55 protein-coding genes and 1 pseudogene (2 of these 56 cut by a window edge) are annotated in these 56,820 nt (G+C 61.0%); 28 read left to right on the forward strand and 28 right to left on the reverse strand.

What is annotated here, in order from left to right:
- The 3 genes from FEZ60_RS02175 to ppk2 all read right to left on the reverse strand — a co-directional run.
- Positions 1-639: the 5' end (the start) of a SulP family inorganic anion transporter gene (locus tag FEZ60_RS02175; protein WP_045067567.1), read on the reverse strand. The gene continues 1,077 nt to the left of window position 1, outside the view; only the first 639 of its 1,716 coding nucleotides appear in the window; its start codon is at positions 637-639; its stop codon lies beyond the left edge, outside the window.
- A gap of 81 nt (positions 640-720) precedes the next feature.
- Positions 721-3,507, reverse strand: a complete 2,787-nt coding sequence (locus tag FEZ60_RS02180; RefSeq protein WP_033236168.1) for a cation-transporting P-type ATPase — start codon at positions 3,505-3,507, stop codon at positions 721-723.
- 31 nt (positions 3,508-3,538) lie between these two features.
- The gene (ppk2, locus tag FEZ60_RS02185) at positions 3,539-4,405 is read right to left on the reverse strand and encodes a polyphosphate kinase 2 (protein WP_033236169.1); all 867 of its coding nucleotides are present in this window, start codon (positions 4,403-4,405) and stop codon (positions 3,539-3,541) included.
- A gap of 190 nt (positions 4,406-4,595) precedes the next feature.
- Between ppk2 and FEZ60_RS02190 the strand changes: the two genes are divergently transcribed.
- On the forward strand, positions 4,596-4,808 hold the full coding sequence (locus FEZ60_RS02190; RefSeq protein WP_033236170.1) for a hypothetical protein: 213 nt from the start codon (positions 4,596-4,598) through the stop codon (positions 4,806-4,808).
- A 224-nt stretch (positions 4,809-5,032) separates the two neighbouring features.
- Positions 5,033-5,413 carry an SHOCT domain-containing protein gene (locus FEZ60_RS02195; RefSeq protein WP_033236171.1) on the forward strand — a complete coding sequence of 127 codons (381 nt, stop codon included), beginning with the start codon at positions 5,033-5,035 and terminating at the stop codon, positions 5,411-5,413.
- A gap of 325 nt (positions 5,414-5,738) precedes the next feature.
- On the opposite strand, the gene FEZ60_RS02200 is transcribed toward FEZ60_RS02195, so the two are convergent.
- Together FEZ60_RS02200 and FEZ60_RS02205 are read right to left on the reverse strand one after the other, a co-directional pair.
- Positions 5,739-6,575: a CPBP family intramembrane glutamic endopeptidase gene (locus FEZ60_RS02200; RefSeq protein WP_141485846.1), complete on the reverse strand. Its 837-nt coding sequence runs from the start codon at positions 6,573-6,575 to the stop codon at positions 5,739-5,741.
- 112 nt (positions 6,576-6,687) lie between these two features.
- Positions 6,688-7,398 carry a hypothetical protein gene (locus FEZ60_RS02205; RefSeq protein WP_172935443.1) on the reverse strand — a complete coding sequence of 237 codons (711 nt, stop codon included), beginning with the start codon at positions 7,396-7,398 and terminating at the stop codon, positions 6,688-6,690.
- A 241-nt stretch (positions 7,399-7,639) separates the two neighbouring features.
- Between FEZ60_RS02205 and FEZ60_RS02210 the strand changes: the two genes are divergently transcribed.
- A complete protein-coding gene (locus tag FEZ60_RS02210) occupies positions 7,640-8,059 on the forward strand; it encodes a DUF1622 domain-containing protein (RefSeq protein ID WP_033236173.1) in 420 nt (139 codons plus the stop codon).
- 49 nt (positions 8,060-8,108) lie between these two features.
- Positions 8,109-9,545, forward strand: coding sequence for a DUF2252 domain-containing protein (locus tag FEZ60_RS02215; RefSeq protein WP_095886200.1), 1,437 nt, complete (start codon positions 8,109-8,111; stop codon positions 9,543-9,545).
- Positions 9,546-9,571: 26 nt separating this feature from the next.
- Here the strand turns inward: FEZ60_RS02215 and FEZ60_RS02220 are convergent, their stop codons facing one another.
- From FEZ60_RS02220 to FEZ60_RS02235, 4 genes are all read right to left on the reverse strand, one after another.
- Positions 9,572-10,141: a maleylpyruvate isomerase family mycothiol-dependent enzyme gene (locus tag FEZ60_RS02220; protein ID WP_346343318.1), complete on the reverse strand. Its 570-nt coding sequence runs from the start codon at positions 10,139-10,141 to the stop codon at positions 9,572-9,574.
- A 62-nt stretch (positions 10,142-10,203) separates the two neighbouring features.
- Entirely contained in the window at positions 10,204-10,920 is a 717-nt protein-coding gene (locus tag FEZ60_RS02225; RefSeq protein WP_095886202.1) for an ATPase, read from the reverse strand.
- Between the two features lie 2 nt (positions 10,921-10,922).
- A complete protein-coding gene (locus FEZ60_RS02230) occupies positions 10,923-11,531 on the reverse strand; it encodes a helix-turn-helix domain-containing protein (protein ID WP_095886203.1) in 609 nt (202 codons plus the stop codon).
- 75 nt (positions 11,532-11,606) lie between these two features.
- Positions 11,607-12,527 (reverse strand): neutral zinc metallopeptidase, encoded by a 921-nt coding sequence (locus tag FEZ60_RS02235; protein ID WP_095886204.1) that lies wholly within the window; start codon positions 12,525-12,527, stop codon positions 11,607-11,609.
- A 163-nt stretch (positions 12,528-12,690) separates the two neighbouring features.
- Here FEZ60_RS02235 and aspS point away from each other — a divergent pair, with 163 nt between their 5' ends.
- From aspS to FEZ60_RS02250, 3 genes are read left to right on the forward strand one after another with little or no spacing between them, the layout of a single operon-like run.
- A complete protein-coding gene (gene aspS / locus FEZ60_RS02240) occupies positions 12,691-14,493 on the forward strand; it encodes an aspartate--tRNA ligase (protein WP_033236178.1) in 1,803 nt (600 codons plus the stop codon).
- 18 nt (positions 14,494-14,511) lie between these two features.
- Positions 14,512-15,477, forward strand: a complete 966-nt coding sequence (locus FEZ60_RS02245; protein WP_033236179.1) for a DUF389 domain-containing protein — start codon at positions 14,512-14,514, stop codon at positions 15,475-15,477.
- Between the two features lie 54 nt (positions 15,478-15,531).
- The gene (locus tag FEZ60_RS02250) at positions 15,532-16,710 is read left to right on the forward strand and encodes a kinase (RefSeq protein ID WP_033236180.1); all 1,179 of its coding nucleotides are present in this window, start codon (positions 15,532-15,534) and stop codon (positions 16,708-16,710) included.
- 61 nt (positions 16,711-16,771) lie between these two features.
- Here FEZ60_RS02250 and FEZ60_RS02255 read toward each other — a convergent pair whose 3' ends face one another.
- Complete coding sequence (locus tag FEZ60_RS02255; protein ID WP_033236181.1) at positions 16,772-17,152, reverse strand: nuclear transport factor 2 family protein; 381 nt, start codon at positions 17,150-17,152, stop codon at positions 16,772-16,774.
- 160 nt (positions 17,153-17,312) lie between these two features.
- On the opposite strand from FEZ60_RS02255, the gene FEZ60_RS02260 reads away from it, so the two are divergent.
- The 5 genes from FEZ60_RS02260 to FEZ60_RS02280 all read left to right on the forward strand — a co-directional run bounded on the left by FEZ60_RS02260 (position 17,313) and on the right by FEZ60_RS02280 (position 24,083).
- Entirely contained in the window at positions 17,313-18,656 is a 1,344-nt protein-coding gene (locus tag FEZ60_RS02260; protein ID WP_346343326.1) for a replication-associated recombination protein A, read from the forward strand.
- 91 nt (positions 18,657-18,747) lie between these two features.
- The gene (alaS, locus tag FEZ60_RS02265) at positions 18,748-21,420 is read left to right on the forward strand and encodes an alanine--tRNA ligase (RefSeq protein WP_033236183.1); all 2,673 of its coding nucleotides are present in this window, start codon (positions 18,748-18,750) and stop codon (positions 21,418-21,420) included.
- A gap of 2 nt (positions 21,421-21,422) precedes the next feature.
- On the forward strand, positions 21,423-21,959 hold the full coding sequence (gene ruvX / locus FEZ60_RS02270) for a Holliday junction resolvase RuvX (RefSeq protein ID WP_033236184.1): 537 nt from the start codon (positions 21,423-21,425) through the stop codon (positions 21,957-21,959).
- The gene (locus tag FEZ60_RS02275) at positions 21,956-23,266 is read left to right on the forward strand and encodes an endolytic transglycosylase MltG (protein WP_095886207.1); all 1,311 of its coding nucleotides are present in this window, start codon (positions 21,956-21,958) and stop codon (positions 23,264-23,266) included. Before ruvX ends, FEZ60_RS02275 begins: the two co-directional genes overlap by 4 nt.
- A complete protein-coding gene (locus FEZ60_RS02280; RefSeq protein WP_033236186.1) occupies positions 23,256-24,083 on the forward strand; it encodes a shikimate dehydrogenase in 828 nt (275 codons plus the stop codon). The genes FEZ60_RS02275 and FEZ60_RS02280 overlap by 11 nt, the downstream gene beginning before the upstream one ends.
- Positions 24,084-24,464: 381 nt before the next feature.
- On the opposite strand, the gene FEZ60_RS02290 is transcribed toward FEZ60_RS02280, so the two are convergent.
- Both FEZ60_RS02290 and FEZ60_RS02295 read right to left on the reverse strand, forming a co-directional pair.
- On the reverse strand, positions 24,465-25,055 hold the full coding sequence (locus FEZ60_RS02290; RefSeq protein WP_172935445.1) for a hypothetical protein: 591 nt from the start codon (positions 25,053-25,055) through the stop codon (positions 24,465-24,467).
- Entirely contained in the window at positions 25,040-25,510 is a 471-nt protein-coding gene (locus FEZ60_RS02295; protein ID WP_172935446.1) for a hypothetical protein, read from the reverse strand. Before FEZ60_RS02295 ends, FEZ60_RS02290 begins: the two co-directional genes overlap by 16 nt.
- Before the next feature lie 401 nt (positions 25,511-25,911).
- Between FEZ60_RS02295 and FEZ60_RS02300 the strand changes: the two genes are divergently transcribed.
- Entirely contained in the window at positions 25,912-26,514 is a 603-nt protein-coding gene (locus FEZ60_RS02300; protein ID WP_242484366.1) for an A24 family peptidase, read from the forward strand.
- Positions 26,515-26,520: 6 nt separating this feature from the next.
- On the opposite strand, the pseudogene FEZ60_RS02305 reads toward FEZ60_RS02300, so the two are convergent.
- Positions 26,521-26,675 (reverse strand): annotated as a pseudogene (locus tag FEZ60_RS02305) (Txe/YoeB family addiction module toxin); the annotation flags it as partial.
- A 39-nt stretch (positions 26,676-26,714) separates the two neighbouring features.
- Here FEZ60_RS02305 and FEZ60_RS02310 point away from each other — a divergent pair.
- Positions 26,715-27,029, forward strand: coding sequence for a hypothetical protein (locus tag FEZ60_RS02310; RefSeq protein WP_172935447.1), 315 nt, complete (start codon positions 26,715-26,717; stop codon positions 27,027-27,029).
- A gap of 284 nt (positions 27,030-27,313) precedes the next feature.
- Here the strand turns inward: FEZ60_RS02310 and FEZ60_RS02315 are convergent, their stop codons facing one another.
- Complete coding sequence (locus FEZ60_RS02315; protein WP_172935448.1) at positions 27,314-27,808, reverse strand: hypothetical protein; 495 nt, start codon at positions 27,806-27,808, stop codon at positions 27,314-27,316.
- Between the two features lie 257 nt (positions 27,809-28,065).
- The gene (locus FEZ60_RS32335; RefSeq protein WP_072782512.1) at positions 28,066-28,362 is read right to left on the reverse strand and encodes a hypothetical protein; all 297 of its coding nucleotides are present in this window, start codon (positions 28,360-28,362) and stop codon (positions 28,066-28,068) included.
- Between the two features lie 394 nt (positions 28,363-28,756).
- Between FEZ60_RS32335 and FEZ60_RS02325 the strand changes: the two genes are divergently transcribed.
- From FEZ60_RS02325 to FEZ60_RS02335, 3 genes are read left to right on the forward strand one after another with little or no spacing between them, the layout of a single operon-like run.
- The gene (locus FEZ60_RS02325) at positions 28,757-29,224 is read left to right on the forward strand and encodes an SRPBCC domain-containing protein (protein ID WP_045067585.1); all 468 of its coding nucleotides are present in this window, start codon (positions 28,757-28,759) and stop codon (positions 29,222-29,224) included.
- Complete coding sequence (locus FEZ60_RS02330) at positions 29,221-29,556, forward strand: metalloregulator ArsR/SmtB family transcription factor (protein WP_045067587.1); 336 nt, start codon at positions 29,221-29,223, stop codon at positions 29,554-29,556. The genes FEZ60_RS02325 and FEZ60_RS02330 overlap by 4 nt, the downstream gene beginning before the upstream one ends.
- A gap of 19 nt (positions 29,557-29,575) precedes the next feature.
- Positions 29,576-30,019 (forward strand): SRPBCC domain-containing protein, encoded by a 444-nt coding sequence (locus tag FEZ60_RS02335; RefSeq protein ID WP_033236195.1) that lies wholly within the window; start codon positions 29,576-29,578, stop codon positions 30,017-30,019.
- Here FEZ60_RS02335 and FEZ60_RS02340 read toward each other — a convergent pair.
- The 3 genes from FEZ60_RS02340 to FEZ60_RS02350 form a co-directional block, all read right to left on the reverse strand.
- Entirely contained in the window at positions 30,016-30,489 is a 474-nt protein-coding gene (locus FEZ60_RS02340) for a nucleoside deaminase (protein WP_033236196.1), read from the reverse strand. The genes FEZ60_RS02335 and FEZ60_RS02340 overlap by 4 nt on opposite strands.
- Positions 30,490-30,570: 81 nt before the next feature.
- Complete coding sequence (gene cynS / locus FEZ60_RS02345; protein WP_045067588.1) at positions 30,571-31,041, reverse strand: cyanase; 471 nt, start codon at positions 31,039-31,041, stop codon at positions 30,571-30,573.
- A gap of 31 nt (positions 31,042-31,072) precedes the next feature.
- Entirely contained in the window at positions 31,073-31,732 is a 660-nt protein-coding gene (locus FEZ60_RS02350) for a carbonic anhydrase (RefSeq protein WP_045068010.1), read from the reverse strand.
- 104 nt (positions 31,733-31,836) lie between these two features.
- On the opposite strand from FEZ60_RS02350, the gene cynR reads away from it, so the two are divergent.
- Positions 31,837-32,733 carry a transcriptional regulator CynR gene (cynR, locus tag FEZ60_RS02355; protein ID WP_045067589.1) on the forward strand — a complete coding sequence of 299 codons (897 nt, stop codon included), beginning with the start codon at positions 31,837-31,839 and terminating at the stop codon, positions 32,731-32,733.
- A 726-nt stretch (positions 32,734-33,459) separates the two neighbouring features.
- Here the strand turns inward: cynR and FEZ60_RS02365 are convergent.
- Positions 33,460-34,740 carry a DUF3500 domain-containing protein gene (locus FEZ60_RS02365; RefSeq protein WP_116104398.1) on the reverse strand — a complete coding sequence of 427 codons (1,281 nt, stop codon included), beginning with the start codon at positions 34,738-34,740 and terminating at the stop codon, positions 33,460-33,462.
- Positions 34,741-34,883: 143 nt separating this feature from the next.
- Between FEZ60_RS02365 and FEZ60_RS02370 the strand changes: the two genes are divergently transcribed.
- Positions 34,884-35,870 (forward strand): tellurite resistance/C4-dicarboxylate transporter family protein, encoded by a 987-nt coding sequence (locus FEZ60_RS02370; protein WP_045068013.1) that lies wholly within the window; start codon positions 34,884-34,886, stop codon positions 35,868-35,870.
- Here the strand turns inward: FEZ60_RS02370 and narI are convergent.
- The 6 genes from narI to FEZ60_RS02400 form a co-directional block, all read right to left on the reverse strand.
- Positions 35,844-36,575 (reverse strand): respiratory nitrate reductase subunit gamma, encoded by a 732-nt coding sequence (narI, locus tag FEZ60_RS02375; RefSeq protein ID WP_045067592.1) that lies wholly within the window; start codon positions 36,573-36,575, stop codon positions 35,844-35,846. The two genes, FEZ60_RS02370 and narI, sit on opposite strands and share 27 nt — an antisense overlap.
- 1 nt (position 36,576) lies before the next feature.
- Positions 36,577-37,230: a nitrate reductase molybdenum cofactor assembly chaperone gene (gene narJ / locus FEZ60_RS02380; RefSeq protein ID WP_045067593.1), complete on the reverse strand. Its 654-nt coding sequence runs from the start codon at positions 37,228-37,230 to the stop codon at positions 36,577-36,579.
- On the reverse strand, positions 37,227-38,885 hold the full coding sequence (gene narH / locus FEZ60_RS02385) for a nitrate reductase subunit beta (protein ID WP_045067596.1): 1,659 nt from the start codon (positions 38,883-38,885) through the stop codon (positions 37,227-37,229). The genes narJ and narH overlap by 4 nt, the downstream gene beginning before the upstream one ends.
- The gene (locus FEZ60_RS02390) at positions 38,885-42,562 is read right to left on the reverse strand and encodes a nitrate reductase subunit alpha (RefSeq protein ID WP_172935450.1); all 3,678 of its coding nucleotides are present in this window, start codon (positions 42,560-42,562) and stop codon (positions 38,885-38,887) included. The genes narH and FEZ60_RS02390 overlap by 1 nt, the downstream gene beginning before the upstream one ends.
- A gap of 126 nt (positions 42,563-42,688) precedes the next feature.
- Positions 42,689-43,087 carry a low affinity iron permease family protein gene (locus tag FEZ60_RS02395; RefSeq protein WP_033236203.1) on the reverse strand — a complete coding sequence of 133 codons (399 nt, stop codon included), beginning with the start codon at positions 43,085-43,087 and terminating at the stop codon, positions 42,689-42,691.
- A 40-nt stretch (positions 43,088-43,127) separates the two neighbouring features.
- Positions 43,128-43,841: a GntR family transcriptional regulator gene (locus FEZ60_RS02400; protein ID WP_172935451.1), complete on the reverse strand. Its 714-nt coding sequence runs from the start codon at positions 43,839-43,841 to the stop codon at positions 43,128-43,130.
- 109 nt (positions 43,842-43,950) lie between these two features.
- On the opposite strand from FEZ60_RS02400, the gene FEZ60_RS02405 reads away from it, so the two are divergent.
- The 5 genes from FEZ60_RS02405 to FEZ60_RS02425 all read left to right on the forward strand — a co-directional run bounded on the left by FEZ60_RS02405 (position 43,951) and on the right by FEZ60_RS02425 (position 49,140).
- Positions 43,951-44,670 (forward strand): phosphonatase-like hydrolase, encoded by a 720-nt coding sequence (locus tag FEZ60_RS02405; protein ID WP_045067598.1) that lies wholly within the window; start codon positions 43,951-43,953, stop codon positions 44,668-44,670.
- 84 nt (positions 44,671-44,754) lie between these two features.
- Positions 44,755-45,723, forward strand: coding sequence for a phosphate/phosphite/phosphonate ABC transporter substrate-binding protein (locus FEZ60_RS02410; RefSeq protein ID WP_045067599.1), 969 nt, complete (start codon positions 44,755-44,757; stop codon positions 45,721-45,723).
- A 2-nt stretch (positions 45,724-45,725) separates the two neighbouring features.
- On the forward strand, positions 45,726-46,523 hold the full coding sequence (gene phnC / locus FEZ60_RS02415; RefSeq protein ID WP_045067600.1) for a phosphonate ABC transporter ATP-binding protein: 798 nt from the start codon (positions 45,726-45,728) through the stop codon (positions 46,521-46,523).
- An 80-nt stretch (positions 46,524-46,603) separates the two neighbouring features.
- Positions 46,604-48,115 (forward strand): phosphonate ABC transporter, permease protein PhnE, encoded by a 1,512-nt coding sequence (phnE, locus tag FEZ60_RS02420; protein WP_202025679.1) that lies wholly within the window; start codon positions 46,604-46,606, stop codon positions 48,113-48,115.
- Positions 48,091-49,140 (forward strand): zinc-binding dehydrogenase, encoded by a 1,050-nt coding sequence (locus FEZ60_RS02425; protein WP_172935452.1) that lies wholly within the window; start codon positions 48,091-48,093, stop codon positions 49,138-49,140. The genes phnE and FEZ60_RS02425 overlap by 25 nt, the downstream gene beginning before the upstream one ends.
- 131 nt (positions 49,141-49,271) lie before the next feature.
- Here the strand turns inward: FEZ60_RS02425 and FEZ60_RS02430 are convergent, their stop codons facing one another.
- Entirely contained in the window at positions 49,272-50,453 is a 1,182-nt protein-coding gene (locus FEZ60_RS02430; protein WP_045068019.1) for a serine hydrolase domain-containing protein, read from the reverse strand.
- A gap of 424 nt (positions 50,454-50,877) precedes the next feature.
- Between FEZ60_RS02430 and FEZ60_RS32340 the strand changes: the two genes are divergently transcribed.
- The 3 genes from FEZ60_RS32340 (at position 50,878) to FEZ60_RS02440 (ending at position 53,537) form a co-directional block, all read left to right on the forward strand.
- Positions 50,878-51,138: a hypothetical protein gene (locus FEZ60_RS32340; RefSeq protein ID WP_242484367.1), complete on the forward strand. Its 261-nt coding sequence runs from the start codon at positions 50,878-50,880 to the stop codon at positions 51,136-51,138.
- A 349-nt stretch (positions 51,139-51,487) separates the two neighbouring features.
- The gene (locus FEZ60_RS02435; protein WP_045067604.1) at positions 51,488-52,591 is read left to right on the forward strand and encodes a 3-oxoacyl-[acyl-carrier-protein] synthase III C-terminal domain-containing protein; all 1,104 of its coding nucleotides are present in this window, start codon (positions 51,488-51,490) and stop codon (positions 52,589-52,591) included.
- The gene (locus FEZ60_RS02440; protein ID WP_116104399.1) at positions 52,575-53,537 is read left to right on the forward strand and encodes a 3-oxoacyl-[acyl-carrier-protein] synthase III C-terminal domain-containing protein; all 963 of its coding nucleotides are present in this window, start codon (positions 52,575-52,577) and stop codon (positions 53,535-53,537) included. Before FEZ60_RS02435 ends, FEZ60_RS02440 begins: the two co-directional genes overlap by 17 nt.
- A 479-nt stretch (positions 53,538-54,016) precedes the next feature.
- On the opposite strand, the gene FEZ60_RS02445 is transcribed toward FEZ60_RS02440, so the two are convergent.
- Both FEZ60_RS02445 and FEZ60_RS32345 read right to left on the reverse strand, forming a co-directional pair.
- Complete coding sequence (locus tag FEZ60_RS02445; protein WP_045067605.1) at positions 54,017-54,583, reverse strand: universal stress protein; 567 nt, start codon at positions 54,581-54,583, stop codon at positions 54,017-54,019.
- A gap of 1 nt (position 54,584) precedes the next feature.
- On the reverse strand, positions 54,585-54,860 hold the full coding sequence (locus tag FEZ60_RS32345; RefSeq protein WP_084702782.1) for a universal stress protein: 276 nt from the start codon (positions 54,858-54,860) through the stop codon (positions 54,585-54,587).
- A gap of 1,217 nt (positions 54,861-56,077) precedes the next feature.
- Between FEZ60_RS32345 and acsA the strand changes: the two genes are divergently transcribed.
- Positions 56,078-56,820, forward strand: the 5' end (the start) of a protein-coding gene (gene acsA, locus FEZ60_RS02455) for an acetate--CoA ligase (protein WP_172935454.1). It continues 1,054 nt past the right edge of the window; the window shows 743 of its 1,797 coding nt (coding positions 1-743); it begins with the start codon at positions 56,078-56,080; its stop codon lies beyond the right edge, outside the window.

Genomic DNA, 56,820 nt, shown 5'->3' on the forward strand with positions numbered 1-56,820 from the left:
CAGGACTCCGGGGACAACGGGGACCCAGAGTCGGAACGCGACGATGACAGCAAGCGACCCGATTCCGACCGCGGCAGCAACGGGGTCGATATCCCCGCCTGCCACGGACTTTCCGATCTCACCTATTTCGCCGAGCAGACCGGACGCGTCAACGGAGAACCCCAGCAGTTTGGGAATCTGACCGATAACAACGACTAGCGCAATGGCATTGAGGTAGCCGAGTCGGATGGGTTTCGAGAGCAGTTCGGTGACAAAACCGAGGCGCAGGAACCCCCCGATCAGGAGGATGAGCCCGACGAGGATGGCCAGGACGCCGGCCAGGGCAAGTGCGTTGTCTTCATCGCCGACGATCGCCAGTGGCAGGATCGCGGCGGCGATAAGTGGCGCGAGCGACGAGTCTGGCCCCAGGACAAGGATTTTCGACGGCCCGACGAGTGCGTACGCGAGGAGCGGCACGATGGTGGCGTACAGGCCGGCGTATGCCGGGAGGCCTGCAGCTTCGGCATACCCCATGCCCGCGGGTATCAGCAGGGCTGTGAGGACAAGTCCGGCGGTGATGTCCGTACGCAGCCATTCGCGGTGATACCCCCGGGCCGTTGCGATCCCAGGCAGCCGACCCAGCCCCTTTGTCCACGACATATCGCGAATCCTTCCCGTCGCAGCCACAAAGCTCAGAAATCCGTTGAATCGGTCGCCCGGAGTGGGTACGACGAGTGTGCATCATTGCGCGTGAGCGCGCTGTGGGGCTACCGCAGCGGTGGGGGAGACAATGGTGTGCGACTTCAGGAGGCGTCGGCGTCGGAATGCCTTGTCCAACTCCACGACGATCGGAATGATCAGCGACCACCCGAGGCAGGCGAGCCACTGGCTACCCGTCAATGAGGTGGTCATGAGGAGATCCTGGAGTACTCCGGCCTCGACGGCGAAGACCGTGACGACGGTCGGGATAGCCAAGATCTTGAGCGCGCCGAGCACCGGTGGAATGAGGCCGGATTCCGGATCGCGGCGCATGGTCAGGCCGGCGAAGATGGAGCCCAACGACAGCACCACAAACGCCATGGTCATGGGAATATTTGCCTCGGTGGTACTCATCTCGCCTGGGGCTAGCAGCATTGCGGCAAGTGTGACGGCAAACTGCAGGATGCCGTAAGCCAGCCACTGTATGACCGCCCGTCGGTTGGCTATCGGCGTCTTGGGGTCACGGGGTGGTTTCTTCATCAGGTCCGGCGGCGGCGGGTCGAGCATGATGACCGCAACGGGGAACAGGGTGATGAAGAAGTGCTGGAACAGCACCATCAGCGGGGTGAGCGCAACACCTTCGTTGATATTGAAGATGCTCGCGGCCAGGAAGAGCAGAACCAGCGAGAACAATTTCGACATCTGGTAGCGAATGTAGGACACGATCTTGCCGTAGATATTGCGTCCCAAGCTGATTGCGGTGATGAGGGTCCCGAAGTTGTCGTCGGTGAGCACCATCTTGCCCGCCTGTTTTGTCACTTCGCTGCCTGACCCCATGGCGACGCCGATGTCGGATTTCTTCAGTGCGGCGGCGTCGTTGACGGCATCACCCGTCATCGCGACAACCGCACCGTTTTTCTGCATGATGTCGACCAGACGCAGTTTGTCCTGCGGGGTGACGCGGCCGAAGACATGCAGGTTCGGCATTGCGTCCGACAGCTCCTCGTCGGTCATGGCCTGAAGTTCGCCGCCGCCGATCGCCCCTGGTCCCAGTCCGAGTTCGGCTCCGATCGCCGACGCGGTGATCGCGTGATCGCCGGTGATCATGCGGACATGGATGCCCGCCGTGTGGGCAGTGCGCACCGACTCGATCGCTTCCGCGCGAAGGGGATCGATGATGCCGGCCATGCCGACAAACGTGAGGTCCTCGACAAACGACATGGGGTCAGCCCCAACGGCTGATTCCTGCCCGTCGAGTCGTCGAACGGCAAACGCCAGCACCCGGAGACCCTTCTCGGACATAGCCCGGTTGGCGGCAGTCAGTTCTTCGCGGACCTCGTCGATCGGTACAGGTCGGCGGCCGGGCAGGAACGCTGCCCCGCACCGAGCCAGGACCACGTCCGGACCGCCCTTGACCAGTTCCACGAATTGGTTGCCGCCGTCCACCTGGAGATGATGGAACGTCGCCATGAACTTGTATGCCGAGTCGAAGGGAACCGTCGCGACCCGCGGGTACGTCTTTCTGGTGAGTGGGGCGTCGACGCCGATCTTTGCCGCGAGAACAACAAGCGCTGCCTCGGTGGGGTCGCCCACAACTTCGCCGGCATCGGAGACTGTGGCGTCGCTGTCCAGGCACAGACCGTAGGCGAGCAGCGTGAAGTCCGGCGGCGCCTCACCCGCGACCTGCGTGATTCTGCCGCTCTTGGCGTAACCCTCGCCCTCGACGATGTACCACCGGCCGTGGACGTACAACGACCGTACGGTCATCTGATTCATCGTCAGTGTGCCGGTCTTATCCGAGTTGATGGCGCTCGTCGCCCCGAGTGTCTCGACGTCGGTGAGGTTTTTCACGACGGCCTTCGCGTCGGCCAGTTGACGAGCTCCATACGCCAACATGGCCTGGACGAAAGTGGGAAGGCCGGTCGGGATTGCGGAAACTCCCATGGCAATACCCAGCAGGAGAAGCGTTGTCAGATCTTGGCCACGGATCACGCCGATAACCACGATGATTGTCACTGCGCCCCACGCGATGATCCCGAGCAGTTTGGTGAGCGAGTCGAGTTCGCGTTGCAACGGCGATTTGCCGGGTGCAACTGCCGACAACATCGACGCGATCTGCCCTATCTGGGTGTGCATCCCGGTTTCGGTGACCACCATGGTGGCGGTACCGCGGGTGACCGAGGTGTTCTGGAACACCAGGTTGCTTCGGTCACCCAGGGGAATGTCTGTGCTGCCCAGCGTCTTCGGATCCTTCGGGATGGGTGCGCTTTCACCGGTCAACGCTGCTTCTTGAGTTTCCAAGGTGGTGGAGGTGAGGAGGCGTCCGTCGGCGGCGACGATATCGCCCGCTTCGAGTTCGACGATATCGCCAGGCACCAACTCAGTAGCGTCGAGCTGGATCAGAGTCCCATCGCGGATTACCCGTGCTTGGGGCGTCTGCATCTTCGCCAGTGCGTCCACGCTGGCGCGGGCCTTCACCTCCTGCCGGGTGCCGAGCACGATGTTGAGTACGACGAGTACCGCAACGACGATGGCCGTGGGGATTTCGCCGATGACGATGCTGACCACAGCTACCGCGACAAGCATCAGATTCATCGGGTCCCTCAACTGCGCCAGCGCTATCGACCACATCGAGGGTGGTGGCGTCGACGCAATTTCGTTGGGCCCGTGCTGACGTCGACGGTCCACCACGTCCTCGGCACTCAGTCCCGACTCCTGATCAGAAGTCAGTGCTGCGAGGACGGATTCGGCACTCTGGGCATGCCAGGGCGTGTTCTCGGCCGGGTCTGTGTGCGCTCGATTCTGCGGCGCGGCTTCCGTGGGGCTCATGTGCCGCACGTCCTTTCCCTGGGCAGGATTTTCAGTAGGGGGTAGGAATCCAGTGCAGCGGTTGCTGGGGTGTCTTGTATCCGTCGGGGCGTTGTCGGTGTGGCAGTTTGATATCGGGATGTTCCAAAGGTTCGTACGGAATCTGACTCAGGATGTGGCTGATGATGTTGAGCCGGCCGCGCTTCTTGTCGTCGTTGACCGCGACATACCAAGGCGCCCATCCGGTGTCGGTATAGCGGAACATCTCGTCGCGGGCCCGTGAATAGTCGTACCAATGGCTGTACGACTTCAGATCGAGGCCTGACAACTTCCAGATTTTCCGCGGGTCGTCGATCCGGCTCTGCAGGCGCAGCATTTGCTGTTCCTCACTCACCTCTAGCCAGTACTTCAACAGAATTACCCCGGATTCCACAATTGCGCGTTCGACTGTCGGGATGAGCTGGAGGAATTCGTGTGCTTGCTCGTTGGTGCAGTAGCCCATGACCCGTTCGACTCCGGCACGGTTGTACCAACTGCGATCGAAGATGACGATCTCGCCGGCTGCGGGTAGATGCGGCACATACCGTTGGATGTACATCTGGGATTTTTCCCGTTCAGTCGGGGCCGGGAGGGCAACAACGCGGAAGACACGAGGGCTCACTCGCTCGGTGATCGCTTTGATCACCCCACCTTTTCCTGCAGTGTCACGGCCCTCGAACACGATGCAGACCTTGGCGCCGGACGATTTGACCCACTCCTGCAATGCAACGAGTTCTGCGTGAACAGGCTTGAGATCACGGCGGTATTCCTTGTACTTCATCGGCTTTTCTGTCACGGCTGAGGAGGGTTCCACGCCGGCAACTCGGGGAGCTTCGAGCTCAGAGTTCTTGTGTTTCTTGTGCTTCGACTTCTTTCCCACGCTCGCTCCTCGACACCCATATTCCGGACAGTGCTTCCACGCAGGACGTTCTTGATCAAACACACCCTTTGCTTGTGTATGCCCCGTGATTGGCAAAGTTATTCCTGGCTTGATCGAATCCCGAATCGTGATGCTTTCGAATCTATTTCGAGTCTTGACGGCAGCGGGCTACCGGACAGACGATTAGCCGATGACCGGCGACGAAGAGTTGCTCCAGGTCGAACAGGTGATTGCACGGCTGATCACCCGCTATCCGACCGTCTCACCCGCAGATATCGAACGAAGCGTGCGGATGATTCACGCACGATTCAAAAGAGGACGGATACGAGCATTCGTCCCGCTCCTCGTTGAAAAGGCGGCGCGAAGTGACATTGCCCGCGCTGCGTCCGAGATCGCTATGTAGTACCCGCTATGTAGTACCTCTGTCATTCATCTGTGGTACGTATTATCGGTACGAATTCTCGGTACGTATTACCAACGGAGATAATGCATTTCGGGAGATGCCGAGTGCCGGTCGGCTAACGGGCGGTTACCGGCGCAGTGGCAACAGTTGATTCACAAGTAGGACGTCATAGGTCGTGACCTGACTTCCTATCCGGAAACACCGACAGTACGGAGTTGGCGAAAATGGAAGGCTTCTGGGAGTTTTTCTGGTTCATGTTTGTCTGTCTCGCATTTGTTGCCTACTTGAGCGTGTTGTTCTCGATCATCACGGATCTGTTCCGAGATCATGAGATGTCAGGCTGGTTCAAGGCGATCTGGATCGTTTTCCTCTTTGTCGTGCCCTTCCTGTCGGCGATGATCTATGTGATCGTCCGGAATGACGGTATGACGCAGCGGTCGATTGCCGCAGCGCAAAAGCAGATGCAGGCACAGGGCGCGTACGTGCGCGAGGTCGCTGGACAATCTTCGGCTGATCAGATCACAGCCGCCAAGGGCCTTCTCGATGCCGGCGCGATCAACGAGGACGAGTTCCGGGCGCTGAAGGCAAAAACCATCATGCAGTGAAGACGTGCTGCAACAGAATCAGAATACGACGACGACGTGTGTTGTGGATGACGTGTGTTGTATTCGCAACAGAATTCGGCCTGGTTCGCTGTCCTCATTCGTCCAGGCGTCAGGTGACAACCTCTGGGGTTCTGGTTACTCTCCGCGCGCGTTCAGTTACGCCTCGATGACATCGAGCGAATCTTCGGCTGAGGGAGGTAGTTTCACCGCTACGAGTACGGGTGGCGCCGAATGGTCGCCTTCCTTCCCGAATATGACGAAGCCGCCGGCACCTTACGGTGTCCGGCGGCTTCACCACATTCAGGATCGGCGAAACGAGGAGCTGTCAGCTTGTCGCGTTCGCGGGCTGTTCTTGGCTGACTCGCCCTCGGACGAAGAAGATAGCGACGACGGCGAAGAGGACCAGCAGGATTGTGATGAACGTGGCGACGACGGTGGCGCCGCTGGCTCCAGTCACGGAGGTGTCGAGTCCGCCCGTCGAGAGGATCGTTGTGGGGTCGGTGAGGCCATGCAACACGATCGCGGCCCAGATTGTGCCCGTCACGCGCATAGTCAGATACATGCACATCCCGAAACCGAACGTGTAGACAACGGTCGCCAGAACGGTTGACGCTTCCATCCCGGAGATGAAGTTGACCGTGTGCATCAGCGCGAACAGCAGCGACGACACGACCGCGACGAAGCGTTCGCCATGGCCGGCGTCACGCAACATTTTCACCGCAATACCGCGGGTGAGGAGTTCCTCGGCAATGCCAACGCACACCCCGAGGGCAAGTAGCGAGATGATCTCGCCGGCTGACCACGCGCTCCAGTCGGTTCCGGTCAGGTGCGCTGCAATGGCGGCGGCTACGAGAATCGGGCCGATCCACATCCAGCCGCGGCCACGTATAGGTTGCGGGCCGAAAATACTGCGTAGCCAGCCCAGCTTCGCTATGAATATCAGCAGCGCGACAGCACCGATCGCGATAGGCAATGCGAGGCCGAAAATGATGCTCGAGGCGCTTGCGACTACGTTGTCGCTATCGATCTGATCGGAGAAAACGCGGGAGATCACCTGCCCAACGGCGAGGTAGAAAGCTAGATAGACGACGACTATCAACAGCAGCTTCCACAGGGTGGGGCGGCTCCAGAAACCCGACTTTTCGGGAGTTGTATTGGTCACTGACAGATCGTACGGGATCTCCAGGAATTCGCGCGTCAATCGAAATTCGCGCTGAAGCCTCTGTCGACCAGGCCGAGAAAATTGATGTAAGTACCAGATTTATTGTGCCGGATCACGATTCGTGATGGCATACCAGCATGTGGTTGGCGCCTTTCTGGAATTCGTAGTCGACCTCGACGTTACGGCCGCCGATGCCGCGAGCTCGCAGGTCGGACAGCAGCTCGACAAGTTGTGAGTACGGCTCCGCCGATCCAATCGCCACCAACGGAAAGATGCGCAGCTCACCTGAGGTGACGCGCATCAATTCGGTAATTGCGTCGAGGTGGAAGGCGTGGTCGAGGCTGTCGGCGTAGCTGAACAACAGATGGGAGCTGAGCACCAGATCGAAGCTGTCGTCAGGGGATGGCAGTGCGGGCAACCGACCTGGGATGTAGTGACTGGGGTGTTGCCGAATATGAGCTGCGAACTGTTGGGCGGCGTGCTGCCTGACATGTTGGTGTTCATCGGGATCAGCGAAGAAAGTCCACTCGTACTTTTCTGCGTGTGCGCGGACATATCGATTGCCTCGCTCCGACTCCGATGTGGCAATAGTAGCGAGATTGTCGGGGCTGTTTCCGAAATAGGCTGCATCGCATGCAGTTACGTTGCCGCCGAGGTTGCTCACCGCACTGGTGAAATCCGCGGAACCGCTGGGGCAGTCGAGGATTCGCACGGACAGATCATCGTCGGTGAGGGCGAACATCGCCCGGTATTCGGCAAGCGAACGAGAACTGATCAGCATCTTGCCGATCCCGTCGACGCGGTTGTCATTTTCAAAGGTCATGCGTGGTCCTCACAGTAGGGGGCACCTCACTGCGTCAACCGGGATAGATGTAGGCAACGATCGTCGGCCGCGCGCGAGGCGGCCGGAAATTGCACAGTTCAAGGCCGCAGTGAATGCGGCCACCAGAGCTGTACGAAAGTCGTCACCGGCCAATTACAGCACACGATCTGGTGGTGGGTTGGTTGGAGAGAACCGGCGCGCTTGCTCGACTTCTGAGCGATATACCTCGAGAATCAACACCATGGACACCGTGAAGTTCTTCGAGTGGGTCACCGAATTGTTCGAAGTACTCGGTGTTGTCGCGATGGTTTTCGGGTTTGTATTCGCCTTTGGCATTGCCGGCCGGTCGTGGTTTCGTACTCGCAACGGTAGTGCCGCGTTCAAGACTCTCCGCGAAACCCTCGGTGCCGTCATTCTTCTCGGGCTGGAGATTCTGGTTGCTGCGGATCTCGTCAAAACCGTGACATCGTCGCCGTCCCTGACGGATGCGGCAGTGCTGGGAATGATCGTCTTGATTCGAACTGTTTTGAGCCTGTCGATTCAGATTGAGATCGACGGGGTACTTCCATGGCGCAAGGCGTTGGTGTCGAGTCCCCAATTGCTGGCCCGCGCAGCACGCGGATCAGGTGGGGACGCGACGTCCGACGCCTCGCAGCCGTAGCAAGGGCCGTCGACTCCGCAGGCCCACCGAGGACTGAAAGGTCGGGCAGATGACTGCAGTACCGGTTGACAAGGTTGCGCCAGCTGACAAGGCAGTTCCTGCGCAGCACCCCACCGTTGACGAGCGGAGGGAGGATGGTCGGCAGGCTCGCCGAGATACGCCGCTTGCGATGCTGGCCGAACTTGCCGACAGCGACCGCGACCCGATTTCACTCCTGGAATCTCAGGCCGAAGCGCGGGTGCCTGAATTGGTGCCGATTCGTTACGGCCGCATGTCTGCGTCGCGTTTCTCGTTCTTTCGTGGCGCGGCCCTGGTTATGTGCGACGACCTTTCACGCAATCGCAATTCCGACATGAATACCCAACTGTGCGGAGATGCGCATCTGAGTAATTTCGGGGTCTACGCCACGCCGGAGCGCAAACTTGCATTCGATATCAACGATTTCGACGAGACTTACCCAGGTCCATTCGAATGGGACGTCAAACGCTTGGCTGCGAGTTTGGCGATAGCGGGTAAGGACAACGGCTATTCGGGTAAGGAAAGAAGGAAGATAACTGTTGGTTGTGCGGCCGAATATCGGGAAACGATGCTTCGCCAGGCGGAACTGGGAAACCTCGCGGTGTGGTATTCGCACATCGAACCAGAGGACGGCCTCGAAGAACTGAGTATTCAGATCAAGAAACGAATGCTTGAACGGGCGCGTTCCACTCTCGATAAGGCACGCCGACGGGACAGCGTTCAAGCCGCGTCGAAATTCACCGAGATTGTCGATGGCAGAAGGCGATTCATCAGTGATCCACCGTTGATCGTGCCGGTCGAGGAGCTATACGACGGGCGGGATCTCGAGGATGTCGAGGAGGTGCTCCACGGACGAATTCGTTCGTACCGCAGCACCCTTCAGTGGGATCGCCGCGTGCTGCTACAGAGCTTCGAGATGATGCACATCGCGCGCAAGGTGGTCGGCGTCGGCAGTGTCGGCACGAGAGCCTGGATGATCTTGATGAAGGGACGCGACGCCGATGATCCACTGATCCTGCAGGTGAAGCAGGCGTTGCCGTCGGTGTTGTCCGGCTATGTGAACGGCCCGATATTCCGCAATGAGGGGGAGCGGGTGGTGAATGGTCAGCGGCTGATGCAGGCCAGCAGCGATATCTTTCTCGGTTGGGAGCGAGGGCCAGGTCCGGACGAGCTCGAGCATGACTTCTACATCCGTCAACTTCGCGACGGCAAGGGCTCAGCGGTGATCGAAGGCATGAAACCCGAAGGCATGGAAGCGTACGGCCGCTTATGCGCGCGGGTTCTGGCCTATGCACACGCTCGTTCGGGCGACCGCATTGCGATTGCCGAATATCTTGGCGAGGGAACGGAATTCGATCTCGCGATCAGTGAGTTTGCAGCGGCGTACACCAAACGAAATGCTCGTGATCATGCCGCACTTATGACAGCGATCGACACGGGACGGGTGACCGCACAGACCGGAATCTGACCCGCCCAGGAATTGCTGGAGGGCCGTCAGGTTGTGCAACGCTCTCGCATCGTCGCAGCACCGGGCCCGGTGAGATCGTCGCAGTACACGCGCCGACCAGCCATGGCCATGGTGAGAGCCAAGGTCGTGCCGCTGACGAGTGGACCGTCTCCAGTCGAGAATGGCCCGTCGGTCGCTTCGACGCGAAGACCTTTGATCGTGCTGCGACTGGGCACAGTGAAGTCCCGTCGAGCGTAGAAACGAGCAACTTCGGTGAGCGTCTCGACGGCTGGAATGTACGAGAGACCGAGCGGACGCCGGATGTCCTGGGCGTGGACTACCACCTCGCCGAGCCACGCCACAGTGGGCCCTGGCGCCGAGGTTCTGCTGGTGATCACCCGTCGGAACCGATCGAGGGTCTCGTCCGGGGTCGCGCCTCGGTACTCGGCGAGGCGCCGGTCGTTGTGTAGGTCGAAGTCGAACCGTGTGCCCAGGACACTGACAAGCCAACGAAGTGCACCGACGCTCGCAGCCGCTGTGAGATGCGCGACGACGTCCTCGACAGTCCACCGCCCGCACAACGACTGCTGATTCCACTGTGCCTGATTCAGGCTCACCGAGCAGAGCGGTGCGCTCGGTTTCGACAGCAGACCACAGGGCGCTTCTCTGCATATCGCGCTTAGGCATAGACGCCGTCCAACCAGCCTTTCCAGCCTGCGCTGGCTGCTTCGCCGTCAGCGCCTGCTGCAAACAGGTGGTGTGCCACATCGACATTGCCGCCGAAGGCATTTCGGCCGTAGAACCGAAGTAGCGCGTCGTCGGTACGCAGTCCGACAAACCAGTCGTTGAGGTAGTCGACCACAGCAGTGATCGTGCCGAAGCCGGGAACGTCGAAAGTCACGGTGTCGTCGACGGCGGTGTCGGATCCGATTCCGAGTGCGCTGCGCAGAGTTGCCATCGCTGCGGGTGTGCCGGATGCTTCCGGACCTTCGGCGCTCACGTAGGTGGCGCTCTGCCCGGCGAAGTAGCGCACGTACTGGCCAAGGCTGTGGAGGTAGAAGTCTGTGTGCTTGCTTGCCCCGTCGTACTGGTTGTCCCAGTCGTCGGCAAAGACGCCGGCATGGACGTAGCGCACGACGGCCGTGCTGTTGTCGCGGGCTTCCACGAGGTATTCGAGGTGATTGAACCAGCCATCGGGGCCGTCCATGTGGATGCCGAGTTCGGTGGGCGGTTCCCAGGTAGCGATGACGGAACTGTCGGGGCGCGAGCCGTCGGCCGGAATCTCGAGAGGCGATGGGAACATCCATCCGGCAGTCTCGGCGGAGATGGCGGCCCAGATCTGCTCCGGGGTTCCGGGTACAACAACTTCGCGGCGGATTTCGAACTTCTTCGACATGGCTAGTTCTCCGATTCGGGTGAGTGTGTGGACGGTTTCAGGCTTGGGTGAAGCGCTACGACGAGGCGGTGCGGGCGGCCGTTCGCGGTGTTGCCGTCGTGGTATTTGGCAACCAGTCCGTTGACTGCCTCGCCGAGTTCGCGGGCGAAGTCCGCTCGGTCGGAGGCTGTCGCGAATGTGATGTCACTGTCGATGGCATAGGAAGCGAGGGGCTTTCCGGCGGCGGTTGCTCCGGCGATCAACTCGCCGACCTCTCGGACGACCCGCGCTGCCACCGCGACGAGCCATCGCGCCGAGAGTTGGTCTGGGAACTTCCGTGGATCCGGAGCCAGCGCGGACATCGCGGCGGGGGAGATGACGTACGACGCGGCACTTGCCTGCATGACTCGTTCGGTCATGTTTCCGCGTTTGCGTTCTTCGACGAGATGAACGAGCCCGTGTTCTTCCAGGGTTCGCAGGTGGTAGTTGACCTTTTGGCGGGTCAGTCCGACGAGGGGTGCCAGCGCAGCAGCCGACGACGGGTTCACAAGCGCGGCGAGGATTTGCTGCCGAACCGGGTCGAGTGACGCTTCCGCGGCAGCAGGTTTGTCGATGACTGCGACTTCCAACATGAGAAAACCATCCCACCGACAGAATTACTTGTCAAGACAAAATAATTTGTCGGTGGGATGGTTGTTGGGCAAGCTCTACTTGCTCAGCGCCGCGGGATTGTTCAAATCACGCGCCGAGTAGGTGTCGCAGGCAGCTACCTGGCCGGTCTTGTATCCGGCTGCAAACCACAACTGCCGCTGTTGGGATGAACCGTGAGTCCAGCCTTCGGGGTTGACCCGCCCGCTGGTCGACTGTTGGATCCGGTCATCGCCGACCGACGATGCGGCCGACAGTGCATCGCGGATATCGTTCTGCGACAGCGTCTTCAGGAATGGTTGGCCGGTCGCTTCGTCGGGGATGGTGTCGGCGTAATGTGCCCACACGCCGGCGTAGCAGTCTGCCTGCAGTTCGGTGCGCACCGCGCCTGACTCTGCGCCCTGCGGGTCGGCCTGCGCGCGGCTGATATCCCCGAGTTGATTCTGGATGTGGTGACCGAATTCATGGGCAACGACGTACTCCTGCGCCAAGGGGCCGGCGCTTGATCCGAATCGGTCGACCAGCAATTGGAAGAAGCTTGTGTCGAAGTACGCGGTCTGATCGGCCGGGCAGTAGAACGGACCGACTTCGCTGGTTGCCTGACCGCAACCCGTATTGACCGATCCGCTGAACAATCGCACTGCCGGGCGTACGTACGCCGTCCCAGTTTGTTTGATCAGTTGTTCTTCCCAGACGTCGTCGAGGCTACCGACGGTAAGTGTGACGCGGCAGTTCACGTCGTTGTTGGCATCGGTACCGGTGCAGTCGTCGACCGAACTGAGTTCGCTCGAGGAACTCGATGTTTCGGTGGACGTTCCCAGTAGCGAACCGGGATCTCCGCCGAACAGAAGGGCAAGAATGAGCACGATGATGCCACCGGCGCCGCCGCCGATTGCCACCTTGCTGCCCCGGCTACCGCCCCCGCCGCCTTGAACCTGAACGCGTCCCGCTTCACCGCGGGCCCCCTCGTTGAAGGTCATCTATGTCCGCTTTCTGCTGTCGTGAACAAGTGCTTGCCGTCACTTCTGGTGGATAGCTTCGCATGCGAGGCGGGTGCGCGTTTCCGGTCTGGGCTGTTCGCTCCGTAGGATCGCAGGCAAAGTAGTCGGTCGTCGGTTATTGAAGTTGTTCGAAAGGAATCCCGTGCTGCGCACACATCTCGCCGGTTCATTGCGACCCGAGCAGGCAGGGCAGACCGTAACGCTCACCGGTTGGGTAGCCAGGCGTCGTGATCACGGCGGAGTGATCTTCATCGATCTCCGTGATGCATCCGGTGTTTCGCAGGTAGTTTTCCGGGCAGGTGACGTCGCCGAGCAGGCGCACCGTCTGCGCGCGGAATACTGCGTTCGCGTGACCGGTGTCGTCGAGGTCCGCCCCGAGGGAAACCAGAACTTCGAGATCCCCACCGGCGCAATCGAGGTCAACGCCACCGAGCTCGAGGTGCTCAACGAGAGTGCTCCGCTGCCGTTCCAGCTCGACGATCAGGTCGGCGAGGAAGCGCGTCTGAAGTACCGCTACCTCGACCTGCGTCGTGAAGGACCCGGACACGCAATTCGCTTGCGCTCCAAGGTGAATGCCGCTGCGCGTGGCGTCCTCGCGCACCACCAGTTCGTCGAGGTCGAGACCCCGACACTCACGCGTTCCACCCCTGAAGGTGCCCGCGACTTCCTGGTTCCGGCGCGTTTGCAGCCCGGTAGCTTCTACGCTCTGCCGCAGAGCCCCCAGCTCTTCAAGCAGCTCCTCATGGTGGGTGGCATCGAGCGCTACTACCAGATCGCGCGCTGCTACCGCGATGAGGATTTCCGCGCCGATCGCCAGCCGGAGTTCACTCAGCTCGACATCGAGATGGCGTTCGTCAACCAGGACGACGTCATGCTGTTGGCCGAGGAAGTCCTGACCGCGTTGTGGAAGCTCGTCGGCCACGAGATCAAGACGCCGATCGCGCGCATGACCTACAACGAGTCGATGCGTCGTTACGGCAGCGACAAGCCCGACCTGCGTTTCGACATCGAACTCGTCGAGTGCATGAAGTTCTTCAAGGACACCACGTTCCGCGTATTCCAGGCCGAGTACGTCGGCGCTGTTGTAATGCCGGGTGGCGCAAGCCAGCCGCGTAAGCAGCTCGACGCGTGGCAGGAATGGGCCAAGCAGCGCGGCGCCAAGGGACTTGCCTACGTGCTGGTCGGCGAAGACGGAACGCTCGGCGGACCGGTTGCCAAGAACCTCACCGACGCCGAGCGCGAGGGTCTGGCCGCTCACGTCGGCGCACAGCCAGGTGACTGCATCTTCTTCGCGGCGGGTGCAACCAAGCCGATGCGCGCGCTTCTCGGTGCTGCCCGCGGCGAGATCGCCCGCAAGAAGGATCTCATCGACCCCAAGGCCTGGGCCTTCGTCTGGATCGTCGACGCTCCCATGTTCGAGCCGGCCGCCGACGCCACCGCGTCCGGTGACGTTGCTCTCGGCCACTCGGCGTGGACCGCGGTGCACCACGCGTTCACCTCGCCCAAGCCCGAGTTCTTCGACACGTTCGACACCGATCCCGGAACCGCTCTCGCCTACGCCTACGACATCGTCTGCAACGGCAACGAAATCGGCGGCGGCAGTATCCGTATCCACCGCAAGGACATTCAGGAACGAGTGTTCAAGGTGATGGGTATTTCCGAGGAAGAGGCGCAGGACAAGTTCGGCTTCCTGCTCGACGCCTTTGCCTTCGGCGCACCCCCGCACGGCGGAATCGCCTTCGGTTGGGACCGCATCACCGCGCTCCTCGCCGGCATGGATTCCATTCGTGAGGTCATCGCGTTCCCGAAGTCGGGTGGCGGTGTCGATCCGCTCACGGATGCACCTACCCCGATCACGGCGCAGCAGCGTAAGGAATCCGGCGTCGATGCGAAGCCGGAGAAGAAGGCTGACGCTGCCGGTGGCGACACCGCAGACGGCAAGTAGAACCGACCCCAGATCGCCATGCTGCACCTGAGGGTGATCTGCCCGCCCGAGCGCACCGAGGAAGTTCTCGGTGCGCTCGAGGCGGAATGCGGGGCTACCCACATTGTGGTGTCGCGTGGCATTGCCATCGATCCGCGCGGCGATGTCGTGCAGGCCGATGTTGCCCGCGAGTCTGCGAACGACGTCATAGTCGCGATGCAGGATCTCGGAATCCCCGAGCACGGCGCGGTGACGCTGGTTCCGGTGGAGACAGTGTTGTCGGCCGCGGCACGCAAAGCAGAACACGATGCACCTGGTGACGGCGCCGAGACAGTGGTCTGGGAAGAACTGTTGTCCCGGACTCGGGAGGAATCGACTCTCAATGGATTGTTTGTCGCTTTCCTGACTATCGCCTGCCTCCTGGCCGCAATCGGTGTAGTCACGGATTCACCGGTCACCATCGTCGGAGCGATGGTTGTGGGGCCGGAATTCGGCCCGCTGGCCGCGCTCTCGGTTGCCCTGGTTCGACGTGATCGAAAGCTACGTAGACGTTCGATTCTTGCGTTGGTCGTCGCGTTCCCGGTGGCGATGGGTATCACTCTGCTCGCCACCTTTGTGGTGAAGTTCTTCGACTGGATGGACGTCACCACCCTCGAATCACTGCATCAAGTCGACTTCATCTACAAAGTGGGACCGATCTCGTTTGTTGTCGCCCTCCTGGCCGGTTCTGCGGGCATGTTGGCCTTGATATCGGCGAAATCCGCCGCACTGGTCGGCGTGTTCATATCAGTGACTACAGTCCCGGCGGCCGGTTTCGCAGTAGTTGCTGCGGCTAACGGTGAATGGCGTATCGCCGGGCTGTCGTCGCTTCAGCTCGCCGTCAACATGCTGGGAATTGTCACCGCTTGCACACTCGTATTGTGGTTCAAGACCCGAGCCGATGAAGAGTTTGCTGCAGCGCTGAAAGGCATTTCAGGTTTGATCGGCGACGAGAAAGCGCGCTGACAGTAGAGAGCGAAGACGCATGATTCCAGTAACTTACGGGTAAGTTGATCAGTGATGACCGTATTACTGGCAGACCCCGTATCCGAAGTCGTGGCAGCTGCCGAGCAGTTGCTCACGCGCCGCACCGGAGCACCCGTTACCCTCGTGGATCCCACGGATCTGGGTGGCAGTGGACGCACCATCGTGCTGCGCGTTCGAGTTGCCGAAAACCCGTTTTCCCTACCTCGCACATTGGTGATCAAGCAGGTCCGTGATCCCTATCTGGGTGTCAAGAACGGCGTTACCCCGCCCGCTGAGGCAATCCACGTGTTCGATCCTGATACCGCGTTCCTGCGTGAAGCCGTGTCGTACCAATTCGCCAACGCATTGGCCAAGGACGCCCGTCCCGGCGCGGAACTGCTGGCATACGACTTGGACGCCAGGCTCCTCGTGCTCAGCGACCTCGGTGACGCCACCGCGATCAGCGTTCTTTTCCAGGACAGCGACGCAGACACCGTCACGAATACCCTGATGGCAATGGCCCAGGCAATGGGTCGCATGCACGCCGCCACCGTAGGACGTGAAGAAGATTTCACAGCCCTGCTTCGACGTGCCGAGGTTGTCCACAGTTCCGACGAAGTGGCTGATCAGGTGGCGCGCGTCATCACCGACGTGCCGTCGATGTTGGCGGACACACTGGGTGTTGTTGTCGATCCGAATATTCTCGAACAGGTTCACCACGCGCAGAATCTGTTCAGCGGTGGGCGATTCCGCGCCTTCAGTCCATCCGATCTGTGTCCGGACAACATCATCGTCAACGGCGAAGGTGTTCGATTCCTCGACTACGAGTGGGGTGGATACCGAGACGCGCTTCTCGACATCACGTACGCACTCGTGTCGTTCCCGGGATGCCTGTGCAACGTCGACCTGACCGAGGAACGCGCGTCGGCGATGGTCGACGCGTGGCGTTCGGAAGTGGTGGGCTTGTGGCCGGCGCTTGCCGACGAAGCCGAATTGGGTCGAGGTCTGGTCGAGGCTCAACTCATCTGGGTATGGCTGAGCACCTACATGTTCCTGCCGAATGATCATTCGCGGATAGCCGCAGTGCGCGAGCACCATCTGTCGATTCCGCGTTCGGATGCGTTGCTGCGCCGTTGGGCACGGTTGGCGCGATCAGCCGAACTCGCAGGCAACGTCGCTGTGCATGACCACGCGAACGAGGTTGTCGCTGCACTCCGCGCACACGCTGAGTAACGCACTCACGAACCGATAAAGCGCCCGTGCCGGAGCACGGGCGCTTTTGCATGTCGAAAGCTCAGTTGTCGGCGAGAGCGTCCGCCTCGGACAGATCCGTTGCCGCCAGCGCCGTCGCGAGATCGGGATGCCGGAAGGTAGACGTGACCTGGTCCTCGACCACCCGGAACGCCGACGCAATGGTGGCGGTCTTGCCGGGTTCTGCGGCCCACGTCGCAGTCTGCTCGACAACGACAACTCCGTGGTGGACGTACATCTTGCCGGGAACAAGCGTCAAACCGGCGTTCGACGCCCACTCGCTCAGTGCTGCTAATCCTTGCGTTGCCCCGTCGGCTCCACCCACCTCGATATCGTCGCTCGACAACTGCAGGAGCGTGTCGATGTCTTGGCTGTTGAGTGCGTCATGCCACGCGAGAACGGTGGCGATCTCAGAAGTGCTCATGGCGACACGCTATCCAATTCGGCCCGACCGTGCTTTCCAGTTGGGACTTCGACGCGTCGGTACCTTCTAGTAGCGTCGTTTTGTGAGCGATTGGCAAGCTGAAGACAGCGTGGTGGCGGATGACGGCCTGTTCGAGGCAACTCCGGAAGAATCCGAGATCGTGGATGAACCAGATGTCGTCTCGGTAGCCGAGCGCGCCTTGTCCTCGTTGCCGCCCGGTGCTCCGCTGGCTGTCCGCATGCGCCCGCGCACTCTTGGTGAGGTTGTCGGCCAGCAGCACCTACTCGGGCCCGGTGCGCCGCTGCGGCGAATGGTCGAGGGATCCGGCGCTGCATCGGTACTTCTGTACGGGCCTCCTGGTACCGGCAAGACCACACTGGCGTCGTTGATTTCCGGCGCCACCGGTCGGCGTTTCGAGGCGCTGTCTGCACTGTCGGCCGGTGTCAAAGAGGTTCGCGGTGTGATCGAACTGGCTAGGCGACGGCTCCTGAACGGCGAGCAGACCGTCCTGTTCATCGACGAGGTACACCGATTCTCGAAAACCCAGCAGGATGCGTTGTTGGCCGCCGTCGAGAATCGGATCGTCCTGTTGGTGGGCGCTACCACCGAGAATCCGTCGTTCTCCGTGGTGTCGGCGTTGCTGTCCCGTTCGCTGGTTCTGCAATTGCAGGCGCTCACCGCAGCCGATGTTCAGGAGCTTCTCGAGCGGGCAGTGATCGACGTGCGTGGGTTCGGTGGCTCAGTCACCATTGCCGACGACGCGATGGAACATCTGGTGCGGCTGGCGTCCGGTGACGCCCGCCGTGCGCTCACTGCTCTCGAGGCAGCAGCAGGCGCTGCGCTCGACACCGCTGGCGGCCAACCCGGACCCGTCGAAGTCGATCTCGCGACCGTGGAGGCCAGTGTCGACAAAGCCGCCGTTCGGTACGACCGTGACGGCGACCAGCACTACGACGTCATCAGCGCATTCATCAAGAGCATTCGAGGTTCCGACGTAGACGCGGCGCTGCATTACCTTGCGCGCATGCTGACTGCGGGGGAGGACCCGCGATTCATTGCGAGGCGACTGGTGGTTCACGCCAGCGAAGACATCGGGATGGCCGATCCGATGGCATTGCAGACGGCGATGGCTGCTGCTCAGGCCGTGCAGTTGATCGGAATGCCGGAGGCACGTCTCGCGCTTGCCCAGGCCACGATCCATCTCGCGACCGCGCCGAAATCGGGTGCCGTCATCGAAGCGCTGGGTGCGGCCATGGCCGATGTGGCTGCCGGAAAGTCAGGTCTCGTGCCGCCGCATCTACGTGACGGTCATTACAAGGGGGCTGAGAAATTGGGAAACGCGGTCGGATACAAGTACCCACACGACACCCGCGACGGCGTTCTACGGCAGCAATATCCACCGGACGAACTGGTCGGTGTCGACTATTACAAGCCGACTGGCCACGGAAATGAGCGGGAGATCGCCGATCGAGTGGGAAAATTGCGTCGAATCGTGCGGGGTTGAAGCTGTAATCGTGCGGGGTTAAAGCTGTAAGGTCCCTGCACGCTAGGCTGGACAACGACAGTTCGACGCTCATGAAGGTAAGGACCGGTTAGTGCAAACCCACGAGATCCGCAGGCGATTCCTCGACCACTTCGTCAAGGCCGGCCACACTGAGGTGCCCAGCGCGTCGCTGATTCTCGACGATCCGAACCTTCTGTTCGTCAACGCCGGCATGGTTCCCTTCGTGCCGTTCTTCCTCGGCCAGCAGACGCCGCCATACTCGCGTGCGACGTCTGTGCAGAAGTGTGTTCGCACCTTGGACATCGAAGAGGTGGGCATCACCACCCGCCACAACACGTTCTTCCAGATGGCCGGCAATTTCTCCTTCGGTGACTACTTCAAGAAGGAAGCCATCTCGCACGCCTGGGCGCTGCTGACCGGTTCGGTTGACGACGGCGGCTACGGCATCGACCCGACGCGCCTGTGGGCCACTGTCTTTCACGATGACGACGAAGCATTTGCGATCTGGCGCGACGAGGTCGGCGTGCCGGAAGAGCGCATTCAGCGCCGCGGCATGAAAGACAACTACTGGTCGATGGGCATCCCCGGACCGTGTGGGCCCTGCTCGGAAATCTTCTACGACCGCGGCGCCGAGTATGGCGTAGAGGGCGGCCCGGAAGCCGACGAGGATCGCTACATCGAGATCTGGAACCTCGTGTTCATGCAGAACGAGCGCGGCGAAGGCACCACGAAGGGTGACTACCCGATCCTCGGACCCCTGCCGAAGAAGAACATCGATACCGGCATGGGCGTCGAGCGTGTTGCCTTCCTCTTGCAGGGCGTCGAAAACGTCTACGAGACAGACCTTCTCCGTCCCGTCATCGAGAAGGCCGCTGAGCTGACCGGCAGCGTGTACGGCACCGATCACACGTCCGATGTTCGTTTCCGCGTCATCGCCGACCACGCCCGCACCGCCGCGATGCTGATTGCGGACGGCGTCAATCCCGGCAACTACGGCCGCGGCTACGTGCTACGCCGGTTGCTTCGCCGCATCGTGCGCTCGGCCAAACTGCTCGGCAGCGAGCAGCCCACCATGCGCGAGTTCATGATCGTCGTCCGCGACACCATGGCTCCGTCGTACCCGGTTCTCGAAACCGACTTCACGCGCATCGAGAATGTTGCCGTCGGTGAGGAAACAGCGTTCCTCAAGACTCTGGCATCAGGATCGGCCTTGTTCGAGAACGCTGCCGAGACGGTCAAGTCGTCCGGAAAGTCGGTCATTGCCGGCGACCAGGCATTTGCCTTGCACGACACCTACGGCTTCCCGATCGACCTGACACTCGAGATGGCGTCCGAGGCCGGTCTCACCGTCGACGAAGACGGCTTCCGCACCCTCATGGCCGAGCAGCGCAAGCGCGCCAAGGACGACGCTCAGGCTCGTAAGCACGCGCATGCCGACCTCACGGTCTACAAGGAACTGCTCGATCGCGGTCCCACCGAGTTCACCGGCTTCAACGAACTGGTCTCCGAAGCTCATGTCCTCGCGCTCATCGTCGACGGCGTTCGTGTGCCGGTCGCCAAGGCGGGGCAGTCGGTTGAGGTCATCCTTGACCGCAGCCCGCTCTACGCAGAGTCCGGTGGACAGATCGCCGACATCGGATCGCTCACGGCGCCGGGACTCGAAGCCAAGGTCAACGACGTTCAGAAGATCGCCAAGAAGGTCTGGACGCACAAGGTCACCGTCCAGAAGGGCGAGATCACCGAAGGCGACATCGTTCTCGCACATGTCGACGCCGAATGGCGTAAGGGTGCAACCCAGGGACACTCCGGTACCCACATGGTGCACGCAGCGCTGCGTCAGGTGCTCGGCCCCAACGCCGTTCAGGCCGGCTCACTCAACAAGCCCGGCTACCTCCGCTTCGACTTCTCTTGGCAGGGTGCGCTTTCCGAGTCCCAGAAGCAGGACATCGAAGTTGTCACCAACGAGGCTGTCGCGTCCAACTTCGCGGTCAACACGTTTGTGACGGACCTCGACAAGGCCAAGTCGATGGGTGCTATGGCACTCTTCGGTGAGAACTACGGCGACGAGGTTCGCGTCGTCGAAATCGGCGGCCCGTTCTCGATGGAACTCTGCGGCGGCACGCACGTCGGAAGTTCCGCTCAGATCGGTCAGGTCACTCTGCTCGGTGAGCAGTCCGTCGGCTCCGGCATCCGCCGTGTCGAGGCGTACGTCGGTTTGGATTCCTACCGTTATCTGGCCAAGGAGCGCGCGCTTCTGGCCGGACTGTCCGCATCGCTCAAGGTTCCGTCCGAAGAGGTTCCGGCTCGCGTCGAAGCGCTTGTCGAGCGTCTCAAGGTGGCCGAGAAGGAACTGGAGCAGACCAAGGCCAAGGCTGTTCTGGCTGCAGCCGGTGAGTTCGTCGACAAGGCCAAGCGCATCGGCAGTGTGCTCGTGATCGCAGAACCTGCACCCGCCGGCGTCGGAGCCAACGACCTGCGCACGCTCGTCACCGACATCAAGGGTCGCCTGGGCTCGGAGCCCGCAGTGGTCGCATTGCTCGGCGACACCGACGGCAAGGTGCCCTTCGTGGTTGCCACCAGTAAGGCTGCGCAGGCGCTCGGCGTGAAGGCAGGCGACCTCGTCGGCTCGTTCGGACCGAAGATCGGTGGTCGAGGCGGCGGAAAGCCCGACATGGCTCAGGGGTCGGGTTCCGACGCCTCCGGAATCCCGGCGGCGCTCGATGCGATCCGGGACCGGGTCGCAGAACTGGCGGGCGGCAGCTAACGGTGGCAGCGGCTGTGCAGGGTCCCGATCGCCCCGGCGTCGACGACCCTGGCCGCGGACGCCGCGTCGCGATCGATGTTGGCAGTGTCCGGATCGGGGTTGCGTCCAGCGACCCCGACGGGATTCTTGCGACACCGGTCGAGACTGTGCCTCGCTCGAAGGAACGTGGACCCGACGCGCCGGATATCCGGCGGATTATCGACATCGTGTCCGAATACGAGGCCGTGGAGGTTATCGTCGGACTGCCACAGACGCTGCGCGGCGAGCAAGGCAAAGCCGCCGGCATCGCCACTGCATTCGCAAAACGACTGCAGCGGGCCGTCGAACCGATCCCGGTGAGACTGTCCGACGAGCGACTGACGACGGTCACGGCTGCGCGCAACCTCCGCGAAAGTGGAGTCAAAGCTCGCGGTCAGCGTCCGATGATCGATCAGGCTGCGGCAGTGGAGATCCTGCAAGGCTGGCTGGACGAGCGGAGTAGAGCAGTGAAACCAGGGGAGTCGTCGGGGGACACGCCTGTGTCGGAGTCCGATCGGTGAGCGGGCGGTGGGATGAGGGCGGCTCCGGCCGGCCCACCGGTTCATTCGATTTCGACAACGACGAGACCATGGTCATGCGTGCGCTGCCACAGACCATCGAGCCGCCGCACATGTCCAGAGCTGAGGCGCGCAAACAACGCGAAGCGCAGTCCAAGCGAGCCAAGCGTGGCAAGAAGGTCGGTGTCCTCGCGCTCCTCGTCTTGGTGATCGCGGTTCTGGGCGTGGGTGCCTACGGTGCGACGTGGTACATGAACCGCACTCAAGCGGCGGCCGACTACGCCGGGCCGGGCGGGGCGCCCGTCGTGATCCAGATCCTTCCGGGTGAAACTGCCTCGGAGATCGGTGCCACGCTTGCCGAGAAGGACGTGGTTGCCAGTTCGGCGGCGTTCTACAACGCGGCCGTGAGTAACTCGGCGGAGATCCAGAAAGTTCAGCCCGGTTTCTACCAGGTACCTGTACAAAGCAGTGCAGCAGACGCTCTGGACACCCTGGTCGCTCCTGAATCTCGTGTCGGCCTGGTCGTCGTTGCCGCAGGGCGTCAACTCCACGACAGCAGTGACGCGCAGACCGGTGCTCTCAAGAAGGGCATCTACAACCTCATCGAGGAAGCCAGCTGCGTCGGATCAGCCAGTGCACAGACTTGTGTGACGGCCGACGAATTGAATACTGCGGGAGCGTCTTCCGATCTCGCTGCGTTGGGCGTTCCCTCGTGGGCGATGTCGTCCGTGCAGGGTGTGCCGGACAAAGACCGTCAACTCGAAGGCCTCATTGCGGCCAGTAGTTGGGATTTCGATCCCACCGGAACGCCGACGGAAATCCTGCGGACACTAGTCCAAGGCAGCGCCGAGAAGTACGAAAGCACCGGCATTCTGACAGCCGGATCCGGCGTCGGACTCTCGCCGTACCAACTGTTGGTCGCGGCGTCGCTGGTCGAGCGTGAGGCTCTGCCCGACGACATGTCGAAGGTCGCCCGCGTGATCGTCAACCGCTTGGCCGTAGATCAGCCGTTGCAGTTCGACTCCACTGTCAACTACTCGCTCGACACCACCGAAGTTGCGACGACGGATGATGATCGCGCGCGGGTGACGCCGTGGAACACCTACGCAATGCCGGGATTGCCCGCAACCCCGATTGCGTCACCGAGCATCGAAGCGCTTCAGGCAGTCGAATCCCCGGCCCTCGGAGACTGGCTGTACTTCGTCACCATCAACATGCAAGGCGAAACGCTCTTCACCCACAGTTACGACGAGCACCTCGCCAACATCGTTCTAGCGCAGGAAAGCGGGATTCTCGACAGTGGTCGGTAGCACCTCAACCGCACGCAAGGCAGCAGTTCTCGGCAGCCCCATTCAGCATTCGAAGTCCCCGTTGCTACATCTCGCGGCGTACGAGGCCTTGGGTCTGACCGACTGGACCTACGAGCGGATCGAATGCACGGGGGAGCAGTTGCCCGCGCTTGTCGACGGGCTCGGGCCCGAATGGGTTGGGCTGTCGGTCACGATGCCGGGCAAGATCGCAGCCCTCGAATACGCGTCGGAGCGCACCGCGCGCGCCGTTGTCATCGGGTCGGCAAACACATTGGTGCGCATCGACGGTGGATGGCGGGCTGACTGCACCGATGTGGACGGTGTCAGCGGTGCGTTGATCGCCGGCGGTGTCGGTGATCTCACCGGTGCCCCCGCCGTGGTGGTCGGGGCCGGCGGAACGGCTCGGCCGTCGCTGGTTGCCTTGGCGGATATGGGTGTTCGCAACGTGACTGTCGTCGCCCGCGATCCGGGTCGTGCATCGGGCGCCATCGAATGCGGCGCTGCGGTTGGCTTGGACATTGATCTTGTTGCCTTCGATGATCCTCGTCTCGGCGGAATCTGTGCCGATTCGGCAGTTCTGGTCAGCACCGTTCCCGCTGATGCGGCGGCACCCTTTGCCGCGGAACTGGGTAAGGCACCTTTTGTCCTCGACGCGATTTACAACCCCTGGCCGACGCCGCTGGCCTCGGCCGTCGAGGCCGCCGGTGGCACCGTGATCGGTGGCCTGGCGATGTTGCTCAATCAGGCCTTCGGGCAGGTTGAGCAGTTCACGGGTAAGCCCGCACCACGTGAGGCGATGGCTGCCGCTATCGCTTAGTGGTCCTGGTCAGAAGTTCGTCGGGGGTGGTTTCCAGGCGGTGGGGTCGGCGAGGTAGAGCACTCTTTGAGTCCGTCGAGGACGAATTTCGGTACCGCGACCTCACCGGACCGTCTTGCCCTTGGTGGTCCCGCTGTAGTGCTTGCTGCCCAACTGAACCTCGGTGTCGGAGACCGTCAGTCGCGCCCGGGTGAAGTTCATATCGCGGACTCGCAGTGCGATGGCCTCACTCCAGCGGCAGCCACAGTAGGCGAGCACCAGCACAAGGAGCCCGTGCCCGTGACGGTCTGCCTCGGTCGATAGTCGGTCTACGTCTTCGGCCGTCAGGTAGATGTGCCGATTGCAGTCCCGCGGTTATCGGTGAAGGTGGGTACCTGGTCCTCAGGCCGGGGCGATACCGAGTTCCGCACCCACGTACGACATGTCGTCGACGCCCTGGGCATTCGAGAATGCCGTGAAAGCAAGCTCGTTGGGATGTGCCACTCCAGCGACGTCGCGCAAGGTCACCATTGTCCGAACGGCCAGTTCGTGCATGGTGGGATGCGTCGTGTCCCTTCCGGTCGGCGGGCCCAGCCAGATCGGCGCGTCGACAGCCCCGTGGTGATCGGGCGTCCACTGCCACCCGAGAACGCTCATCAGCCGGTTGATTTCCTTCAGGTCCGATCTTGCAGCATCCCCGAAACCACACTCGCTGTCGATGTCACCACCGGAGTTGTAGAACTGTACGTCAACCTGGTTGTTCGATCCTTTTTGAGGGGCATCCAGGATGACATTGCCCAGCCACGGCAAAGTGGCCAGAACCCACTCGAACCGCGTGACGAACTCGTCCCACCCTGAGCACCGTGCCGGAAGGCCGGACAACGTCGGACGGTCGGAAGCGACCTCGCCCACCCGCTGTGTGGGGGTGGGGCCGAAGTCGTTGTAAGAGCTGACGCGGAGCCGGTCAGGAGTCGTACCTAATCCGTCGCGCAACACCGCGACGATTGCAGCGGCGATCTCGTATCGTTGGTCGTCGGCATTGTGGCGCCATCCCGTTCTCCACTCCCGCGCATACTCCTCGACACGCTGCCCTCGTGTTCGACGTCGTGATCGCGGCCGATATGGATTTCGACAGACTTCCACAACGGCTGGTCGCGTGGCACCCAACGACCGGACTCACGGTCACGGACCTGGGAAAACAAGGTGGTCCGCTGCGACTGGATCACCGCCCGTAATCGGGCAGCCGTCACCGGTTCATCGGGCACCGTCACCCTGATATCAAGTCCTTTGTCATCTTCTCGGAACAGGATCCGTTGCCCGGTCAACGTGTCGCGCAGTTGAAGGCTGTCGCCATCCGTCGGCGAAATCAGCGTCTCGTTTTCATCCCAGTCCGGGTACAGCACCAGTTGGATGTCCTCAAACAGACTGGTCCAAACGTCATCAGCCACAACCACTCCCCGTTTCCGAAACCTCCCGACAAACCTCCCGACAACCTACCGACACGCCCCGACACGTACGTTTCCGACGCCAACAAACCATCCGCCTCGGTAGCCGGGCGACAATCTCCAGACTGTCGAACGCACTACATTGCCGCATACCGATCGTTCGGTAACGCTTGGGGTCTGGTGACAAGAAACGGAGCGCTACAACGCCACAGCCACGCCGTTCCAATGGAGCTACACCTGCGGCCACCTGTATAGACACTTGCAGCGCCTTGAGCACGACGCCACACTCCGGGATGCCGCGTGACCCCCGACGAACTTCTGGCGATGACCACTTAGCTTTATCCACAGTGCCGCCGTAGTGCACAGCACGATTTCGTAGGCTGCGGCCGGTCGACGGTCGGCTCATGCTCAATGCCATGTGGATGTTGGTGGGGTTGGCAACTGCGGGTGCTGTTGGCGGTTTTGGTGCGCGTTTTCTTGCTGACGATTGGTTGCGCCGAAACCTGTATGCCGGGATTTCAGTCCGTTGCGGTGTGCCTGAATTGTGCGTCGCGGTGGGCTGGTTGCTTGTCGGTGTAGCGACTTCATCTGCACTACAGCTTGTTTCGGGCCTGGCGTTCGTGTGGTGGTGTGTGGCCGTGTCACTTGTCGATGTGTCTGTGCGGCGGTTGCCGAACACTTTCACTGTGCCCGCCTATGGTGTCGTTATCGTCGGCGCCTTGTTTGCGGGAACGCTCTGGGCAGCGCTGATGGGATCGGTAATGCTCTCGGGAATCCACCTTGTGCTGCACCTGATTTCGGCACGCTCCCTGGGCGCAGGTGATGTGAAGCTGGCACTTCCGCTGGGTGCGATCACGGGGTTGGGTGGTGCCCAGGTCTGGCTGCTATCCGCTTTTCTGGCTCCGGTGATCACATTAGTGGTGGCCGTTCTGCTGGCGCGGCGGTCGCAGGTCCCTCATGGGCCGTCGATGTGCGGCGCCGCGCTACTTGCCTGGACGATCGGGTGAGCGTGTTCAGCGTCCGTAGTGGTAGCGGCACGCAGCGATTCGGACCTGGTCGTCGGCGATTTTGTGTAAATCAGACGATGCTCGTCAGTGATCCGCCTCGACCAGTAACCTTGAAATCTATGTTTGAGTGGTTCGGGTTTTCCGATTCCTTCGTTACCATTCGCGCTGCTCCTCTCGTTCATTCGTGAGAGCGTCGGTGCGTGAACACCAACGAGTGGGCAGACGGCTACCGCCCGCAAGCTGAAGACAGTCCCTTCACTCTCATCGTCGAGGGCGAGGTTTTCGCCGTCACGGTGCGCGAAAATGGCAGTGAGGATTACACCTGGGAATCCGGACCGAACAAGAACTACGGGTTCGGTGGTGGCCCAGCCCAGGTGGCCGGTGTTCCGGGTTTCGATGTTCCGGATGGCGAGGTTCCGGACGCCGAGCCGTACCTGTCGACGATTGACGATCACCGCAGGTCGATCAGAAACTTCCTCGGCATGATCGACCCCGAAACCGGGTACATCGAATAACCACGCGCGGATGACGGCGATGGCCGAATGATCACTCGTTATTGTCAATCGTCGTGAGAGTGCGTGTCCGCGGTGTCTGGAAATTGACCCCTTCGCAACCCGAAACTCGCAAACGGTTCGGCGTCGGCGTTCTCAGGTGATCGTGCGATACGAGGATCTTTCGCAAACACGCTGGTTAGGGCGGCTAAGAGTCGAGGCATTCACTAATCAATGCTGGTTCATCGTGAACAGCACAAGACAGGCGGCTTATTTATTGGGATACCGGTGCAACGAAAGCCAGTGGATCACCGGGCGTGTGCGACTTCGGAGAGGATGGTGTCGTTTCGGTCGGAGGATTCGTTTGCGGCACGGTAGACGATCGACACCGCGTGGGCTGTCGCCGGACCAGCGAGTGCGATTGCCCCGAAGATCATCCAACGAATGACATCGGGGAGAGGTGGAGTGGAAGAAGCGGCTGGCGACTCGAGTAACAAGAAGTTGGCGATCGCGCCGAGTGCTCCGAGCAGTCCGAGCGCTGCCACTGATGATCGTCGAACCCACTTGTTTTCGGAGAACACCACAACAGCACCGAGTGTCAGTGCCGAGATGACCGTCATAGCGGTGACTATCCAATACTCGGAAGGCTGTCCATCGCGGACTGCGAACGATGTGGACAAAGTCGCGGAACCGGTCAGCATCGCTGCGCCCCACAGCAGTCCGACGATCAGGATGAACTTACGCGTGGGACTAGCCTTCGATCTGGTGCAATTCTCAGACGAAACGGACGCTTCGGATGTCATGGGCAGATCTTTGCATCGGGTACCGACAGGGGCCACTGGGGTCGATGTGCTGTCGTGGACGAGCGGGGACTGAGAAGTCGCGATTGGTCAACTGTCAACGGTTTTCAGAAGGCTGACCAAAATACCGGTTATCGCAGGACATGCCAGTCGGGTCTGGGATGAAGATTGAAAAGCCTTTCGTGTCAACCGAATCGGAACGATTGACCTCATGGAATGTGGTGAGCGCCAGTCCCGTACGAACGTGGCCAACGTGGCGGTCAGTGTTCGTCGTAGTGCTCACCATGTGCGGCGTGTCGATGGCCATCGTGGACGTAGTCCGTGTGATCGCCGTGCGGAACGGCGACGTGGCCACACCCTTCGCCGTGGACGTGATCATGGCCTTCGTGGACGACGTGCTCCGACGTCTCACATTCGTCGACATGATCGCCGTGGGGACGATGTAGGTGCCCGTCGTGCGCATAATCGACATGGTCACCGTGCGGAACGGCGACGTGGCCGCACCCTTCACCATGGCTGTGTTCATGTTCCGAGTGTTGTTGATGTTCTGTTGTCATCGAAAACCCTTTCACTGGAAGAATCAGTCAGGCGATGGTGAACGCTGCCTGCCGTGTGCGATCTTTTGCCGGTGAGACACGCTTGCCGCGTTCAGGAGTTGTGTCACTTCCGGTCTCCCGACGTGGGGCAGACGGCCTTGCCGTCGCCGTTGAAATGAGGCGGCGTCGCACGGTTGCAATCTGATCTGACGGTGTCGACATTACTCCGGTGCGCCGCAGGACATGCGGAAACTGTGGAGTCGCGGGGTCCTGAATTCCCGTACAGGCGTAGCGAAGTCGCTACATCGGATGATGGTCCGGTGTAGCGACTTCGCGAAGCGCAATGATCGGTTGCGTATGCGACTTCAGCTGGGTATTCTGATATGCAACCAAAGGTTGCAGAAGAGGTGCCGGTATGGAGTACGGACAAATCGAGCGGTCAATCTACGTCGACGCCGCACCCGACGTGGTTTACGAGGTCATCAGCAGTCCTGAGCATTTGAAGGAGTGGTGGTCCGACGAGGTTGTCGACCTGGAACCGGTTCCGGGCTCTGTCGGCGAACTCGTGTGGGGAGAGCGGACCTCGCCTGACAGTCATGTTGCCCGGATCGAGGTGGTCGACGCTGCGCCACCCCGATTGTTTTCATTCCGATGGGCTCACTTGTCCGATGACGCGGTGCCCCCAATGAACAGTCTGTTGGTGACATTCGAACTCAGTCCCTCGGGAGAGGGCACGACGCTGCGTATGACGGAAACCGGGTTCCGTGAAATGGGATGGGAGGTCGCGGTTCTCGAGGAGCAGTACAACTCACACGTCGAGGGGTGGAACCGGCATCTGCCGCGGCTTGTCGAGTGCGCAGCCCGACTGGGTGCGAGCGGATGAGCCTTATCGACGACGACCTCTGGACAGCGATCGGGGACCCCACACGCCGACGAATGCTCGACTTGCTGTTGGCAAATGGGGAGGGGACGGCGACCACTCTGAGTGAACAGCTACCCGTAACCCGTCAAGCTGTCGCGAAACACCTCGGCACTCTCGACCGCGTTGGTTTGGTACATGTGACGCCCGCCGGCCGGGAGAGGCTCTACCGGGTCGATGCCGCGCAACTCGCCCGCGCCGTAGCGCAGCTGAATGCAGTCGGTTCGTCGTGGGATGCCCGGTTGCAGCGCATCAAACGGATTGCGGAAGCAATCGAACATAACAACCGGAAATGAGAAGAAGGAGGAACCCGCGATGGTCGACATTCTGCACAGGGTTGGGATCAAGTCGTCTTCTGTCGGCGATGTCTACGCAGCGTTGACGACAGTTGACGGTCTGGCCGGCTGGTGGACCAGCGATACGGACGGAGATCCGAATATCGGAGGCACGCTTCAATTCCGCTTCGGTGAAGGCCGGATTGATATGAAAGTGGTAGAACTCCAGCCCGACAAACGAGTGCTGTGGGAGGTGACCGCAGGGCCGGAAGAATGGCTCGGGACCCGCGTGGTGTGGGACCTCCGACGCGACGGCGATTTCACCGTCGTCCTCTTCGCGCATGAAGGGTGGAAGGAGCCGGTGGAGTTTCTGCACCATTGCAGCACCAAGTGGGCGCTCTTCCTGATGAGCCTGAAGTCGAAGGTCGAAACCGGCACTGGCGCACCGGATCCCCGCGACGTCAAGATCGACAACTGGAACTAGGTAGTGGAGTAGTTCCGCTCCTGCCAGGCGCGGTAGACCTCGATTGCGCCGTCGTGGGGTTGGTAGTCCATCGGTAGTCGGCGCTCAACCGGGTCCTTGGCGAATTCTCCGTAGAAGGTGCTCAGTTCGAAGTACTTGCGGTCGTCGACGTAATACGGTTCGTAGTCGGTGCGTTGCGTGAGGAATACGACCCGGTCCGGACTGCAGTAATACAGCGAACCGAGACACATCGGGCAGGGATGCGCGAGCACATAGATGGTGCACCCGGTCAGATGCTCGGTGCCCAGTGCGGTGCAGGCGGCACGGATCGCGAGGATCTCCGCGTGCGCTGTCGGGTCGTTCGTCTGGGCCACCAGGTTGGGGCTTTCGGCGAGGATCTCACCGTCGCGGGCGATGACGGTGGCGAAGGGCCGGCCGCCCTCGGCGACATTGGCATTCGCGATATCGATGGTTCGTTGAATAGGGTCCATGACAGTCCTTGTCTGACAGTGTGTTTCAGGAAGGTGTTCAGGGGCGGCGGCCTCGGGAGCAAGGCCGCCGTCACGCCGAAGCTAGAAGGGCTTGGTCGGCAGGTACTTGCCGTCGAGCGTGATGACCGCGCGCTCGCCGCCATCCGGATCGGCAACCTTCTTGATGTCGAGCTTGAAGTTGATTGCACTGATAATGCCGTCGCCGAACTGCTCGTGCACCAATGCCTTGAGGGTGGTGCCGTAGACCTGAAGCATCTCGTAGAAGCGGTAGATGGTCGGGTCGGTGGGCACGCCGCCGGGGATGGAACCGCGCAGAGGGATGGTCTGTAGCAATCGCACCGCGTCTTCGTCCAGACTGAGCTTGTCCGCGACGACCTTCGCGGCGGCGGCGGGAAGTGCATGCTGACCGAGGAGGGCTGCGGTTACAAAGGCCACACTCAGCCCCGTGTCGTCGGTCAGCTCCTGCCAGGACAGGTCTTTTCGGGCTTTGGCGTCGATGACGGCTGCGGCGAGTTCTTCGCGGGGTCCCTGGGTGAACTGTGACTGAATCATAATGATTTCCTTCTTTATTTTGGATGGGGGATCAGGCGGGGACGCCGGGCATTGTTGTCACGGCGCAGGTCTGGGGGTGTTCGACGAGCGAGACGAACCGGCGGGTGCCGCCGTCGAGGGCTTCGATCGAGCCGGTTTCGATGTCGTAGACCCAGCCGTGCAGGTTCAGTCGACCTTGTTCGAGTGCGAGAGCGACCGAGGGGTGGGTTGCGAGGTTGGTCAACTGGGCGATGACGTTCTCGTGGACCAGTGCGTTCAGTTTCTCGGCTGCCGAGCCGTGCGTGCGGGCGGCGTTGACGACCCTCGCGGAGTCTGCGTGCTGGAGCCAGTGCGCGACGGCAGGCATCTCGTCGAGGGGCTTGCCGGTGGAGATCGCCGTCATCGCGCCGCAATCGGAGTGGCCGAGGATCACGATGTCGGTGACACCGAGAACTGCGACCGCGTACTCGACGGTGGCGGATACGCCGCCCGGTTCCGGCCCGTACGACGGGACGATGTTGCCGGCGTTGCGGATGACGAACAGATCGCCGGGTTCGCGTTGGGTTACCAGTTCCGGGACCACTCGGCTGTCAGAGCAGCTGACGAATAGGGCCTGCGGGTTCTGAGTCGTCGCGAGTTCCTTGAAAAGTCCGGAGCGTTTCTGAAAGGCGTCCTTCTGGAATGTCAGAAAGCCGTTGATGATGTCGTGCATGTTGCCTCCTTGCAATGGTGATGACTCAAGGATGACCTCGATGGTCGATAGTGTCCAAGACTTGTTATTCATTACTTCGATAGACAGTGCCTATAGTTCTAGTGATGGAGCTACGTCATATCCGTTATCTGCTTGCGGTCGCCGAACATGGAAACTTCACCCGGGCGGCGGAGTCGCTGCATGTGTCGCAGCCGACTCTGTCCCAGCAGATCAAGCAGCTCGAATCCGCTCTGCGGGTGCAGTTGCTGGACCGGTCCGGGCGAACGGTACGAACCACCGACGCCGGCGAGGCTTTCCTGCATTACGCGCGGCGAGCTCTGCAGGATCTGGATGCCGCCGAGCGCGCGATCCACGATGTCCAGGACCTCAGTCGCGGCTCGCTGAGGCTGGCGACGACGCCCACCTTCGCGGCCTACCTGGTGGGTCCGTTGATGGACCGATTCACGACGCGCCACCCAGGCATTGCCGTCACCGTTCAGGAGATGACTCAGGACCGAATCGAGGCGGAGTTGGCACGCGACGGACTCGACGTCGGCATTGCGTTTGCGGACGTGCGCTCGGAGGAGATCGAGAGCGAGTCGCTGTTTGTCGAAACTCTCAGTCTCGTTGTCGGTGAAGAGCATTCGCATGCCGGTCGGTCGAAACCGCTGCCTGCGAAGACACTGGAGGATCAGGCCCTGGTGTTGCTCAGCAGTGATTTCGCGACGCGGCTTCACATCGATCGGTACTTCAAGCAGCAGGACATCACACCTCGGACGGCTATCGAGGTCAGCTCGATCGGCGCGATCGTGGAGATCGTCCGCCGCGGCAGTCTCGCGACGGTGCTGCCTGACGCGATCACCCTCGAACAACGGGGCCTGTCCTCGATTCCGCTGTCACCGGCATTGCCCCCGCGTACGGTGGCCCTGCTCCGACGGAAGGGTGCCTATCGCACGGCCGCGGGCCGGGCCTTCGCCGAAATGGCCTCGACCTGGGACCACCTAAACGGGTGGCATGGGTGAGGCTCATCTGCTTATGTGCGGACCGTCGATTCACGAGCTGTCGCTGCCTTAGGCAGTGACAGGAGCGCATTGACGCCCGGGACCATCGTCACTATTACCGAACCCAGTCGGAATGTCCGGCGAGCCTACCCAGCGGGAGTACCGGCCGGCCGATACCGTCGCCCAACATCGGAAATGTCCGATTTCTCGATTGAAAACAGGAGGTCGCTTTGTCCCGATGTTCGGTGCGACGAATTGCGGTATCCGTGGCCGTCGCGGTGACGGCGTCCGCTGCTGTATTGGCGGGAACCTCTGTCGCGGAGGCGCAGCCCACAATGTTCGACCTACTGGGAGGCGCCTCCACAGGTAGTGCGGGTAGTGCAGGCGATACAACCGACGACGCGACAACACACAGTGGCGATGCGACGTACTTTCATGCCGGTCTCGGTAGTTGCGGCGGTATGTCAGCAGATACCGACTACGTGGTTGCGATATCCGCAAGGATCTGGACCAGAGCGTTGTGCGGAAAACAAATTCTGGCCTCGAGCGGGCCGAGATCGGTAACTGTCACCATCGTAGATACCTGTCCAGGCTGCGCTGCCGGTGATCTTGATCTTTCACCAGCCGCGTTCAAGAGGTTGGGTAATCTTTCGGACGGAAGGATTCCTGTTACATGGCGGTTCATCGGCTGATCTCGTCCGTGAATCGGGCACCGACTGAGGAGGCTCACCTTTCTGGCTCCGGGACCTAGCTGCCGTTCGGGGGCGTGCTACCGGGCCCACCTGTACCTGGTGCGCCGCCACTGCCGGGTGCGCCCGCGCCACCGCCCATACCCGTAGCTTCCTGCTGGACAACACTTCCGGCGTAGTCGTTACTCGGGTCTCGGTAGATGGTGTGAACGTGGCCCCAACCTGAGGTATTCACGCCTTCGACGTCCGCGCCGGCAGATCCCTGCTGCGCGGCAAACTCGACGTAGACATCCGGTCCGGAGATCTGGAAGTAGATGCCATCGCCCTGCGTCATGTCGTACTCGGTTGCACCGGACCAGTTCACGTACGTTTCGTCGAGGCTCGCCTCGATCTTCGCGAGCGCGTCCGCAGTGGTCTCCTCGTCTGCAATGCCAACCCAGTTCGCGATCACGCCGAGCAGCAACTGCTTCTGCTCGTCCGTCAGGTCTGCACCGGAAAGCCCTGTGCCAGTCGGGTAGTCACAAGTACTGCCCGGCGCGCACACCATATTCGCTACGGTCTCGCCCTGATACAACTGAGCCCTCTGCTCATCGGACAAGCTGTCGTAGAAGGCGAACGCGCTCGTGTAGATACCATCGAACGGCTGAACCTCGTTGCCGTCGGCATCGGTGTAGACGGCGGGCTGTATGCCCAGGTGAGTCGGTGCGAACGTGATGGAGTCGGCGGAGCCGTCGAGCGTTGCGTTGATGCCGAGGTGGTGTCCGCCGAACTGAACTGCCCACGCATCCGTGTTCGACGGATCGCCGAAGAATGCGATGTAGTACTGACCGAGAGAATCTTCCGTCGACGTACTGTTCTCGTGCAGATATTCGTCGCCGCCCATGATGCCGGTGACGGTGTCGTAACCTGCCTCGCTCAGCAGTGCTTCGAGTACCTTCATGGCGGCCGCTCGTTGCTCATCGGTCAGTTCGGAGATATTGAGTCCCGCTCGATCGACGAACGTCACCGGAAAGTTCGACCACGACGTCGTTTTGGTTTCGTCGTCGTAGGCGTAGAGAACCGCCTCGCGCTGCTCGGCTGACAATGTCTGCAGAAATGCTTCGGTCGCTGCTGCGGTGTCGGTGATCGTTTCGGCTGTGGTCGTCGAGTCAGTCGAGTTCGCAGACGCGACAGTGGACGACACCGTCGACGTGGACGCCGACGTTGCCGAGTTGGTACCGGCTGTCTCGGCGGTGCACCCGCCCAGAAGCAGCCCGCCGGCGAGCAGGACGGACACGAAGGCAATGCGGCGGCGACCAGGACTGGCTGAGGAAGTACTCGGAGAGCGTCGGATCATCATGGAGCCAACAGTATTTGCGATACCTGCATGTTCACTGTGACTGCTCTCGACGTTCGCCGTGAGAAATCTGGGTGAATGCTGTCGGGGAAGTACGTGGAGTCGAAATCAGGACATACACCGCATCATCGCTCATCATTGAGGATGTGACCGGCGATCATCGCGCGAGATCGACAGCCAACCGCACGCTCGAGGTAATTCCTCCCGGTGCGGGAGCCGCCGCGATGTCTTCGGGAATCGTGTCGGTGGCCTTGCATCTGGTGGGATTCGAGGTCTTTTCGCTGGTATGGCTGGGGATTGGCGCAGCAATCTGGCTGGTTCTGGCTGTGGTGTTCGTATCGCGGTTGGTCGACAATCGCGCCCGGTGGATCGACGAGGCCGACACTCCGCCGGCTCTCACGGGAGTGGCCGCGACAACCGTGTTGGGTACTCGGGTTGTACTGCTCGACTGGGACTCGGTCGGTTATGTCGCGCTCGCGATTGCGCTGGTGGCGTGGATCGTGCTCATACCGGCGGTAATTCGACACTGGACCTCGCCAACCGTCGGCGTGCACTTTCTGCTGTGCGTAGCAACGCAGGGTTTGGCCGTACTCGGTGCGACGCTCGCGGCCACGACGACGGCGCACTGGATTGCGCTTCCGTCGGCGGCTGCGTTTGTGCTCGGCCTGGGGTTCTACGTGTCGGTGCTCGTACGGTTCTCGTTCAATCAGCTCCGAGTCGGGGCCGGTGATCACTGGGTGTTCGGCGGCGCCCTGGCAATCTCGACGCTCGCGGCCGGAAAACTCACAGCGGCAGCGCCCGTCGTGGGCTGGTCGGAAACGCTACACCTGTCGTTTCAACGATTGAGCATCGTGCTCATGATTCTCGTGCTCGGCTGTTACGGCGTGTTGTTTATATGCGAATTGATCTGGCCTCGACTGGAATACGACGTCAGACGTTGGTCGACGGCTTTCCCGATGGGGATGACGTCGGCGGCGTCGTTAACCGTTGCGGGGACGGCGTCGACCCCGTGGTTGAAGATAGTTGGCGAAATTCTGGTGTGGCCGGCAGTAGTCCTGTGCGTAGTTCTGCTGATCGCATCTGTGTGGCGATTGTGGACTGTGAGTTCACCAACCCCGACGGTGGGGGCGTGAGCCGACGGGTTCGCCCTTCCGGGCGTCGTCGCGACTGCGGTAGACGATGTACGGCCGAAACAGGTATGCGACCGGCGCGCTGAATACGTGTACCAGGCGCGTGAACGGCCACAGTGCAAACAACACCATCGCGATCGTGACGTGAATGTGGAAGTCGAGTGACGCCTGTGCCATGAGATCACCACGGGGCTGGAAGATCCAGATGGATCGGAACCACGGGGAGACCGTCGTCCGGTAGTTGGATTCTTCGCCGAACGCTCCGGATCCCAGCACTGTCGTGGCGAGACCAGCGACGATTGCGGCGATCAGTACGACGTACATCAGCTTGTCGTTCCAGGTCGTGGCCATGAACACCGGTCCCCGGGTCCGCCTGCGATACACCAGGATCCCGGCGCCGACCAAGGTTGCCAGGCCCGCGATCGAACCGAGAACGAGGGCCTGCAGGTGATAGATGTGGTCGCTTACCCCGATTGCGTCGGTCCAGGATTGCGGGATCACCAGGCCGATGACATGTCCGATGATGACCACCAGAATGCCGAAATGGAACAGGGGGCTGCCAATTCTCAACAATCGATGCTCGTACAGTTGCGACGACCGCGTTGTCCAGCCGAATTTGTCGTAGCGATAACGCCACCATGTGCCGCTCACGAAGATTGCCAACACGACGTACGGCACTATGTCCCAGTAGATTTCACCGGCAGACATCTCACGTCACTCCTTCGCGGCGGGGTGGGACGGTCAGGGTGAAGAGTGGGAGTCCGACAGATTCGGCGGGTGGCCCCGAGGCGGCGAGCTGCTGGGCGCGACGCATGTCGTTGTCGGAAGCTGGGGGCAGTGTGTTGCACACTGCCCTGAGAACTGGAGCGTACGGCGAGTCCACGTCGGTCAGTGACGATCGGATCATGTCCAATGGGACGCGATGCGCCGAAAGCAGCTTCGCGCCGGTATCCGGGTCGACGAGAGCAGCGAATTCGAGGACGACAGTCAGGTGGTCTGCCGACTCGCTTTTCGGCGGATCAACTCCGGCCGCGCGATAGGCGTCGGCGATGGCGAGGATTTCACGCCCGCGATTGCGGGTGTCACCTGCCGTCCAGTACGTGAGGTACAGCGTGCTGCGCCGTTTCAGATCGAATGTCTCGACGTACTGCGCCGCCGCTGTGAATTCCTCGCTGTCGCGAAGAAAGCGGTGAGTGAGAGTGAGTTGCTCTCGGGGAGCTGACGGGAGATGCCCGAGAATGTCCCCGACAACCGCGAGCCTTTCGCCTTGTCCACTGTCGGGGTACGCCAACAACAAACCGGCAGCGTGCCACACCAAGCGGTCCTGCCCGGCGCTGCGCCGACGTCGGCCGAAGCTGATCATTGGTTCTCGCCTCGATCAGGAAAGAGTCCGCTCGGCGAACCTTTGCCATCCCAGTTCAGAAGGTTGACCCGGGACGGGTTGGTCGAGTTGGCGGACATTTCGCCAGTGGTTTGACGCTCGCGTAGCGCGTGAAAAGTCTCGACTGCCACCGGGACCGGACCGCCACTGGCTTCGCCGAACGGGCCGGACTCGTGCATGCCGGGTCCGCCGTCGAAATCGAGCGAACACTCGGTGGCGCTCTCTTCGAGTTTGTGCCCGTCGACGGCGTAGGCGGTGGGAATGATGTACCGCTCGTCGTACTTCGCCAAGGCAAGGAGGCGATACATCTCGTACATGCTTTCCTCGGTCATTCCCACGGCCTCGGGTATATGCGGCTGCGGTTCGCGTCCTAGGTTGATGTCGCGCATGTACGACCGCATAGCAGCCAGCCGTCGCAGAACTCCGTCGATCACATCGGTGTCGCCCGCGGAGAAAAGGCCGGCGAGATATTCGATCGGAATGCGCAACGAGTCGAGAGCCCCGAAAAGATTTCCGACGTCTTCACCGTCATGACCGTCGCGGCTCACGGCGTCGACGACGGGGGACAGCGGTGGGACGTACCAGACCATCGGCATGGTGCGGAACTCCGGATGAAGCGGCAGCGCGACGCGATAGTCCTTGATCAGTGCGTGGATGGGAGATTTCTGTGCTGCTTCGATCCATTCGTCCGAGATGCCCTCTGCGCGAGCACCTTCGACGACCTCGGGATCATTCGGATCAAGTAGCACGTCGAGTTGCGCCTCGTACAGGTCTTTGTCATCCGGAACTGTCGCGGCTGCGAGAACCTTGTCCACGTCGTAGAAGATGAGGCCGATGTATCGCAGACGGCCGACGCAGGTCTCCGCGCACACCGTCGGCAAGCCCACTTCGACGCGGGGATAACAGAACGTGCATTTCTCGGCTTTACCGGTCTTGTGGTTGAAATACACCTTCTTGTACGGGCATCCGGACACGCACATGCGCCAGCCGCGGCACTTGTCCTGGTCGACGAGCACGATCCCGTCCTCGGACCGCTTGTACATCGCACCCGACGGGCAGGACGCAACACACGACGGATTGAGGCAGTGCTCGCAGATACGCGGCAGGTAGAACATGAACGTGTCTTCGAGTTGGAGTTTGACCTCCGCGCTGATCTTTTTCAGAATCGGGTCGTCGGGAACGATTTCGGGTGAGCCGGCCAGGTCGTCGTCCCAGTTGGCGGACCATTCCACCTTCATGGGTTCACCGCTGATGAGGCTTCGCGGCGCGGCTACCGGCATATGCTCCCCGAGGGGAGCCTGGGTGAGATTCTCGTAGTCGTAGGTCCAGGGTTCGTAGTAGTCCTGAATGGACGGCATCTTCGGATTCGCGAAGATGCGCGAGAGCTTCTTCAATCGGCCACCGTCACGCAGTCGAAGTCGGCCGTTCTTGTCGCGAACCCACCCGCCGTTCCACTTCTCCTGGTCCTCGTACGTGCGCGGATAACCCTGGCCCGGACGGGTTTCCACATTGTTGAACCACACGTACTCGGTACCTGATCGGTTGGTCCACGCCTGCTTACACGTCACGGAACAGGTGTGACAGCCGATGCACTTGTCGAGATTCATCACCATCGCCAGTTGCGCCATGACTCGCATCAGTACGTCACCTCCTGCGAGCGACGACGCACCACGGTTACTTCGTCGCGTTGGTTTCCGGTGGGCCCGAGATAGTTGAAGGCAAATGACGTTTGGGCATAGCCGCCGGCAAGGTGGGAAGGTTTGATCAACAGTCTGGTCAACGAATTATGGATGCCGCCACGCTTTCCCGTTGTCTCCGTGAGCGGCACGTCGATGGTGCGTTCCTGGGCGTGATAAACGAAGACCACGCCGTCCGGCATTCGATGCGACACGATCGCCCTGCACACGACGACACCGTTACGGTTGACGGCTTCGACCCAATCGTTGTCCGATACCTCGATTTTGGCGGCGTCGCCGGGGCTCATCCACATCGTCGGCCCGCCCCTCGAGAGGGAGAGCATGAACAGGTTGTCCTGGTACTCGGAGTGGATCGACCATTTCGAATGAGGCGTCAGATAGCGGACGCTGAGACCGATTCCGCCGTTGCGATCTCCGAGAGCAGGTTCGCCGAACAGGCTTGCCATGTCGAGTGGTGGGCGGTAGATCGGTAGTTGTTCGCCCAGTTCCTCGATCCAGTCGTGATCGAGGTAGAAGTGCATTCGACCGGTGAGCGTGTGGAAGGGTTTGAGCTCCTCGATGTTGACGGTGAACGGCGCGTAGCGTCGGCCACCGGTTTCGCTGCCTGACCATTCCGGACTGGTGATCACCGGGACAGGTCGAGCCTGTGTGTCCGCGAAGGTGATTCGGCGTTCCTCACTGCCCGACGCCAAATGTGTCAGTGGTCTTCCGGTTCGTTTCTCCAGTTCGGCGAACCCTTGTACTGCGAGCCTGCCGTTCGAAGTTCCGGACAGCGCGAGGATTGCCTCAGCCATCTTTTCGGCATTATCGAGTGCCGGTCTACCTGCGGCAGCACCCGAATCGAAGACCCCGTGTTTGGCGGCGAGTTCTTCCACCTCACGCTTCGGATGTGTCGTGACGCCCTTGGTGGTGAGGCCGGCCTTCTCGACCAGCGGGCCCAGTGCAGCCCACTGCTCCGCGACGGCGGGATAGTCGCGTTCGACGACGACGAGGGGACCCATCGTCTTGCCCGGGACGGGTGTCTTTCCTTGCGAGTGCCAATCTTGTTCTCTACCCGAGGCGTAGGCCATAGCGCCGGGTGTGTCGTGTTGCAGTGTTCCCATCACGACGTCCCGGCGTTTTCCGAGATGCTTTTCCGCCAGCACGCTGAATGCCTTGGCAACCGCGCCGAAAGCGTCGAAATCCGAGCGGGTTTCCCACGGCGGGTCGATAGCGGGGGAGAATGCATGAAGGAACGGATGCATGTCCGTGCTCGACAGGTCGTGTTTCTCGTACCACGTTGCCGCAGGCAGCACCACGTCGGAAAGCAAAGTTGTGGACGTCATCCGAAAGTCGATCGACATCAACAGATCGAGTTTCCCCTCGGGGATGTCGTCGGTCCACGTTATGTCATTGGGGCGCAGGTTCTCCGGCGTCGGCTCGGCCTGCAGGTTCGAATCCGTGCCGAGTAGGTGGCGAAGGAAGTATTCGTTTCCCTTGCTCGACGACCCGAGAAGATTTGCGCGCCATACGCTCAGCACTCGCGGCCAGTTCTGGGGATTGTCGGGATCGGTGACAGCGAGTTTGAGTGCACCCGAAGATAATTGGTTAGCAACGTGCTCGGCGACGTCACATTCGTGTGCATCTGCCTCGTCAGCCAGATCGAGGCTCGATCGATCGAACTGGGGATAGAAAGGTGTCCATCCCATCGACACGGCCGATGTCATCACGTCCATCGTGTGTCGGCCACTGAAATTACCTCGGCCAACGGGGCTGGAGAGTGCATCAGCTTGGTAACCGTCGTAGCGCCACTGGTCGGTGTGGACATACCAGTAGGAAGTTCCGGCCATCTGACGCGGCGGACGGAGCCAATCCGTCCCCATTGCCACTGTCGCCCAACCTGTGACGGGTCTGCATTTTTCCTGGCCGACGTAGTGCGCCCACCCGCCGCCGTTGCGTCCCATCGACCCGGTGAGCAGCAGGAGGCTGAGAACTGCTCGATAGGTGGCATCGCCGTGGAACCACTGACAAATACCCGCACCCATGATGATCATCGATCGGCCACCCGATTCGACTGCGTTGGTGGCAAATTCACGCGCTATGCGAATCACTTGCGCGGCGCTGACGCCGGTTATCGATTCCTGCCACGCGGGGGTGTATGGCTCAGCCGGGTCGTCGAAGCCGGACGGCCACTGCCCCGGCATTCCGTCGCGCTGCACCCCGTACTGGGCGAGCATCAGATCGAAGACAGTGCACACCAGTCGATCACCCACACGGCGCACCGGTACACCCCGGACCATGGTTTCGCCGTGACCATCCGGTGTGTCGAAGCGCGGAAGATGTATTTCTGCAGTTTCACCCCAATCGGTGTCGACGCTCAGAGCAGGAACGATGTCGCCGAGGTCGAGATTCCACTTTCCGACACCTTCGTCGCCGAAGCGGAAACCGAGAGAGCCGTTCGGTATAACCACCTCATCTGTGGTGCGGTCGAGCACAACCGGCTTGAACGCGGCATTTTCACTGGTCTCACCCAGATCGGCGGCGGTCAGGTTCTTGCCGGCGACAAGTCGGCCGTCGCGTTCCTCGATCGTGACGAGGAACGGAAGGTCGGTGAATTGCCGCACGTAGTCGTCGAAGAACGGCTCACGCTGCTTCACGAAGAACTCCGACAGGACGACATGGCCCATCGCCATCGCCATGGCTCCGTCGGTGCCGGCGGCGCACGGCATCCACTCGTCGGCGAACTTGGTGTTGTCCGCGTAATCGGGGCTGATAGCGACAACCTTGGTTCCGCGGTACCGAACCTCGGCCATCCAATGAGCGTCTGGGGTGCGGGTGACCGGGACGTTGGATCCCCACATCAACAGATACGACGCGTCCCACCAATCCCCGGACTCGGGCACGTCTGTCTGGTCACCGAACACTTGAGGTGACGCCACCGGGAGGTCCGCATACCAGTCGTAGAAGGACGTCATGACGCCGCCGATGAGTTCGATGAACCTCGATCCCGCCGCGAACGACACCATCGACATCGCCGGAATGGGGGAGAACCCCGCAACGCGGTCGGGCCCGTACTTCTTGATGGTGTGCACGTGTGCCGCGGCGATCATCTCGGTGGCCTCGCCCCACGTGACCCGGACCAGGCCACCTTTTCCCCTGGCCTGCTGGTACTTTCGCCGACGTTCCGGATCGGCTTGAATGTCGGCCCACGCATCTACGGGATCACCGAGTCGGGCGAGTGCCTCGCGGTACATTTCGACGAGAACACCACGTGCGTAGGGGTAGCGGACCCTCGTGGGCGAGTACGTGTACCAGGAGAACGCGGCACCGCGTGGGCAGCCGCGCGGTTCGTACTCGGGGCGGTCCGGCCCTACTGTCGGATAGTCGGTCTCCTGCGTTTCCCAGGTGATGATGCCGTCTTTGACATAAATCTTCCAAGAACACGACCCGGTGCAGTTGACCCCGTGCGTAGAGCGCACCACTTTGTCGTGGCTCCAACGATCGCGGTAGAAGATATCGCCTTCGCGGCCGCCCGTGCGGTTCACGGTGCGAAGGTCGTCCGAGAATTTCCCAGGAGTGAAGAAGCGCCCGCCGCGGAGCAGGATGTCCTCGGCGCTGCTACCGATGTGTTCGACCACTGTGCACTTCCTTCACGTCTTCTCCATTGCCACAGCGATGGAAAATCTGACGAACGAGCATGCACGTCCATAGAACCGCAAATTCGGACTCGTCGCGACGGTTCGGGCGAAATGGACAGTCACATTTCAGTGGCGTTCTTCGAGTCCAACAGCTTCCCGGAGTCGTTTGGCGGCAGTTCGGAGCTCGGGATCATCGAATGCGGATGAATCCAGCATTGCTGCCAGTGCCTCGGCGATGACGTTGAGCTTTTCTTGCGACGCTTCGCTCGCGCGGCGGCCGGCATTCTCGAGCAGCACTACCAACAGCAGTGTGAAAACACTCGCGACTGTATGAATGGCAACCTGCCAGGTCTTGAGATCCGTCCACCACGGCAAGCTGATAAACCAGGCCACCACGATGGCGACACACAGGAAGAAGAACGGTGCCTGACTGACTCGCAACTCTGCATGTTCGACGAACACGTCAAACCGCGAGCGGCGGTTACCGCCACTGCGGGTTTGAGCAGCGTCGCTGCTTCGCTCCATGACCAGAACTTTAGTCGGCGACGATTGATCGCGCGTGTGTTTACGCGTGCATGACTGCAGTGAAGGTCATGCGGTCACCGCGGTAGAGGGATCGTCTCTGTTCGATTGGAACACCGTCGATGTCGTAGGACACTCGGTTGAGGAGGAACATCGGGGTCCGCGGGTCGACGTTGAGCAGTGATACTTCTCGGGCGTCGGGCAGTACGGTCTCAATGCTGTCGACGACGCGATCGAATTGTATTCCGCGTGTGCTTAGTTCGGCGTAGAGAGAATCTCTGTAGTCGAAGGTCTCCATGAGGCCGGGGATTCTGTGGGCGGCGATGCGGGTTGTTTCCAGTCCGACTCGGACGTTGTCGGTCGTGAACACTCGCTCGAGTTGTACGACCGCGTCACCCGTTTCAATGTGCAGGAGATCCGCGAGATTGTCGTCAGCGCCGTCGACGGACCATCCGACCAGAATTCGGGTAGCGGTCATGCCCTTGTTGCGCGCGGCTTCGGTGTAGGAGCCGATAGCTAGTGGCAGAACGACTTTAGGGTCTGCGACAACGGTTGTTCGACCGCGCCGCTCGATGCGGCCGGCAACGAGCAATTCCCGCATCGCTTGACGCAGGGTTTCCCGAGACACGTCGTATCTCTCGGCGAGATCTCGTTCGGAGGGAAATGAGTCTCCTGGTGACAGGTCGTCGAGAAGTGCGTCGAGATTCTTGCGCACGATCTGATGCTTGAGCATCCGAGGTTCTGCGTCGACCACCATGCGTCAGACACTACCATTTCTTGGTCTAGACCAAGATGTCACTGTTAGTTCATTGTCAGTTCACGCAACGGATTCGCCTTGGTCTATACCAACATGCATCGTATGGGTCATGACGAATTCGACCGCGACACAAGCGCTTAGCGAAACTGCCCTAGTTGGACCTGCCATTGAACTGGTTGTGATGGACATGGCCGGCACCACCGTCGCCGACGATGGTCTCGTCATCGACGCCTTTGATGCCGCGGCCACTGCGGTGGGTCTCGCCGAGTCCGGCGAAGACCGCGACGACGCTCGCCGCTACGTCCTCGAAACGATGGGCCAGTCCAAAATCGAAGTCTTTCGAGCACTCTTCGGCGCAGAAGACCGCGCCCAAGCCGCCAATCACGCTTTCGAAGCGGCGTACGACGCGCGCATCGACGGCGGCGTGACCTCGGTACCGGGTGCCGCAGACGCCATCACACAACTCCGGGAGGCCGGCGTTGCAGTGGTGTTGACGACCGGCTTTTCGCCGGCCACGCAGCATCGAATTCTGGACGCTTTGGAGTGGCGCACTGTCGCTGATGCTTATCTGGCGCCGGGGGATTCGTTCCGAGGGCGTCCGCATCCGGATCTCGTGCTTGCTGCTGCACTGCAGTGCAGAGTCAGTGACATGGCGGCTGTCGCCGTGGTCGGTGACACCGCGAGCGATATCCGATCGGGTCGACGCGCAGGTGCGTCCGTCGTCGCCGGCGTCCGCACCGGCGCCCACCGGAGTGAGGTTCTGATCGATGCCGGCGCGACCCACATCCTCGACAGCATCACCGATCTCCCGAGCCTCGTACTTCGCTGAATTCGCTAGCCCTGAGTTCGCTCAGCCCTGAACTCGACTGATGCCTTATCTTCCCTGCCTTCACTCGACCGAACGGACCACGACATGAGTACCCGCACTCTTCGCCGCGCCAGCATTGCTGCGGCCCTTCTTTCCACCGCCGCACTTGTCGCTGCCGGTTGTTCCAGCTCAGGTGCTGAAACCACAACTGAACAGGGATTCCCGAAAACCCTGACACTGGCCGCAATTCCGGCTGAAAACTCCACCGACCTCAAATCCAGTTACGACCCGGTGATCGAACGACTGGAACGCGAGACCGGGGCGAAAGTCGAATTCGTCCAGGCATCCGATTACGCGGGCGTGGTCGAAGGTCTCATCGCCGGCAACGTCGACCTCGCGTTCTTCGGTCCCTTCGCCTATGTTGTCGCCGGTATCAACGGTGCACAGATGACACCCCTCGGGGCCGTCGTGAAGAACGAAGGAACTCCTCCCGGATACCAGTCCTACGCAATCACCCGCTCGGACAACCAGTCCGTCAACGGTCTCACCGACTATGCAGGCAAAAAGGTCTGCTTCGTCGATCCCAGTTCGACATCCGGATTTCTGTATCCCACTGCCGGACTCATCGAAGAAGGCGTGATCGCCTCCGGTTCGGAGGCAGACATCTCCGCCGCGGTCACACCCATCTACGCAGGCGGACATGACGCGTCGGCGCTCGCAGTCAAGAGCGGTGACTGCGACGCCGGTTTTGCATTCGACACGATGGTCGACAAGACCATGATCGACAACGGTGAGCTGAAGCCAGGTGAGCTCAAGACTGTCTGGAAGTCGGAGATGATCGCAGGATCGTTGTTCGCTGCCAACGACGAACTCGGTGCCGACGCGATCGCGAAGCTGAAGGCTGTATTCAGCGAAGGCATGAACGCCAAGGCCTTCCAGGCTGACGGCATCTGCTCCGACGAATGCCGCATCACCGACGAGCGCGCCTGGGGCGTCGTACCGGCACAGGACAGCGATTACGACGGCGTCCGCCACGTGTGCGAGGTCACCGGTTCGCAGAAGTGCCAAGGCTGATCATGCCCACACCCCCGAACGACATAGTCATCAGCGCACGCGACGTCACGAAGACCTTCGGTTCCACCACCGCACTCCAGAACGTCAACCTCGACGTGCACCGCAGTGAAATGCTCGTGCTGCTCGGTCTTTCGGGCTCCGGCAAGTCCACGCTGCTGCGCTGCATCAACGGACTCCATCCGATCACCTCTGGCAGCGTTACCGCGCTGGGCACCCGCATCGACTCAGCTCCGGCGCGTGACGTGCGGGAACTGCGCAAGAACATCGGATTCATCTTCCAGCATTTCAATCTCGTCGGACGCCTCAGCTGTCTCGAGAATGTTCTCGTCGGAGGTCTCGGACGACTGCGCATCCCGCGCTACGGGACGCTGACGTATCCGAAGTCGATGCGCATCGAGGCTCTCAACTGCCTCGACCGGGTTGGACTCGCAGATCTGGCCGAGCGCCGCGCCGATACCCTCTCCGGCGGACAGCAACAGCGCGTGGCTATCGCGCGCACCCTGATGCAGCGGCCGAGCATCGTGCTCGCCGACGAACCGGTGGCCTCGCTCGACCCGGAGAACGCCGGTGTTGTCATGGATCTGCTGCAGCGGGTGTGCACCGAGGAACAGCTGACCGTCGTGTGCACGCTCCATCAGGTCGACCTCGCGCTGGGCTGGGCACACCGGCTCGTCGGCCTTCGCGATGGAGAAGTAGTTCTCGATCGTCCGGCGAGCGGGCTGTTACGCGAGGATGTCATGCCGATCTATCAACGCCTCGCACCCGAGCGTGACGCGCTGTCGGTTGTGAGATCGACGTGACCACCACGCTCGGTCAACCACCACCGAAAACTGATTCCCCGCAGACAGTTACGCGAAATAGACGTTGGCTACTACCCGCGTTGAGTGTGGCTGCAGTGGTTGCGACGCTTCTGTCGGCGCAGTACATCAACTTTGCACCCGCGACACTGATCGACGGCCTCGAAGATGTTCAGCGCCTACTCGGACGCATGCTCCCGCCCCGCGTGGACGACACCGGGCGTATCGTCTCGCTCGCCTTCGACACGCTGCTGATGGCCGTGCTTGGTACTGTCCTGGCCGCGATCGCTTCCATTCCCTTGGCTTTCCTCGCTGCGCGCAATACGACTCCGCATCCGTGGGTGTACAGCGTCGCGCGGGCCGTCATCACGTTCTGTCGGGCCATGCCCGACCTACTGTTCGCAGTGCTGTTCGTCCGAGCACTGGGCATCGGTGTCCTCCCCGGGATTCTTGCGCTGGCGCTGCATTCGATCGGCATGCTCGGCAAGTTGTTTGCCGATGCCATCGAGCAAACCGACAGCGGACCGCGGGAAGCGATCCGAGCCACCGGCGCCGGATACCTGCGTGAAATGATCAATGCTGTTGTACCCCAGGTTGTTCCCGCTTGGATCGGCGCGTTCGTCTACCGCATCGACATCAACCTGCGCATGTCGGTGGTTCTCGGATTTGTCGGTGCCGGCGGAATCGGGTTTGCGCTACAAGATGCGTTGCGCGGACTGATCTACCCGCGCGCCCTGGGGATTGTGCTCGTCATTCTGGCCATCATCGCCGCGATGGAATTGGTTGCGATCGCTGTACGGCGCACGCTGCTAGTCCCGTCGATCGGTGGACCCCGACGTGATCGAGCGATGCGTATGGGTGCATCGACGCTGTTAATTGCCTCCTGCATCGCCTCGTTTGTCGTACTCGACATCGACCCCCGAGCGCTGTTGACGTGGGTTGGGCCTTCCGTGGAGGTCTTCGGGCGCATGGTGCCGCCCGATTTCTCCTCGCTCGGTGCCGAACTGCTCGACGCCACCGTCCAGACTGTCGCAATCGGCGTCGTATCCACGGCTATCGGCGTCGGACTTTCGATCCCGGTCGGAATCCTGGCTGCTGCCAATGCGACGCCGCATCCTGTGCTTTATTGGCTCGCGAGGGCGTGGATCGTCGTGGTGCGTGCCGTACCAGAACTCATTCTCGCCGTCGTATTCGTTGCAGCTGTCGGGCTTGGCCCGGTGGCGGGTACGTGCGCCCTGGCGATCGGCTCGGTGGGATTTCTGGGCAAACTTGTTGCCGACGCTGTCGAGGAGATCGACCCGGGGCCGCTCGACGCAGTGACCTCGGTGGGTGGCGGTTGGTGGAACCGAATCTTCAGTGCTGTTCTGCCACAATCTATTCCTTCGATTGTCGGATCCAGTCTGTATCTACTCGACGTCAACATCCGCACGTCGACCGTCTTGGGCATCGTTGGCGCCGGCGGCGTGGGATTCCTGCTGTTCGAGTCGATTCGCACTCTGAACTTCCAGATCGCCGGTGCGATCGTCATCGTCATTTTTGTCATCGTCTACATCGTGGAAAGGATTTCCGGATGGATCAGATCACTCCTCGTTTGACGCGGGCAGCCGTATGGACACGCGATGGCGTCGACATCCGGGAACTGGAGATTCCCGAACTGGGTCCGGGGGAGGTCCTCGTTCGTGTCAGCCTCGCCACGGTATGTGGCAGCGACCTGCACACTGTGTCCGGACGCCGCGACGCGCCGTGTCCGTCGATCCTCGGGCACGAAGCCGTCGGGCGAGTAGTCGCCATCGGTCGTGGCGTAAACCCTGAGGTTGTGGGGGAGTGCGTGCGCCCACTCGCTGTCGGTGACCGAGTCGTGTGGTCGGTGACGGTCCCGTGCCATCGCTGCCCACGCTGCGCCAAGGGTTTCACCGCCAAATGCGTGAACGTGCGCAAAGTTGGGCACGAATCAGCGCTAGGGCCATGGACATTGAGTGGGTCGTACGCCGCACATATCGTTCTGCCGAGCGGGACCGCGATCTCGCTGGTTCCCGATTCATTGCCCGACGCGGTGGCCGCACCGGCAGCGTGTGCAACCGCGACCGTGATGGCAGCGCTCGAAGCGGCGGGGGATCTCACTGACAAACGAGTACTGATCTACGGGGCTGGGATGCTTGGTGTCACGGCTGCCGCTGCTGCAACGGAGGCCGGTGCCGTAGTGCAGATGGTCGATCCGAATCCGTTGCGGCAAAGTCAATCTCATCAGTTCGGTGCCTCCGACGATGATGACCGATTACTTGCCGACATCGCAATTGACTTCTCCGGTGCCCCGGCTGCAGTGAACGCCGCCCTGCAACGCCTCGACCTCGGAGGTCGTCTTGTACTCGCCGGATCAGTCAGCCCGGGCCCTGCCGTTGCAGTGGACCCGGAGGATGTTGTTCGTCGGTGGCTGACCATCACTGGTGTGCACAATTACGAACCGCGGCATCTCGGTCAGGCAGTTGCGTTCCTCGCCGCAACGAGTGAGAAATATCCGTGGGCAACTCTCGTTGACGAACCTGTGCCGCTCGACGCAATGGAGGACGTTCTTCAGCCCCCATTGTCGCATGTCGTACTCAGATCATCGGTCGCCCCCTAGTAGGCCACAAGGTTCGTCTATCACGGAACCTTGTCGATGCAGGAGAGAAGGCTGCCGTCACCGTGTTCCGGAGCGTTCCATTCGGGAGAGGATGGTCGTAGGAACATGGAGTTGAATCGATCGGGTTCACATCACAAAGAGTGGGCGATCGCTTCCGCTTGGGCACCCAATCTGGCCAATCTCAGGTCAACGAACGGTGTGAGAGCGCCACCCATTCTGTTTGTGACGAAGGCTAGTGCCAGGCCGGTTTCCGGGTCGGCGAATGCGCCCGATCCGCCCAGTCCGTAGTGCCCGAAGGCATGTGGCGATTGATTGCGGTGGGCAACGAACGCCGAGTGATAGCCGAGTCGCCAGTTCATCCGGATTCCAAGGACGTAGTCACGTGCAATTGTCTGCACCTCACCGAGTTGTTCGAGGGTCTCTTCCCCTAGGAACCGGTTACCTCCCACGACACCTCGGTTCGCGAGTGCTGCGTACATGCGGGCGAGGGCGCGTGCACTGAAAACGCCGTTCCATCCGGGCATGACGTAATCGTGGATGGAAGGATTGTGGACCAGTTTGTCGAATCCCTCCGGCATACCTGCATCGGCGATATTTCGGAATGCCGGCATCCGTGCCAGCGTGGAGGAAGCGGTGTCCCATGGCATCTTGAAGGGGTTGATCTGGGGGAAGAGTTTCGCAATTCGATGGCGTTGATCCTCGGGTACCTGGAACCAGAACTCGTCGATTCCCAGGGGTTCCGCGATTTCGGTGCGGACAAGATCGGTGAACGATGTACCGGTTGCCCGGCTTGTAAGTTCTGCGACGAGGGAACCGAAGGTGACTGCGTGATATCCGGGCGTAGTGAGGCCTCGTCGGTCTGGTGTAGCCGACGCGAGAGCGCTGACAATGCTGTCGTGATCGAGCAGAGCCAACTGTCCCGGAACCAGGCCACGTACACGATGTAATCCGGCTTGGTGAGTCAACAGTTGCCGTACCGTGACGGCGTCCTTGCCAGCACTCGCGAACTCGGGCCAGTATTCGGCGACAGGTGTGTCGTATTCGATCATCCCGCGTTCTGCGACACGGTGCAGAACCGTACTCGCAACACCTTTTCCGGTGGAGAAGGACATGGATACTGTCTCTGGTTGCCAGCGCGTGTCACGGGTCGCCCACCCAGACCAGATGTCGACAACTGGCTCGCCGCCGAAGTAGACCGCAAGAGCGCCGCCACCGCTCGAGGGCCGCTCGAAGAGTCGGAAGAACTGCCCGGCCAGCTGACCGAAACGAGGATCGACGAGCATAACGCGTTGCCCGGAAAGCTCGGAACGCATCGGCACCGGGATCAGAGTCGGGCGGATGCTCTCGACCTCACGGGGACTTGTCATGATGTGTACTTCTCATTCGATCGGAGGTCGTTGGCTGCTACCTCGCTATGTGCAACACCGAATACAGCTGCGGGATTCCCTGTTAGCGCAGGGAGAACTGCGCGTGACCATGGCATCAGGCCTCCCAGGAGTTGCCGGAACGCACTTGACCCTGAGAATCCCGCCCCGGACATCCGGACAGGTAGGGCCGAAGAACTCTCATGGCAAGGACTTCCGGCATGTTGATCGAGAACTCGGGCCGCCTGTCAAGACGAGTAGAAAGACCCTGTGGGCCGATCGGGAAAGAGCGCACGATAGGAGAAGAGGCGTGGGGCGCTGCGAGACCGGGCGTGTTCATTGCCGAAGGGAGAATGCAGGAGGCCTCGCTGTGATGTATAACCACCATCTCAGTAGTTGGGGTTGGGATTACGCACTGATGTTCATAGGTATGGCGCTGTTTTGGAGTTTGTTGATCGTCGGAATCTTTCTGTTGATTCGTTATGTCGGACATGGATCCGCGGATCCTCCACCTGGATCCCTACCGCGCCACAGTACGGAGACGATGCTTGCCGAGCGGTTCGCACGTGGAGAGATCGACGAAGACGAGTACAAGAACCGCCTGACCGTTCTCAGGACACAATCATCTCCCTGAGTGACTCCACAGGGCGTAACGAAAGGAGTGATCGCAGTGAACGCGATGCAGATGTGTCACACCTTCATGATGTGTCTTCACAGTTTGGGCGTACTTCCGCCCATGCACATGATGCCGATGATGTGACTAGTCAATTCATATGATTTGCAATGTAATTCGAGCAGTGCAATGAATTAGCCGAACGCTGGCACGTCCCGTCTCGTAGCGGATTGAGGTCGACGTTGCCGCTCAGCGCGGAAGCAGGCGAGAAGTCCAGGGTGGTCACCGCGCGAATACTGCTGAATGTCAACACGATGCGATGCCCAGTGGCAGAAAGTACGGCGCAAGACGAACCGAGGAATAGAGCGAAATGGTCAAGCACTGGCTGGTGACGGACGCTGAAGGCAATGACATCCGAGAGCCTTACCGGACGCGGATCGCGGGGGCAGGTCGGCACCTTCCCGTCACACGGCTCACGACCGACGAATTGATGACGACAACACGGCATTCGACCCATATCGATCTCGAACGTTTGACCGGGATTCACGAGCGCCGCGTCAGTGTGGGTGATGAGGATTCCTACACCCTTGCAACCGCGGCCGCACGGGATGCCTTGGAGAAGTCGGGCCGTTCGATTGAGTCGATAGACGTAGTGATCAGCTGCAGCATCACCAAGTTTCGTGATGGTCTCACTCAATGGATTGAACCCACGATGAGCGGTGTCGTCGCGCGGGCTCTCGGAGCGAACAAGACCATGACGTTCGATCTTTCAAATGCATGCGCAGGGATGCTCACCGGTGTCATGGTGGCCAACAACTGGATACGCCAGGGTGTCGTCGAGCGGGCTTTGATCGTGAGTGGTGAATATATTTCCCAACTCGGCCGCAATGCCGCGCAGCATATCCACAACATCATGAGTAAAGAGTTGGCCTCGTTGACATTGGGCGATGCGGGCGCAGCGCTTGTCCTCGAACGGGCGCCCGCCGGTGCCGCCGGGATCCGACTTGCCGGATTCACCACCGTGGCCGATTACAGCCGTTTATGTCTCGCTTACCCGAAGGGCGGTGCTCCGGGCGCTCGCATGTTTACCAATTCGCGCGCGATTCAGAAGGCAGCCATCGCCGACACCCCGCTGCTCCTACATGAGGTACTCGACTCACTCGAGCTGTCGATACACGACATCGACCATGTGATCACTCATCAGACTTCCGCGCGGGCAATCAAGAAGGGTATGGCTCAGATGGAGGCGTCGTTCGGAGACAGTCCGCGGCATGACGCGGTCATCACAGTCGACCGATACGGGAACACAGCGTCGACAACTCACACGGTGGCGTTGGTCGAGGAACTCGAGGCCGGCCGTATCCAGCCGGGAGAGACTGTCGCGTTGATCTCCTTGGCCTCTGGGTTGGAGATCGGGGTAGTTCTAGTGGAAATCGACGGAGAACTGGTGGCGCGCTATGGGAACGATCATTGAGCAGTTGTCCCTCACCCGGGGTGGATGGCGGAGTCGGCACAGTGCACTTCACCTCGCGTCAGCGGCGGCGCGGTCCTGCCTCGACAAGGCCGGATGTCGCCCCGACGACCTCGATCTCCTCCTGAACGCAGGTCTGTATCGCGACCGAAATCTCGGTGAACCGGCCCTTGCCGCTCTCATTCAAGACGACATCGGCGCCCATCCAGAGGATCCGCACACCGGCGACCATGGAACGTTCTCCTTCGATGTCGCGAACGGTACCTGTGGCGTGTTGACCGCGCTGCAGATTGTTGACGGATTTCTTCGTTCCCGTGTGATCGAACGCGCACTCATCGTCGCCAGTGATGCCGACCCGGGGCACGGGCTCAGCGAGAGGTTTCCCTTCTCGGCAGTGGGGGGAGCGGCGTTGTGCTGCTGGACCGATGATCACTATGGGCTCGGCCAGGTGCATTGGGTGAATCGTATCGATGGAGGGGACTCGTTCCGGGCGACGGTTGGTCAGAACGACAACCGGAATGTGTTGCGTTTCCATGAGTCAAGTTCGCTCGACGAGGACTACGCTGCGGCGGGTTACGAAGCAGTCGCCACATGTCTGCAGGAGGCGAAACTGGAACTGGCAGAGGTCGATTCCGTCGTGGCCGCGCCCGCCCGCCCTGGGTTTCGGGCCGCACTGGCAGCAAAGCTGGGAATGCCGGAGTCGCGCGTCACCGTGGCTGACGACGAGCACATGCACACCGCTGCACTGATCGCAGCTTTGGAGAGGGAAGAACGCGGACGTTCGACACGTGCACGCACAGTGCTCGTCGCAGTGGGAGCGGGTGTGACCGCAGGCGCCGCCCTGTACGACGGCCCGCCGATACCTGAGGAGAAGATGGCGAGGCGACTATGGCGTCACGGAAGAATCATCGTTAAGGACCAGCGATCCGGCGTCGAGACCGCTCCCTGACACGTTCCGCAGTCGCCGCACAGCAAACGTGGAGCAATCGCTGGAGTAGTCGGCTCAGCATCTCGTCTTCGCCTTAGGCACCGTTTCGCTTGATGCGAACTGGGTACCACACGAGATGGTTTAAGGAGAGTGACATAGATTCACGTGACGTCGATCTAGTGGTGTGGACCGAATCCGAGAAACGTGAAGCGTGGTGGTGTGGGGTTATGGGAATCAATGCGGCCGTGCGGCATTGCGAGACAACAGATGTGAAGGAACTACCCGCCGGTAACCCCTCGACGGCGGCTAGCGGAACCGAGCGCCCACCGGCGTCGAGCCAAACCGTCAGCGCGGCCTGACCAGGCCGCGTCGCACGCGCCGCCCGGCAGAAACGGCGAAATCGGTTCCTCTGGAAACCGGAGAAACTGTTGTTATGAATCAGATTCACTGATTCATAACGGGATGCGTCACTGTTTGTCGCCGCAGGAGTGGATGACACGTCATGGGGCTGACGCCGGTGGGCTGGCGGGCTGGCCGGGAAATGCCGCACTGTCCGGGATCATCAGCAGCGGACGATGGGTGTGGTGGATCAGGTGGGCTAAGACAGACTCACCGGATATGCGTTCGATGATCGAAGTGATCCCTCTCCGTGGTGTTCCGATGACAATCATCACCGCGTCGCATGCGTTTGCGGTGGCTGTCAGCAGTCTCACGGGATCCTCCGGTGAGAGCTCGTAGGACCAGGGACCGCCAAACGATGCGAGTGTGGCGCATGTTCGAGCGCGTTCGGATTCGAGTGTCTCGGCGAACTCGTGTTCGTAGCGTGGCGAGTCGGGTTCGATGGGGTAGTCGGCGAGATCGATGCTGTGGACCACGTGCAGTTCAGCGTTGAGTTGCCGAGCGAAGCCGATCGCGAACGCCAGTGCAGGATGAATGCCAGGGTGTGCGTCGACTCCGACCACGAGGTGACAGCACGGCGGGCGCTGGCATACCGGTCCGTCGATATGGATCGCTTCGAGGGCTCTCCGCCCAGCGTGGAAACGACGGCGCTTGCTATAGGCAGTCATGTCATCGGCCGCTGTTGGCGATCATCACTGGACATTGGGCGGCGTGGATGACTTCACGGCAAGTGTTTCCGAGGAGCATGCCGTTGAATCCGCCGCGGCCTCGTCGGCCCACCACCACCAACTGCGCGCGCCGGGAGTACTCGATCAGGCACTTGCCCGGCTGGTCCTTGGCCAAAAGCGGACGCACTGTTACCTCGGGATACAGGTCTCGGAATTCTCGGAGATTTTCCTCGAGACGGTTTCGTTGATCGTTTTTGGTGATCGATCCAGTCGGCATCGCGGAATGTTGGGAATACCACAGCGATGGTGATGTCGGACCAGGCGTGCACTGCGAGGAGGTCGACACCGCGCAGAGATGCTTCCGCGAATGCTGCTGTGATGGCAGGTCGACTGTGCTCGGTTCCGTCGACACCCAGCAGTATCGGGCGCCGAGAGTGGTTGGCCGGGGTCTGAGTCAATCCTCTGGCAATAATGAAGGGGCACAATGAGTGAACAGCTAGCGCCGAGCTGACGATGCTGCCAACGGATTCCTTCTGCGCGTGAGATCCGACTATCGGGATCGCGGCGTCCTGCGATGCGCGGCGGAGTGCGGGAATCGTGAGGTCGGTGCGCAGTTCGCAGTGGATGTTCAGCGGATGGCCCTCGACGGCTTTTCGGGCGAGTATTGTTGCCTGCGCCAACCTCTGTTCTGCTCTGCCTTCGTGGTCGTCGAAGAAGACGTTTGGAATGCTGAACGTGGTTCCGTAGGTGGTGGGGGTGAGAAACGCGGTTATGAATAGCAGCGGGGCCTCGCGTAGCTCCGCCTCGCGTGCACCCCACCACACAGCCTCATCCGACTGTGGCGTTCCATCGATGCCTACGACAATGGGTGGATTGGTATTCACGTGATGCCTCCGACTGTCGGCGGGACTCGGTAGCGGTCGAACTTCCGGTGGGCTGCTCTTCCATCCTGAGAGGAGCGCTGTATCGACATCAGAGGAGAAAGTCATCTTCGGCGCATGTTGGTCGACGCTCTCGTCGTTCCAGGTAATGGGGGTCTGGCTCAGGGAGAGGTGATATCTGGTCTCTTGTGGGTGAGTGGCGCTTGAAGGACGTTCACCGTGTCGAAACCGTATCCTCGTGTCGACGGCACGACATTGTTCAGGTCCCTGAAGTCGTGACGCTGACGCCGAGATACCTCAACAGCTCAGGTGCATCCCCGGACCATCAGTTTGGCCACAATTCCAGTCTGGGTAGCGCCGACGCTCGACATGTGCACACACGGTGCTTGGCAGTGGCGTGTGTACCGCCGCTGATGCAGATTCTGCGACCCGCGCGAGCGCGGCCCCGCACCGTACGAGCATCCGATTCCCTAGGGGCCGCGCAGACATCGGCCAGCGACTTTTCAGAGGCCCCCTACGGTCCTTAGCCCCTATCCGGCTGACAGTGCACGGACAACGCTGGAAGTGAACCTAAACGATCGACACGCACTACGCCGAACCGACGGGGCCACCCATGGATATCATCGACCGTTCACTCAACGTCGATCGTCCACCGAACTTCATGGACTACGAAGGCGAACGGAAACGCTTTTCCTGGACCGAGATCAACCGTGAACTCGGTTGGGCCCCTGGGGGATGCAACATCGCCTACTATGCCGTCGACAGGCATGCCGACGGACCACTGCGGGACGAGACAGCCTTCCGCGTCATCGGGCCCTCGGGCGAGTCCACTGACTTGACAACGAGTGATATCAGCTTCGGTGAATTATCCAAACGGTCGAGGACCTTCACCAATGTGCTCCGGAAACTCGGGGTCGACAAAGGTGATCCGGTGTTCCTTTACATGGGACGCATTTCGGAGTTGTACACCGTGTTCTTCGGCGCACTACGCAACGGATGCATCGTTTCACCGATGTTCTCCGCATTCGGTCCGGAACCCCTCGCAACCCGTATCAGGCTCGGTGGCGCCAGGGTCCTCGTCACCACCGAACGCCTCTACCGCCAACGTGTGGAGAAGATTCGCGCAGATCTCCCGACGCTGCGCCACGTGCTGTTGATCGGTACAAGTGATACACCTACCGACCTTCCAGGAACGATCGACTTGCACACCGCGATGTCGGAAGTCGACGACGATGCAGAGATCACACCGACCACCGCTGACGACATCGCTCTGCTTCATTTCACCAGCGGAACCACGGGAACACCCAAGGGCGCCATCCATGTCCACGGCGCTGTCGCAACACATTTCGCGACCGG

The sequence above is a fragment of the Rhodococcus sp. MS16 genome (genome assembly GCF_013277795.1).
In the GTDB taxonomy this organism is placed as follows: domain Bacteria; phylum Actinomycetota; class Actinomycetes; order Mycobacteriales; family Mycobacteriaceae; genus Rhodococcus_F; species Rhodococcus_F globerula.

What these genes read in the sequence shown, in the direction of transcription:
- FEZ60_RS02180 (WP_033236168.1), bottom strand. Translation starts at nt 3,507, where the DNA reads ATGAGCCCCACGGAAGCCGCGCCGCAGAATCGAGCGCACACAGACCCG.
- FEZ60_RS02190 (WP_033236170.1), top strand. Translation starts at nt 4,596, where the DNA reads ATGACCGGCGACGAAGAGTTGCTCCAGGTCGAACAGGTGATTGCACGG.
- FEZ60_RS02195 (WP_033236171.1), top strand. Translation starts at nt 5,033, where the DNA reads ATGGAAGGCTTCTGGGAGTTTTTCTGGTTCATGTTTGTCTGTCTCGCA.
- FEZ60_RS02205 (WP_172935443.1), bottom strand. Translation starts at nt 7,398, where the DNA reads ATGACCTTTGAAAATGACAACCGCGTCGACGGGATCGGCAAGATGCTG.
- FEZ60_RS02210 (WP_033236173.1), top strand. Translation starts at nt 7,640, where the DNA reads ATGGACACCGTGAAGTTCTTCGAGTGGGTCACCGAATTGTTCGAAGTA.
- FEZ60_RS02215 (WP_095886200.1), top strand. Translation starts at nt 8,109, where the DNA reads ATGACTGCAGTACCGGTTGACAAGGTTGCGCCAGCTGACAAGGCAGTT.
- FEZ60_RS02225 (WP_095886202.1), bottom strand. Translation starts at nt 10,920, where the DNA reads ATGTCGAAGAAGTTCGAAATCCGCCGCGAAGTTGTTGTACCCGGAACC.
- FEZ60_RS02230 (WP_095886203.1), bottom strand. Translation starts at nt 11,531, where the DNA reads ATGTTGGAAGTCGCAGTCATCGACAAACCTGCTGCCGCGGAAGCGTCA.
- FEZ60_RS02235 (WP_095886204.1), bottom strand. Translation starts at nt 12,527, where the DNA reads ATGACCTTCAACGAGGGGGCCCGCGGTGAAGCGGGACGCGTTCAGGTT.
- FEZ60_RS02245 (WP_033236179.1), top strand. Translation starts at nt 14,512, where the DNA reads ATGCTGCACCTGAGGGTGATCTGCCCGCCCGAGCGCACCGAGGAAGTT.
- FEZ60_RS02250 (WP_033236180.1), top strand. Translation starts at nt 15,532, where the DNA reads ATGACCGTATTACTGGCAGACCCCGTATCCGAAGTCGTGGCAGCTGCC.
- FEZ60_RS02255 (WP_033236181.1), bottom strand. Translation starts at nt 17,152, where the DNA reads ATGAGCACTTCTGAGATCGCCACCGTTCTCGCGTGGCATGACGCACTC.
- FEZ60_RS02300 (WP_242484366.1), top strand. Translation starts at nt 25,912, where the DNA reads ATGCTCAATGCCATGTGGATGTTGGTGGGGTTGGCAACTGCGGGTGCT.
- FEZ60_RS02315 (WP_172935448.1), bottom strand. Translation starts at nt 27,808, where the DNA reads ATGACATCCGAAGCGTCCGTTTCGTCTGAGAATTGCACCAGATCGAAG.
- FEZ60_RS32335 (WP_072782512.1), bottom strand. Translation starts at nt 28,362, where the DNA reads ATGACAACAGAACATCAACAACACTCGGAACATGAACACAGCCATGGT.
- FEZ60_RS02325 (WP_045067585.1), top strand. Translation starts at nt 28,757, where the DNA reads ATGGAGTACGGACAAATCGAGCGGTCAATCTACGTCGACGCCGCACCC.
- FEZ60_RS02330 (WP_045067587.1), top strand. Translation starts at nt 29,221, where the DNA reads ATGAGCCTTATCGACGACGACCTCTGGACAGCGATCGGGGACCCCACA.
- FEZ60_RS02335 (WP_033236195.1), top strand. Translation starts at nt 29,576, where the DNA reads ATGGTCGACATTCTGCACAGGGTTGGGATCAAGTCGTCTTCTGTCGGC.
- FEZ60_RS02340 (WP_033236196.1), bottom strand. Translation starts at nt 30,489, where the DNA reads ATGGACCCTATTCAACGAACCATCGATATCGCGAATGCCAATGTCGCC.
- cynS (WP_045067588.1), bottom strand. Translation starts at nt 31,041, where the DNA reads ATGATTCAGTCACAGTTCACCCAGGGACCCCGCGAAGAACTCGCCGCA.
- FEZ60_RS02350 (WP_045068010.1), bottom strand. Translation starts at nt 31,732, where the DNA reads ATGCACGACATCATCAACGGCTTTCTGACATTCCAGAAGGACGCCTTT.
- cynR (WP_045067589.1), top strand. Translation starts at nt 31,837, where the DNA reads ATGGAGCTACGTCATATCCGTTATCTGCTTGCGGTCGCCGAACATGGA.
- FEZ60_RS02365 (WP_116104398.1), bottom strand. Translation starts at nt 34,740, where the DNA reads ATGATGATCCGACGCTCTCCGAGTACTTCCTCAGCCAGTCCTGGTCGC.
- narI (WP_045067592.1), bottom strand. Translation starts at nt 36,575, where the DNA reads ATGTCTGCCGGTGAAATCTACTGGGACATAGTGCCGTACGTCGTGTTG.
- narJ (WP_045067593.1), bottom strand. Translation starts at nt 37,230, where the DNA reads ATGATCAGCTTCGGCCGACGTCGGCGCAGCGCCGGGCAGGACCGCTTG.
- narH (WP_045067596.1), bottom strand. Translation starts at nt 38,885, where the DNA reads ATGCGAGTCATGGCGCAACTGGCGATGGTGATGAATCTCGACAAGTGC.
- FEZ60_RS02395 (WP_033236203.1), bottom strand. Translation starts at nt 43,087, where the DNA reads ATGGAGCGAAGCAGCGACGCTGCTCAAACCCGCAGTGGCGGTAACCGC.
- FEZ60_RS02400 (WP_172935451.1), bottom strand. Translation starts at nt 43,841, where the DNA reads ATGGTGGTCGACGCAGAACCTCGGATGCTCAAGCATCAGATCGTGCGC.
- FEZ60_RS02405 (WP_045067598.1), top strand. Translation starts at nt 43,951, where the DNA reads ATGACGAATTCGACCGCGACACAAGCGCTTAGCGAAACTGCCCTAGTT.
- FEZ60_RS02410 (WP_045067599.1), top strand. Translation starts at nt 44,755, where the DNA reads ATGAGTACCCGCACTCTTCGCCGCGCCAGCATTGCTGCGGCCCTTCTT.
- phnC (WP_045067600.1), top strand. Translation starts at nt 45,726, where the DNA reads ATGCCCACACCCCCGAACGACATAGTCATCAGCGCACGCGACGTCACG.
- FEZ60_RS02425 (WP_172935452.1), top strand. Translation starts at nt 48,091, where the DNA reads ATGGATCAGATCACTCCTCGTTTGACGCGGGCAGCCGTATGGACACGC.
- FEZ60_RS02430 (WP_045068019.1), bottom strand. Translation starts at nt 50,453, where the DNA reads ATGCGTTCCGAGCTTTCCGGGCAACGCGTTATGCTCGTCGATCCTCGT.
- FEZ60_RS32340 (WP_242484367.1), top strand. Translation starts at nt 50,878, where the DNA reads ATGTATAACCACCATCTCAGTAGTTGGGGTTGGGATTACGCACTGATG.
- FEZ60_RS02435 (WP_045067604.1), top strand. Translation starts at nt 51,488, where the DNA reads ATGGTCAAGCACTGGCTGGTGACGGACGCTGAAGGCAATGACATCCGA.
- FEZ60_RS02440 (WP_116104399.1), top strand. Translation starts at nt 52,575, where the DNA reads ATGGGAACGATCATTGAGCAGTTGTCCCTCACCCGGGGTGGATGGCGG.
- FEZ60_RS02445 (WP_045067605.1), bottom strand. Translation starts at nt 54,583, where the DNA reads ATGACTGCCTATAGCAAGCGCCGTCGTTTCCACGCTGGGCGGAGAGCC.
- FEZ60_RS32345 (WP_084702782.1), bottom strand. Translation starts at nt 54,860, where the DNA reads ATGCCGACTGGATCGATCACCAAAAACGATCAACGAAACCGTCTCGAG.